The following is a 55,205-nucleotide window of genomic DNA, read 5'->3' as shown; positions in this document are numbered from 1 at the left end:
CCTCCGCCGCCAGGTCGAACCCGCCCGTACCCGACCACGCCGCGAGGGTCTCGCGTACCGCGGGCAGCCCGGCGGACGCGCGGTCCGTCGCATCGAGTTCCGCCGGGTCCGGTTCGTCGACCACACCGGCGTCGTACGCGGCCCAGCGCGCGGTGATCCGCCGCAGCCCGTCGACCAACGGCGGCGCGGCGGTGCCGTCCGGGGCGGCGGCCCGGTCGGGCTGCCCGTCGAGCCAGGCGGCCTCCCGACCGACCCAGTCCAGCAGGGCGGCGGCGGCCGGTGCGGGCGCGGCCGCCGCGAGCCGGGCCCGCGCGGGTGCGAGCAGGCCACCGTCGGCCTCGACGAGGCTGGCCGCGGCGACCGCGTACGCCCGCGCCAACGTCGGCACCGTCCGGTCGTTGAGGTCGGCGGCGCGGCGCACCACGTCGTCGGCCGGCGTCCCGGCCGGGTCGCCACGCAGCGCCTCGCACCACAAGGCAGCGGCCAGGAACCGGGCCTGCCAGCTGTACGCGAGGTCGCTCGCACACGCCGCCGCAGCCCGCTGTGCGGTGGTGGCGGCCTCGGCGAGCCGCCCGTCGGCGGCCAATGTCTCGACGAGCAGCCAGGCACTCCACCGCGTCGAGAGCAGGTCGCCGGCAGCGGCGGCGGCCTCGGCCGCGGACGCGAGCCCGTACTCCCAGCCCGGCACCCGCCCGGCGGCCCGCACCGCGGCGACCGCCGCCCGCAGCCCGGCGTGCTCCGGGGTGGCACCGTGCCCGGCCGCGACGTCGAGCGCACCGGCGGGGTCGGTCGCGAGCCGCGCCAGCAGCAGCACCCGGTCCCGAGCCGCCCGCACGGACGCGGGTGCGTCGTCGGGCACGGGCGCCGCCGCGGCCCGCGCCCCCGCGAGGTCACCGATCTGGAGCAGCGCCTCGGCCCGCAGCACGGCGGCGTCGACGCCGACCGGCCCGCCGGAGGCAAGCACGCGCACCGCGTCGCGAGGCCGACCGGCGGCCAAAGCGGCGGCCGCGGCGGCGGTCCGGGTCGCGTCAGTGGGGCGCACGCCGGGCAGGTCGCAGGCGAGCAGCAACAACTCGGCCCGCTCACCGGCGGTGCCGGCCCGCGCGACCGCGGCCAACGCCCGCGCGGCCGCACCTGCGTCGTCACCGGCTGCGGCGAGATGCCGGGCCGCCTCCCGGTCCGGGGTCAGCTCGGCAAGCCGGCGATGCAACGCCACCCGCGAGGCGGGATCCAACATCCCGGCCGCCACCTCGGCCACATAGGGCGACGCCGGTGCGACCAACTCACCCTCCACCTCCGGCGCGACCGCATCGGCAGCGGTGCCGTTGCCAGGGCTTCGCTCGGTCGGCGCCACCAGGTCCGGGACGGCAGGCTCCGAGACGGGAGCGGCGGACCCAGCAGATCCGCCGTCGTCCGGGCGTCGATCACCCGCCCCTGCCACGCCAATCGCGGGCGGGATCGGCTGAGAGTCTCGGAGGCTGTCGGCGGTCACCACAGCCCCCGCTCCGGCAACCGTCGACACGGTTGCAGCACGCGAAGACCGGTCGAGGTCCGCGCTTATGTCGGTCGGCACCACCGCGGGCACGCCGGCCGCGTTGACGCCCGCGGGGTCCGAGCGTCCATCGTCTGGCAACGCCAGACTCTGACCGGCCGGTGCGATGACCTCGGCGGATCCGCCGGAGTCCGGGCTCTCGCCGTCGGTCAGCGGCGAACGACCGCTGGAGAGCGCGGGATCCGTATCCCCGGTGGATCGGCCGGGGTCGAGGCTTCCGTCGGCGGGCACCGCCGGACCCGGGCCAGGTGGTGCGGGTGCCCCGGCGGCGCCGCTGTCCGGATTTCCCTCGATCGGCGCCGAGGCGCCGGGCTCGGACGGCGCGCCGGCCGGCGCTGACACGGTGATGACCAGGCCTGCCTCGCGTAGCTCCGCCACGCCCGCGCCCAGGACGGTCGGGCACGCTGGGCGGCCGAGCAGGCCCAGGGCCGCCATCGCTGTGCGGGCCGGGCGGGTCAGGTCCGCGAGGGCCTCGGCGACCGCGTACGCGACCTGGTCCACCTCCGGCGTCGCCGGCACCACGACCGGCAGCGCGCCGGTCACCTCAGCGCCGCGATCCGCGGCGGCGGGTCGGCCGGCGGCCGCGTGCCGGGCCAGGGCCGTCACCGCGAGCGGAACACCCCCGGCCCGCCGGACCACCTCGGCCAACGCGGCATCACCGAGCGCGGGCGCGACCCGCCGGGCCAGGTCGGTGGCCGCGGAGACCGACAGCGGCGGCACGGCCAGCCACCCCGCCGACGCGGCCCGCAGCGCGGCCACCGACTCGGCGGGCAGCCGGTGTGGGGTGCGCAGGGCGACCGCGACCCGGGTGTGCGCGGCCAGCGCGGCGACCGCCGCGACCGTCGCCGGGTCGGCCCACTGCAGGTCGTCGACGACAAGCAGGCCGGACCGGACCCGCGAGCGCACGGCCTCGGCGAGCAGCGCCGTGTCGTGGGCCGGCAGGCGGACCCGGACCGCGCGGGACAGGGCCAGTGCCGGCACGTCCTGGAGCATCGAGAGGCCGCCGCCGGCGAAGACCGGGCCGCGGAACGCGGCCGCCAGGTCCCGCAACGCCGTGCTGCGGCCGGCGCCGGGTGCCCCGGTCAGGACGACCAGGCCGGGCCTGGCCAGCAGGGCGCTGGCCCGCGCGACCACGTCGTCGGGCGCCGCGTCCGCCGGTTCGCCGGCGGCACGGTCGGCGACGCCGGTGCCCGGTGCGTGCGGCACTCATCCTCCGACTCTCGGGGCCGCTGATGGACGCGAGCCCCGGTGGCACGAACATGGGATCCTGCCGCCGGCAGGATATTCGTAGTGTTGGTCTAGCCGACCCAGCCAGGAGGACCACGCCAAGATGACCGCGCACCCCCGCCGGGCCACCGTCATTGTCGCCGACGCCCCGCGACCTGACGACCCCAGCACGGGCATCATGCCCGATAAGGGCGGTTTGCAGGGGAGTGTCCCGGCGTGACGGCACCCATCGCGCTGCGGCAGGTGGTCGCCGGGCTGTGCGACGAGGTCGGGCCCCAGCTCACCTCCGACGCCGCCCGCGTCCAGGTGCGGCGGGTGCGGCAACGGCTCGACGAGCCGCTGCGGGTCGCGATCGCCGGGCGGCTCAAGGCCGGCAAGTCGACCCTGGTCAACGCGCTGATCGGGCGGCGGGTCGCCCCGACCGAGGTCGGCGAGTGCACGCGCGTGGTCACCCAGTTCCGGTACGGGACGGCCGACCGGGTCGACGTCGTGCGGCGCGACGGCAGCCGGGTCAGCCTGCCATTGGACGAGACCGGGATGATCCCGCAACGCCTCGGCGTACCCGCGGCTGAGGTCGCCTATGTCGATGTTGCCCTGACCAGCGCGAACCTGCGTGACCTGACCGTCGTCGACACGCCCGGGCTCTCGTCGACCAACGCCTCCGTCAGCGCCGGCGCGCGCCGCTTCCTCTTCGAGGACAACACCGCGCCGATCGACGAAGGGCTTGACGCCGACTCCGCGGGGGCGATCTCCGGGGCCGAGGCCATCGTGTACGTGTTCACCCAGGCGGTCCGGGACGACGACGTGGCCGCCCTGGAGGCGTTCCGGTCCGTGTCGGCGCGGCTGGCCAGCAACCCGATCAACTCGGTGGGGCTGTTCAACAAGGCCGACAAGCTCGTCGACGGCGCCGCCGACCCGTGGCCGGTCGCCGAGAGCCTGGCCGACGACCAGGGCAAGGCGCTGCGCCGGGTGGTCTCCGGGGTCGTGCCGGTGGTCGGGCTGCTGGCCGAGACGACCGAGGCCGGGCGGCTCACCGCGGCCGACTGCGAAGCCCTGCGGGTGCTGTCCGCGATGCCGCTGGCCGACCGTACGCTGCTGCTCGCATCCGTTGACCTGTTCGTGTCCCGGCCCGCACCCGTGCCCCGCGAGCACCGCCAACGGCTGCTGACCCTGCTCGACCTGTACGGGATCGGCTTCTCCCTCGCGCAGCTCGCCGCGCACCCCACCCTCGGCAGCGGTGACCTGGTCCGGATGCTCTACCAGGCGTCCGGGTTCCCACGGCTGAGGCACACCCTCGACCACGCGTTCCGGTGGCGCACCGACGCGATCAAGGCCGGCTGGGCGCTGTCCACGCTGGAGAAGACCGCCGGGCACGCCGACACCATTCCCGACCGGGAGGTGCTCCGGGACGCGATCGAGCGGGTGCTGCAACGCCCCGAATACCATCGGCTGCGGCTGCTCGAGGTCGCCCAGCAGGTCAGCGGCGGCACCGTCGAGCTGCCCGCCCCGATGGAACAGGAGCTGACCCGGCTCGCCCTGTCGCAGGACCCGCAGTGGATCCTGAGCCTGCCGACGGCCGGCGCCGACGAGCTGCGCGAGGCCGCCCTGGCCGCCGCCGCCCGCTGGCGGGTCTTCGCGGTCGCCGGCGCGACGCCCGCCCAGTCCCGGGTGGCGCTGGTCGTGCACCGCGGCTTCCACCTGCTCTCGCAGCGGCTGCGGGCGGAGGTCGCGACATGACCGACCTGGGTACGTTGCTCGGCGAGGCCGTCGACGGGTCGCTCGCGTTCCTGCGCCGGGCCGACGCCGACGCGGCCGCCGACATCGAGGCGCTGCGCCGCCGCGCGGTCACCCGGCCGTCGGTCGTCGTCGTCGGCGAGACCAAGCGTGGGAAGAGCTCCCTGGTCAACGCGCTGATCGGCGTGCCGGACCTGTCGCCGGTCGACGCGGCCGTCGCGACCGCCACCTACCTGGAGTTCGTGCCCGGCAGCCCGCCCGGCGCGCAGGCGTGGCTGCCCGACCGCGCCCAGCCCGTACCCTTGGAGCTCGGGCAGTTGCGGGACTGGGCGACCGTCCTCGGGCAGCTCCCCGACGACACCCGGCCGCCGCGCCGGATCGAGGTCACCCACTCGGCGCCGCTGTTGCAATACCTCAGCCTGGTCGACACTCCCGGCACCGGCGGGCTCGACCCGCTGCACGCCGAGGTCGCCCTCGACGCCGCCGCGCAGGCCGGCGCCCTGCTGTTCGTGGTCGACGCGTCCGGGCCGTTCACCCGCCCCGAGCTCGAGTTCCTGATCGAGGCCAGCAAGCGCGTCAACGTGGTGGTGTTCGCGCTGACCAAGACCGACGCGTACCCGGGCTGGCGGACCATCCTCTCCGACGACCGCGCGCAGCTCCAGACCCACGCGCCCCGGTTCGCGCAGGCACCCTGGTTCCCCGTGTCGGCGCGGCTCGCCCAACTGTCGATGACCATGCCCGGCGAGGCCGGCACCGAGCTCGTCCGCGAGTCGCGGATCGCGCCGCTGCAGCACGCCCTGATCGAGCTGGCCGGCAAGGGACACCTGCTGCGGCAGGCCAACCTGCTGCGGGCGGTGCGCAGCGAGCTCGTCCGGCTCGACCTGCGGGCCGGCGAACGGCTCACCGCCACCGACCCAGACCCGGCCGACGTCGCCAAGGCCCGCGCCGACCGTTCCGCCCTGGCCGCGCGCAAGCGGACCGAGTCGCGGCAGTGGTCGCTGACGCTTAACACCGAGACGCAGCGGGCGCGGGTGGAGGCGACCGGCAAGCTGCGCACGTACGTCGCCGAGCTCCAGGACGAGCTGCTCACCCGGATCGACAAGGCCAAGAGCGACGAGCTCAAGGCGCTGCCCAGCGACCTGGACACGGCGCTGCAGGCCCTGTCGGTGCGGCTGTCGCAGGACCTGGAGCACCTGTTCCGCAAGGTCGCCGAGAAGGTCCTCGCGCAGGTGTTCGGCGCCGACGAGCTCCAGTTCGTGCTGGCCCGGCTCAACGCCACGCTGCGGCACGCGCTGACCAGCCGGCCGCCGCGGGACACCGGCACCGACAACATGATGATCGCGATGTCGGCGGGCGGGATGGCGTTCATGGCCGGCCGCGGCGCGATGGCCGGTGCGTCCGCGCTCGGCGCCAGCGCGCTGCTCGGCGGCGGGCTGCTGGTGCCGGTCGCCGGCCTCGGGCTGGGGCTGGCGGCGGGGGCGTTCATCCTCTACCGGCGGCGGGCGCAGAGCGACCGGGCCCAGGCCCGGCTGTGGCTGCGCGACGTGCTCAGCGAGGCCCGCGCCGCCCTCTCCGACGAGATCATGCACCGGTTCACGGACCTGCAGTACGCGCTGACGCTGTCGCTCGACGACGCGATCGAGCGGCGGCTGGCCCAGCTCGACGCGCACATCGCCGAGATCGACAAGGCGCTCGCCGACGACAAGGCCGAACGGGCCCGGCGGCGGGCCGGCGTCGCCGCCGAACGCGAGGCGATCCGCTCCCGCATCAAGCAGGTCGACACGGTGCTGGTCCGCGCCCGCACCCTCTCACCCGCACCGACCACCACCGACGACCAGGAGCAGGCATGAGTGACCACTGGACCTGGGACGACGGGCACGCTGATCATGGGGACCACGGGGACCATCTCGAAGATCATGGGTCGCATGACGAGCACGGCGGGTACGAGGAGCCGGAGTTCGACAGCGGCGCCGACACCGACCCGTTCGGCGTGGAGCTCGGCGACCACCATCTGGCCACGCACGACGACCACCAGGAGTGGGACGACGACAGCGGCGCTGACGATCCCTTCGCTCCGCACGCCCTGGTCAGCGAGCAGCACGACTGGGCGGCGGGCCTCGACGCGCTCGACGCCGACGACACACCTGCGCCGCTGGACGCCACCGGGCTGTTCGGCCTCGACCCGGACGTGTCCGCGTACACGGACGCGCTCTGGCCCACCCACGAGTTCCCGGCCGCCCTCGACCTGGGCGCCGACCTGCCGGAGCCGGTCGACGGCGCACCGTGGACGGACCCGGCCACCCTCGGCACGCTGGGCCCGGCCGACCTGATGCCGTCGGATGTGCCGGAGCCGACCGACCTGGCCGCTTATGCGGGCCTCGACCCGGCGTCGTCGGGCTGGGAGACGCTGTTGGGGTCAGAGGACCCGGCGACAGCGGCTCTGGCCCGCTTCTGGGGACCGCCGTCCGCTTAGGCCCCGCCGCAGAGCACGTCCGCGTAGTTGGCCGCGTCCACGGCGATGTCCTCGCCGCGCAGCCAGCGCCGAGACCACAGCCGGGCCGCCGTCTCGGCCAGATCGTCCCGGTCGGCGGCCTGCTCGACCAGCAGGGCGGCGGCGAGGGCGTACGCGGTGCGCAGCGCCAGCCCCCGCGCGCCCGCGACGACGGTCGCCGCGGTCGGGTCCGCCGCCGCCTCCTTCAGCCGCGCGCCGAGGTCGCGGGCCGCGCCCGCGAGGGTGTCGGCGACCGCCGGCGACAGCCCGCGCGCCAGGTCGGCCGCGGCCGCGACCCGGGCCACCACCGGGGTCCCGGCGTCGTCGCGGGCGACGGCCCGCAGCGCGTCCAGGGCCAGCACGTTGGTGGTGCCCTCCCAGATCGGCAGCACCTGCGCGTCGCGGAGCAGCCGGGGCACCCCGGTGTCCTCGACGTAGCCGGCGCCGCCGAAACACTCGACGTACTCGCTGGCCGAGCTGACCGCGAGCCGTCCCGTGGCCAGCTTCGCGAGGGGCGCGACCAGGCGCAGCTCGGCGGCCGCCGCCGGGTCGGAGCCGACCTCGACCCGGCCCAGCAGCGCGAACGCGTGCCCGGCCAGGACGAACGCGCCCATCGCGTCGACGGCGAGGGTGGCCAGCGTGGCCCGGTGCAGCGGGGAGTCGAAGAGCAGACCACCGGCGACGTGCCGGGCCTTCGCGTACGCGATCGCGTGGTCGAGGCCTCTTCTCATGCCGCCCGCGGCCGCGGCGGCGTTGTGCAGCCGGGTGACGACGACGAGGGTCATCGCGCGTACGAGGCCGCCGGGCTGGTCCGGGTTGCCGAGCGGGACGCCGACGGCGTCGGACAGGCCGATCTCCGCGGTCGGGAGGGCGCGGGTGCCGAGCTTGTCCTTGAGGCGGTGGACGGTGACGCCCGGCGCCGGCGCGCCACCGTTGCCGCCGCCCTCGTAGCGGGCGAGCAGGAACGGTGCCAGCGACCGGCTGCCCGGGTGGGCGCCCTCGGGGCGGGCCAGGGCGACCGCCATCGCTGAGTCGGCGGCGGAGCAGAACCACTTCTCGCCGGAGAGCAGCCACCGGTCGCCGTCGCGGCGGGCGACGGTCGACGACCGGGCCAGGTCGGAGCCGCCCTGCGACTCGGTCATCCACTGGCCGCTGGTGATCGCGGTGTCCGGGTCGGTGGACAGCAGCCGGGGCAGCCACCGGTCGCGGACGTCCCGGTCGACGTCGCCGCGGCACAGCAGCGCGGCGGCGCCGTCGGCCATCGCGACCGGGCAGGAGAACGTCGCGGACTCCGGGCCGTACAGGTGCAGCAGGGCATGTTGGACAGTGCGGGTCGCGGCGCCCCAGGTGCCGCGGGCCTCGTCGAGATAGGGCAGCGCGACCACGGCGTGCCGGGCGGCCGCGGCCCGCTGCGCCTGCCAGCCGGCGGAGGTGTCGACGCGGTCGACGCGGGCGCCCCACGGGTCGTAGCGGACCAGGGTCGGCGGATGCGCTTCGGCGTCGGCGTGCGCGGCCCGCAGCGGCCCGGCGACGTCGGCGGCCAGGTCGGTGAGCCGCGCCTTGGCCAGGGCGTGCCCGGTCACGCCGAGCTGCCGGTCGAGCCAGACCCGCAGGAATCGATCGCCCGCGTACGGATCCGGCGGCGGCGGTAGCGGCTGCACGAACCGGGCCATGGATGCGGCTCCTTCGCGGGGCGGGGAACGGGTTGGCCCGACGTTAACCGACCGCGCGGGCGCGCGACCACGCAACAGCGCCGGAAGGCACGCGCGGCTCGCCGGACGGCAGGTGGCTACGATCGGCGGCGTGTACAAAGCTGTACTGCTCGATGTGTACGGCACGCTCGTGCACGACGACGCGACGTGGGAGGTCTCGGCGGCGTCGCAGGTCGCCCTGTCGGCCGGCGTCTCCCCCGAGGTGGTCGCGCGGGAGTGGACGGCGCGGGTCTGGGAGTTGGCGTCCGCGGCGTACGGTGCGGACTTTCGGCGCCTGGTGGACTTGAACCTCGACGCGCTCGCGTCAACGGCGGCCCATTTCGGGGTGAGCGTGGATCCCGCGCGGCTGCGTCGGCCGTCGGAGCGGCCGTGGCTGTTCGCTGACAGCGTGCCGTTCCTGGCCGGCGTCGACGTGCCGGTCTGCCTCGTGTCCGACGCCGACCGGGACCCGCTGACGGCGGTGCTCGACCACCACGGCATCAGCGTGGCGTCGGTGGTGACCAGTGAGGACGCACGCGCGTACAAGCCGCGTCCTGAGCCTTTCGAACTGGCGTTGCGGCGGCTCGGGCTGGAAGCCGCCGACGTCCTGCACGTCGGTGACAGCCCGGCGTCGGACATCGCGGGAGCCGGCGCGCTGGGCATCGACACGGCGTGGGTCAACCGCCACGGCCGGCGCCTGCCGGGGCGGTTGACCGCCACCTACACGGTCTCGACGCTGACCGCGCTGCTGCCGGTGCTGGCTTCCGCCTGACGGCTCGCGAAGAAGGCTCGGACGTCCGCGGCGAGCAGGTCCGGGACCTCCATCGCGGCGAAGTGGCCGCCGCGGTCGAACTCCGACCAGTGTCGGATGTCGTAGAGGCGCTCGGCCAGCGGCCGCACCGACTGGGTGATGTCGTGCGCGAAGACGGCGACGCCGAGTGGCACCGGGCAGGGCAGGTTCGCCCGCGGGGTCTCGCGGGAGAGCCGGGCCGAGGAGGCGGCGGTCGCGGTCAGCCAGTACAGGGAGATGTTGGTGAGCATCCGGTCGTCGCTGACGGGCTGGTCGGTCCACTGGGCGAACCGCTCGGCGATCCAGGCGAGCTGACCGACGGGCGAGTCGGTGAGGGCGTAGCCGATCGTCTGCGGGGTGAGGGCTTGCAGCGCCTGGTACGGCGGGCGGTTGGCCATCAGCTGCCGGATGTTGTCGAGGCGGGCTTCGTCCGCTTCGGACACCTCGACGCCGGGGACCGGTCGGGTCGGCAGGTAGTTGACGTGCACGCCGACGACGCGGTCGGGTGCCACGGCGCCGAGCGCGGTCGAGATGCCGGAACCGAAGTCGCCGCCCTGTGCGCCGTAGCGTTCGTAGCCCAGCCGGCTCATCAGCTCGGCCCACGCCTGCGCGACCCGCACGATGTCCCAGCCCCGCTCCTTGGTCGGCCCGGAGAAACCGAACCCCGGGATCGACGGGATCACGAGGTGGAAGTCCTTGGACAGCGGCTCGATGACGTCGAGGAATTCGAGGAACGACCCGGGCCAGCCGTGGGTCAGGACCAGCGCGAGCGCGTCGGGTTTCGCGGACCGGACGTGGACGAAGTGGATGTTCTGGCCGTCGATCTCGGTGGTGAAGTGCGGAAGCTCGTTGAGCTTGGCCTCGTGGGCGCGCCAGTCGTAGCCGGTGCGCCAGTATTCGGCCAGTTCCTGGAGCCGTTTGAGCGGGAAGCCGTAGTCCTCTCCCGCGTCGGCGACCTCGTTGGGCCAGCGGGTCCGGGCGAGCCGGTCGGCCAGGTCGTCGAGGTCGGCCTGGGGAACGTGGATGTGGAATGGCTTGATCATGGCGGTGGCTCCGATCGTTGGTGCGGTAAACGTTTGTCCTCCAAACGGTAGCACGATCGTTGGTGCGACCAACGATCGGATAGGCTCGTCACATGGAGACCCCGTCCGCTCGGTGGGAGGGCTTGCCGAGCTGGCTGCTCACCCAGACCGCCGGCCACGCGCAGAGGTTGGTGTCGGACGGATTCGCGTCCGTCGGAGCGCGCGGCTACCACTACCGGTTACTGGCGACACTGGCCGAGCACGGCCCGGCCAGCCAGGCGACGCTGGGCCGCCGCAGCGGCATCCACGTGAGCGACATGGTCGCGACGATCAACGAACTGGCCGACGAAGGCCTGGTAGAACGGGCCCCAGACCCCTCCGACCGCCGCCGCAACGTCATCTCCATGACAGCGGAGGGCAAACGCCAACTGCGGCGCCTGGAGAAACAACTGGCCGAAACCCAGGAGCGGCTACTGGAGCCGCTGTCGCTCGAGGACCGCGCGCGGTTGACCGACCTCCTGTCGACGCTGCTGGCCCACCACAACAGTCGGGGCACTCCCGAGGAGCCGTGGCGCTGACCCGAGGCTCCGACCTGCTAACCGCTTCCCTCGGCCAGCGGTCAACGACCGACCCGCCGCTTGAGCCCGCACGGTCGGAGTTTGCCGACCCGGCCTACCCCGCCGGCCGAGCCCCCCTCCAACGTGGGCCGCCGCCAGAGGCTGGTGCTAGACGGTGAACCGGGCTTTGGCTGGGCCGGACCAGGTAGACGCGGCGAGTGCGATAGCGGAGGCAGCGACCAGGGTGACGGTCCAGCGGTCGTGGGCGGCGGCCCAGACCGCGTCGTTGAGGGGTACCAGCAGCGCCACCCGGTCCGGCAGCAATCCCACCAGGAAGGCGACGGCCAGGAAGGTCGGCGCGGCGATCAGGCCGACTCCGCGTCGGGCCGACCGGCGCCAGATGAGTGCCGCCACCGCGAGCACCGCCACCACCACGGCGGTCGCTTCCAGGGTCAGGTCGCGCCGGGGCAACGGCGCCCCAGCGGCCTCGGCCGCGGTGGCGAGGGTGCCCCACCATCAGCCGGCGAGCAGGATGCCGCCGCCCGCGACCCGCAGGGCCAGGGGTAGCCATGCTGGTGTGGGCGAGGTCGAGGTCGTCGGCCGCGCCGGGTCGTCGAACAGGAACCCGACGCCGAGACCCGCGCACAGCATCGCCAGCCGCAGCAGGATGACGACGGTCGCGGGGTCCGACGGCCCGGACACCACGGCCGGGACGCCCACCATGGCGTATCCGACCAGCAACGCGGCCAGCACCGGCGTCCACCGGGCCGCCCGCAGCACCGGCACAGTCGCCGCCCCGGCGACCGCTGCCCGCCCACCACCATCCCCGGCCCCCGTGCCGGGCCGCGAGGTCGGCCGCCGGCGGTCACGACGCCCGTCCGACCGTGGCGTGAGCCAGTTCCGGTTGCCGATCCGCGAGGTCCCGACCCGCAGTCATGACGCGCATCCGACGTTGGCGTGAGCGAGGCCAGGCTGCCGGACAGGTCGCCGTGCTCGACGCCGAGCAGCACCTGCTCCTCGGCCGAAGGCGCGTCGCCGTGGCGGAACCGGGCCAACAGGCGGCCGAGCCGGTGCCGGGACTGGCGTTTGCGGAGCGCGTCGACCAGTCGCCGCGGCCCGACCCGCCACAGCCAGCCGGCGACATCAGCAGAGGACGACGCGTGGAACCGGGCCGCGCCACGCCACAGGTCGAGGAACGTCTCCTGCACCACCTCGTCGACGAGCCCGTCGTCGGGGCACCGGTGCCGCAGTCGCAGCACCAGCCAGGCGGCGTGTCGCCGGTAGAACGCCTCGAAGGCGGCCCGGTCGCCGGCGGCGACGTGGGCCAACAGGTCGGCGTCGGTCGGTGGTGGTCTCACATCCTCTTCATCGGAATGAGGGACCGTTTTGGTTCGCGTACGCGCGAAGAATTTCTCACATGCCCGGCAGCGCCTGTTGCGGCAACGCCGCGCCCAGGTCACCAGCCATGAAGTGCCGCCGACACAACACCTGATAACGGACGTCGGCGTCGGAAGCGGTGTCGCCGATGACCACCTGCTCGCCCGAGCGGGCCACGACCCCGTTGACGACCCGCGCGTTCAACGTGCCGGGCCGCCCGCACCAGCACAGCACCTCGACCTGGATCCGCTCGACCGAGTCGGCCAGCTCGAACAGCCGCCGGGCGGCCGGGAACAGCACCGAACGGAAGTCGCTGGCCAGCCCGAACGCGAACACGTCCACGTCGTAGCAGTCGACGAGCTCCACCAGTTGCTCGATGTGGTGCTCGCCGTAGAAGCAGGCCTCGTCGCAGATCAGATAGTCGACACCGATCCCGTCGGCCCACTTGGAGCGCACCAGGGCGACCAGATCGAGGTCGTCGGTCACCTCGATCGCGTCGTGGGCCAACCCGATCCGCGTGGTCACCTGCGGGCCGAGAGACCGGTCGATCCGGGTCAGCACCAGGCCGCGCCGCCCCTGCCGGGCGTGGTTGTAGTTCATCTGCAGCGCCATCGTCGACTTGCCGCAGTCCATCGGCCCCCAGAAGAACTTGAGGGCGGCGCCGTGGCGCAACCGCCCGTCGCCGGCGGCGTGGCAGGTGCTGGCCAGGGCGGAGCCGGCCAGTGCGAGGTCGTCGGTCACGATCCGGCAGCCTAACTGCCGGATACGCGAAGTCCGCTCACAGCACGCGCGGCGGCGTGTTCCCCGCGGCCACGATCGCCCGGCGGACAGGCACCGCCAGCAGCAGGAAGAAGCCCACGACGAAGAAGAACACCAACGACACGATGCCGACGCGGTACGAGTTGGTGAGCTGGAACACCAAACCGAAGGCCAGCGGGCCGAGCCAACTCGTACCCTTGTCGCTGATTTCGTAGAAGCCGTAGTATTCGCCCTCTTTGCCCTCAGGAATCATCTGGCTGAACAGCGACCGACTCAGCGCCTGGCTGCCGCCGAGCACGATGCCGATGCACGCCCCGAGGATCATGAACGGCAGCGGCTCCTCCGCCGGCAGCCAGAACGCGGCGATGATCACGCCGGTCCACAGGATCAGGCTGAGCAGCACGGTCTTCCACGCGCCGATCCGCTCCGCGAGCCGGCCGAGCGCGAGGGCACCACCGAACGCCAGGAACTGCACGATCAGGATCGTGATGATCAAGGTGTTCTGCTCGAGCTTGAGCTCCTCGGTGCCGTACTGGCTGGCCAGCGTGATCACCGTCTGGATGCCGTCGTTGAACACCAGGAAGGCGAGCAGGAAGAACAGCGTCAACGGGTACGCCTTCAGGTGGCGGATCGTGCCGCCGAGCTGGCGGAACCCGTCGGTGAGCACGTTGCCGCGCCGCGCCGGGGTGTCGGGGTTGACCACGACGGGCCGGTCGCGCAGCCAGAGCAGCGGCAGCACCGTGAACAGCGCCCACCACACGCCGGCCGACACGATCGACCAGCGGGCGAGGTCCATCGTGCGTTGGTCGTTGCCGTCCTCGCTGAGCAGCGTCACCGCGACCAGGTTCAGCAGCAGCAGCAGGCCGCCGCCGAGGTAGCCGAGCGCCCAACCCCGGCTGGACACCTTGTCCCGGTCGTCGGGGTTCGCCAGTTGCGGCAGGAACGAGTTGTTGACCACGAACGCGGCGCCGAACGAGATGTTGGCGACCAGGAACAGCGCGCCGCCGAGCAGGTAGCGGTCGCCGGTGACGAACGCGAACAGGATCGTCGCGAGCGCGCCCAGGAACGCGAAGCCGGCCAGCAGCCACTTCTTGCGCGGCGTGCGGTCGGCGACGGCGCCCACGATCGGCAGCACGAAGACCTGGAGCAGGACCGAGAGCGAGATGAGGTACGGGTAGAAGGAGCCGGCCGCGATCCCGATCCCCAGTGGACTGACGCGGCCGTCGCACTCGTCGGCGCCGAGCGCGCAACCGGCGGCGAGCTCCGTGACGGTCGTGAGGAACGGGCCGAGGAAGACCGTGATGACCGTGGTCTGGAAGGCCGAGTTGGCCCAGTCGTACATGTACCAGCCGGTGCGTTCCCGCTTGGTGCTCGGCGGCGGCGCGGCGTCGACAGGTGTGGCGGCGGTGACCTCGGCCATCGGATGATCCTCGGGGGTGGTCAGGCGGGCCAGAGGCCACGGGCGATGTAGACGTCGCGCAACACGTCGACGCGATCGGTCATGATGCCATCCACGCCGAGATCAAGTAAGTGGTGCATCGGCTCGGGATCGTCGATCGTCCAGACATGGACCTGCAGGCCGAGCCGGTGGGTGTACGCGACGAAACGCGGATCGACAACGGTCAGCCGCCCGTAGCGGGGTGGCACCTGGGCGGCGACCACCGAGGGGTGCATCTTGATCTGTTTGTTGCGTCGGGAGGCCAGCCACAGCCTGGTCACGCCGCGCATGCCGAGCGAGGTGGCGATCTCGGGGCCCGCCAGCTTGCGGATCTGGGCCAGTCTCGTGTCGCTGAAGCTGGCGAGCAGGACGCGGTCTTGTGCTTTGGCGTCCTTGACGGTCTGGACGGTGGGCTCGATGCCCGGTGTCGCCTTTACGTCGATGTTGAACCGGACCTGCGGCCACGCCGCCAGGACATCGTCCAGCCGGGGTACGGCGGCCGACCCCGCGACGCGTACCGTCTCCAGGTCCTTGATCGTCAGGTTGCGGATCTGCCCTGGTTGGCCGGTCAGTCTGCGCAGGTCAGAGTCGTGGAAGACGACCGCGACGCCGTCGCGCGTGCCGTGCACGTCGGTCTCGACGTAGCGGTAGCCGAGCCCGACAGCACGAGCGAACGCCTCGGCGGTGTTCTCGTCGCCGTCGGCGGCGCCGCCCCGGTGGGCGAACGCGATCGGCGTGGGCGCGTCAAGGTACGGGTGCACGCGACGGAGTATGCCGGGCCGAACCGACGATAGGGTGTCGGCCATGCGGGCGGTGGGCATCGATTTCGGTACGTCCCACACGGTGGCGGTGGTCGCCGTCGATGACGCGCCGCCCCGACCGCTGCTGTTCGACGGCTCACCGCTGCTGCCGTCCGCGGTTTTCCTGGACGAGTCGGGCCGGCTGGTGGCGGGCTCGGACGCGGTGCGGGCGGCCCGGTTGGACCCGGCCCGCTTCGAGCCGAACCCGAAACGCCGGGTCGACGAGGGCTCGGTGCTGCTGGGCACGCGGACGGTCCCGGTGTCGTCGCTGGTGGGCGCCGTGCTGACCCGGGTGGCGGAAGAGGCCCGGCGCTGGGCGGGCGAGGCGTACTCGGTGGTGCTCACCCACCCGGCCGGCTGGTCGGCGCAGCGCCGCTCGGTCCTGGTCGACGCGGCGTCGCTCGCGGGCCTGCCCGACAACCCGACCCTGCTGCCGGAACCGGTCGCGGCTGCGCGTTACTTCACCGCGGTGCTGCGCGCGTCGGTGCCGGAGGGTGCGGCGCTGGCGGTGTACGACCTGGGAGCCGGCACGTTCGACGCCGCGGTGGTGCGGCGCTCCCCCGCCGGTTTCGAGGTGCTCTCCGCCAGCGGGTTGCCGGACGTCGGCGGCCTGGACCTCGACCAGGCGCTGGTGGAACACCTGGGCGAGGGCTACTCGTCGTCGCGGACCGCCGTGTGGAACGGCCTGCTGACCCCGGCGGACACGGCGGCGCGCCGCCAGCGGGCGCTGCTGTACGACGACGTGCGCGGCATGAAGGAAGCCCTGTCCCGCACGTCGTCGGCGGACGTCCACTTGCCGGTGCTGGAGGTGGCGGCCCACGTCACCCGCGACGAGCTGGAGCGGCTGTCCCGACCGATGCTGGCCCGGACGGTCGACTGCCTGGCCCGCACGATCGCCGACGCCCGCCTGTCCGAGGACGAGCTGGTCGGGATCTTCCTGGTGGGTGGCTCGAGCCGAATGCCGTTGGTGGCCCGGCTGATCCACCAGGAACTGGGCATCGCCCCGACGGCGCTGGAGCAGCCGGAGACGGTGGTGGCCCAGGGCGCGGTCAGCGCGGACGCCGCACCCCGGGTGCCGGCGCAGCGGGGACCGGGCGGGTTCGGGCCGGCGTCCGATTGGCCGGTCTCACCGTCCGCCGGACCGACCGCCCCCGGCTACCCGGTGCACGGGCCCGGTGGGGTCGGGCCCGCATCCGACTGGCCGGTATCACCGACGGCTGGGCCCGGCGCACCTGGCTACCCGATGCCCGGGCAGCACGGACCCAGCGGCGTCGGACCCGGATCCGACTGGCCGGTGTCACCGACAGCCGGGCCCACCGGGCACGGTTCCCCGATGCCCGGGCCCACAGGGCACGGTTCCGCGATGCCCGGGCAGCAGGTGCCCGGCGGGGTCGTACCCGCGTCCGACTGGCCGGTGTCGCCGACGGCTGGACCGACCACGCCCGGCTACGCGGTGCCCGGGCAGCGCGCGTCGAGCGAGTCGCTCTCTGGCCAGGACGCGGCGGATCTGACCGTGCCCGTGGGGCCTGCGCCGAGCTACGTCGGACCCGGTCAGGCCGTCGGGTACCCGGCTCCGGCCAGCCCCGCGACCGGCTACAGCGGGGATCCCGCCGCCCCTGGTCACCCGCGGGCCGCCCCACGTCTGACCTCGGGCCGCGCCGGGCTCGCCTGGGTGGTGACCCTCAGCGCGCTGGTCGCGATCGCCACGACCGTATTGGTCGTGCTGCTCGCCAACGGCTGACCCGGCGCCCGAAACCAGCGTCGGCGACCGCAGCGGTTACCCCGCACGTTGGACGGCCGCCCGGCATGGCCGGCGGGGCCTAGCGCTCTCCACCAAGCGCTTCCGGGCTCGCCCAGAGGCAGACCCCAACCCGCCTGCGCGGCCGTTGCGTGGCGGGACTACGGCTCGGCGCGGATGGGAGGGCGTCCGGTCGCTCCGAATCAGTCCTACCGCCCAGCCAGCGGCGTCACCGAGGCAGCGCAGGCAGCGTTCCCGACGCGAACGATGTCCGCCGCTGCGAGCCGGCCGCTACGGGTCGCCACCGGCCGATAAAGCCAGGTCACCGAGCTCGCGCCGCGCAGCGAGCGGCTTGCGCGGGGCGGCGTTGGCGCCGATCGCGATGCGGGCGACGACCGTCCGACCGGCCACCGCGTTGCGGGGCCGTTGGCTGGCCGGTCAGCCCACTGGTGCTGGCGCTGCTGAGCGCATCAAAGCGACATAGCCCTCCTCGAGTGATGGGGTGACCAGGACGGCGTCGGGGGCTGGTGGTTGGGGGCTGACGACGCGGTAGTGGGTGCCGTCGGTGCGGGCGATCGCCGAGACCACGACGCCGTCGGTGGGTGGCGGGCCGGGGGTGACGATCTCCCAGGTGACGCCCTCGGCGCGGGCCGTCAGGTCGGTGACCGCGCCGGTGAAGGCGACGCGGCCGCCGGCTAGGACGGCTGTTTGGCGGCAGGTTTGGGCCACGTCTTCGACGATGTGGGTGCTGAGCAGGACCGTGCGGGCGTCGGCCAGGCTGGATAGCAGGGTGCGGAAGCGGATCCGCTCCTCGGGGTCGAGGCCGACGGTTGGCTCGTCGACGATGAGCAGGGCCGGGTCGCCGAGCAGTGCCTGCGCTATGCCGACCCGGCGGCGCATGCCGCCCGAGAAGCCCTTGAGCTTGCGGCCGGCCACGTCGGACAGGCCGACCAGGTCGAGCAGCTCGGCGGCCTGGCGTCGGCGGGCCGCGCGGTCGTCGAGGCCTTTGAGCAGACCCACGTAGTCGAGGAACTCCGTCGGCGTCAGGTCCGGGTAGAGGCCCAGGTCCTGGGGTAGGTAGCCGAGGCGGCGTTGGACCGCTACCCGGCCGGCGCGGGTCGAGAGGTCGTGGCCGCCGGCGATGACGCGGCCCGACGTGGCCGGCAGCACGCCGGCCAGGATCCGCATGAGGGTGGTCTTGCCCGCGCCGTTGGTGCCGAGCAGGCCGAACATCCCGCCGGCCACCGTCAGGTCGACACCGTCGAGGGCGGTCACCCGGCCGAAGCGGCGCCGCAGGTCAGCGATTTCGATGTGCACGATGGGTCCTCTCAGGCCTTCGACGGCCAGGTCTGGCGGGTGCTGCGGTGTGCGACGACCGCCGCGGCGGCGAGCGGGATCAGCCCGCACAGCACCACGACGGCCACGCTGAGGGCCGCGGTCGCGGCGGACGGGTCCGGGCGGAGGAAGGACAGGAAGCCTGGAGTGCCGGCGAACAGGGCGGTGTGGCCGTTGGCCAGCAGCCAGGTCGCGCCGTAGTCGCCGATCGGGGTCAGCAGCGTGCCGGTCAGCGAGGGCAGGAAGTCTGGCGCGAGCATGTTGCCCCAGAACCAGTAGCCGACGAACAGGACCCGGAATAGCGGCACCGAGACGATGACCGGGCACACCAGGGCGAAGCCCGCCACCATCGCGATCCCGGGAAGCGTGACCACCACGAACGCGACCAGCGCCCACCCGATCAGGGCCGGGTCGTGCCGCTTTGGTAGCTCGGTGATCGCCGCCAGCAGCAGGGCCGCCAGGCCCGGTAGGGCACACGCGCCGATGCCGCCGAGGTATTTGCCCGCCAGCCGGGTGGCCGGTGCGTGCGGCAGGCTTTCCAGCAGCGGCTCGACGCGGAGCTTGCGGTCGCGAACCAGCCGGTCGGCGAGCAGCATGCCGTAGGCCAGCGGCATCAGGATCGCGAACAGCAACGCCCAGGTGCCCATCACCTCCCGCGCCGGCGTGCCGACCGGGAGGCTGCGCGGGCCGCGGTCGCCCTGGAGCACGATCAGCGCGCCGCCGAGCAGGGTCGCGGCGATCCACAGTGAGCGTTTGCGGGCCTGCATGCGGAACTCGTAGCGGGCCACCGCCAGCAGCGCGGTCACGCGTCCTCCTCGGAGAGCAGTCGTTCGGGCTTGCTCAGGACAGCGGCGGTGACCGCCAGGAACAACAGGCCGCCGGCGAGCAGACCGACCCGGTTCGCGGCCCAGCCCGGACCGTCGCCGACCCGGCTGGTGAAGAACAGGAACAGCGGGCGCAGCAGCGGACTGCCCACGAACGCCGACGCCCAGACCTGCTCGGCCAGCCACACCAGGGCGACGGCGCTGCTGGCCAGCACCGTGCTGCGGGTCGCCGCCGCGACCAGCGCCGCGAACCCGGCCAGCCAGAGCGTCGGCGCCGCCCACACCAGCAGGGCCGCCACGCCGCTGGAGCCGGTGCGGTAACCGGCCAGCGCCACCACGGCGGCGTAGGCGAGGCAGAGCACGGCGGCGACCGCGCCGAGAACGCCGAGCCGGCGGCCGATGGTGGCCAGGTGTGGGGTCGGCAGCGACAGGTGCAGCTCGCGGCAGCTCTCGCGGGTGACGATGGTCAGGGCGACCATCGCGACCGCGAGCGGCGTGATCGCCTCGAGCCCGGCCAGCAGCAGCGTCTGTGCCTGGGCGCGGCTGCCGTTGGTGGCCCGGATGAACACGGCGATCGCGGCCGCGAAGAGCAGGGCGGCGGGCGGGGCCAGCAACGCCGCCGGGCCCGCGCGGCGGGCCTCGTGGAGCCAGATGGTGAGGGTCACGGTGATGGGTACCGGGTGGGGTGGGAAAGGTTCATCGGAGAACGGCGGGAATTGCGCGATGCCGGCCGGCCAGCGGTGCGAGGGCCACCGTCGCGACCGCGACCACGACGGCGCCGAGCACCAGCGGCAGGCCCGGTCGCCACAGCGCGTCGAGGATCGGTGCGACGCCGTGGTCCAGAATCGAGGTCGGTGCCAGCAGCCGCAGCACCCAGCAGGCCATCACCACCGCGATGCCCGCCTCGTAACGCCAGAGCACCGCCAGCGCGAAGCTCGTCGCGGATAGCGGCACCAGCGGGCCGAACCAGGTCACGAACAGCTCCGCGAGCAGCAGGTCGCCGCGCGGCAGGGCGATCGCGAGCGAGGCCGCCGTGCCGAGACCGACGGTCACGGCCAAGACGAGGGTGAGGCGGGCGAGGACGAGTACGCGGGTCGAGGTGGGCGTGGCGCGGACGAGCTCGGCGGCCTCACCGTCGGCGCTGCACGCGGCGGCCACCGAGACCGCCGCCACCAGGGGCACGACCAGCGCGAGCAGGTCACCGGCCCGCCCAGCCGGTGCGGACGCGGCGTAGCCGGCGGCGGCCGCGATCACCACCAGCGCGATCGCCCACACCCGCCACCCGATCAGCCGGACCTGCCGCGCCAGCAGCCCCCACGCGACCCGCGCGGACGCCAACCAGCGCCGGGCCGGCGCGCTCGTCGGGAGATAGCGAGGCACGATCAAGGCGCCCTCGCCTGCCGGCACGAACTCGCGAGCGGCGATCTGATCGTGGTTTGACAGCGCGGAACTGCCTCGGACAGTTGGCCCGGTCGATCGCACGCTCTCCCCGCTCGTCGAGGCCCGAGCGTCATGCGCGGGCGACGGTCCGGAGCCAGCCCAGACAGCGCGCCCGTCCGACGGCGACAACGCGGCATCAGACCGAACAGCACCCCAGTTCGACGGCAGCGCCCCGGGCGAAGGGACCTGCTCGGGCCCGACCACGTCGGGCGACGAGGCCACGTCGAGCTCGGATCCAACCGTCTCGGGCGGTCGCGTGCCCACCGACAGCCTGGCCCGGACGGCCGCGAACGGTGGCGGGTCCGGCGGGGTTGCGGCGAGGGTGGCCGTGCGTATCCCCGTGGCCAACGTGGACCACGACGCCGCGTCGGTGCGGCACGATGCGCAACCGACGAGGTGGCCTGCGATCTCCGCCGCCTCGGGCGGTGGGAGCGTGCCGGCCGCATAGGCCGGTAGCTGGTCGACGGGGTGGGTCATCGGCCGGCCTCCTTCGCGGTGAGCTGGTCGACGGGTAGGGCCCTGGCCAGGGCGGCGCGGGCCATGAACAGCCGGCTCTTGACCGTGCCCAGCGGGATGCCGAGCAGCGTCGCGATCTCGGCCATGGGCAGCTCGGCGACGAACGTCAGGTGGAGCACCTCGCGGTGACCCGCGGGCAGCCGCGCCAGCGCCCCACCGACCGCGGCGACGTCGGCCCTGGCCAGAGCGATCTCGTCGGGCGTGGCCACATTGCTCGGGATCGACGCGGCCGCGTCCAACGGCAGGGACGGCGGTGGCATGGAGCGGGTGCGCTTGCCGGACTGGCGGCGGCAGATGCCGAACAGCCACGTCCGCACGGTCGACCCGCCCGCGAACCTGGCCGCCGCGCCCTGCCACACGCCGACGAACGTGTCCTGCAGCGCCTCCTCCGCCTGCCCCCGGTCGGCGGTCAGCTGCACCGCATAGCGCAGCAACACCGCCGCGTGGCGGGCGTAGAGCTGCTCCAGTGCCTGCTCGTCGCCGCCCGCCACGCGGCGCACCAGCGCCTCGTCGGACTCGTCCATCGCTTGTGAGTACCACCGGGCCGCAAGAAGGTTCACCGCCTGTGGCGCCGATTACACATCTCTCACGAAGACGATCCCGTCGATCTGGGAAAGGTGGGCCGGAGACAGCGGCGCGTAGCCGAACCACGGCGACACCCGGGGCTCGCGCACGTCAACCAGCTCCGTAGGAGAGACGACAAAACGGTCACCCGCCAGCGCGTACAACCGGCCTTCGAGAGTCTCCGGCGGCGGCACCGGAACCCCGCGACCACGGATCGTGCCGATCGCCGTGGCCACAAACCCATAATCCGCCCCAAGTCGGGCGTTGACGAGAGCCCCGGCGCCCCACCACGACAGCTCCTGACCACCCATCCGCATCCCACTGCGATCCCGCTGCAGGTGGCTGTTGTGGGCATGGACGAACACCGGGCCGACCGCCCCGAGGGCGAGCAGGTTCGCGGCCATCATCGCGTCCCGCACCCCCGCCAGCCGCGCCAGCCGGCCAGGTGACGAGTCGGCCATCCAGAAGTGATACCGCAGGAGTCCGACAGCGGTACGCGCGTACAGGTGGACCAGCTCGTCAGGAGCGAAAACGGGCGCCTGCTCCGCCAGCAAGGCCACCAGATCGTCGGCGACCGCCCGAAGCTCCGGCCGCGCCCGCCCGACCGACGCACCCGGATCCATCATCGCGGCGCGATTCGTCCAAAGATCATCAGAGCCGAGCAGCCGATCGAGCGTCGCCGCGTCGCACGGGAGCAGATCGGCGTCGACCCGGTCGGCCAGCGCGGAGTGCAGTGCGACCAGCGCCGGCCGAGGGCTCGCGGCGGCCTCGATCTCCAGCGGCCCGTCGAACCCCGCGAACCGCACCCATTCACCCGCCGAACGACCCTCGTTGTACGCGCGCATCCAGCGCACCAACTCACGATTGCCGCCGAAGGCACCCCAACCATGGCTGAACCCGCGCGCCATCACCTCGTCCAACGACCCGCGCCCCGTCGTGACGTACTCGTCCACGACCAAGCCCATCAGGCAGTCGCTCTCGATCGCGATGGTCCGGTACCCCTCGTCGACGAGCGATCGGAACACCTCGTTGCGTACGTCGAGCAGCACGTCTTCGCCATGGGTGGGCTCACCGAGCCCGAGGATGCGCGGTCGTCCAGGCAGCAGCTTCAGCACAGTCATGCCACTCAACAGTATCGTTGAACCTTTGGTTGAGACTTCCGCACGACGACAGGCGGAGCGGTGCGCGAAAAGCTTCAAAGGCCAGTGGACCTGGCCCGACGCTACGGCCGGTCCACCCAGGCGATCCGGAACTACGAGGCGGCCGGCATCCTGCCGGAGGCCGAGCGCACCGCGAGCGGCTACCGCACCTACACCGGGGACCACGACCTGGCCCTGGCCGCCTACCTAGCCCTCGTGCGCGGCCACGGCAACCAGACCGCCACCGAGATCATGCGGGCGATCAACGGGCACGCGACCGCGGACGCGCTCACGCTCGTCGACGAGAGCCACGCCCAACTGCTCGACGACCGCCGGACCCTGCGCGCCGTCGAAGCCGCGCTCCACGACCTCGAACCGGTCCCGGCCGCCGAGCGTGGCGACACGTTCGTCGGCCCCCTGTCGCGGCGGCTCGGCATCCGCCCGGCGACCCTGCGCAAGTGGGAGGACGCCGGCCTGGTCCAGCCGCGCCGGGATCCGCGGACCGGCTACCGGATCTACCGCCCGGCCGACGTACGCGATGCGCTGTTGACCCATCAGCTCCGCCGGGGCGGCTACCCACTGGGTCGGATCGCCCCGCTGATCGCCCAGGTCCGCACGGCCGGCGGTGTCGCGCCGCTGGAGTCGATGCTGCGGGACTGGCGTGCCCGCCTCGACGCCCGCGGCCGCGCCATGCTCGCCGGCGCGGCCGCGCTGAACGCCTACCTCGACTGGAGGTCGGCTGTAGTTTCGGCCGGCCGCGGTGACGGCACCGCCGGCGAGGGTCGCACGTCGAGGTCCCGCCAGACCGGGCGCACCACCGGCAGCAACGTGACCGCCAGGTAGAGCACCCCCGTCGCGATCAGGGCTACCTTCAGGCCCACCGCGCCGGCCACCGCACCGCCGAGCAACCCGCCGAGCGGGATGCCGGCCCAGGCCACCGCCGTCAGGACGCCCTGGACCCGGGCCATCATGTGCTCCGGGATGCGCTCGTAGAGAACCGCGCCGATGATCGGGTTGATCGCGGCGAGGCCGACACCGGCGGCGAACGACACCGCGTACAGCAGCCAGACCTCGTCGCTGAAGCCGGCCGCGAGGAAACGTGGCGCGCCACCGACGAAGAACCCGATGGTGAACAGGGCCCAGCGCGGTGCCCGCGGCGCGTACGCGGTAAAGACGATGTTGCCCAGCACCGCACCGATCGCGAACGAGCCGCTGGCCAGGCCGAGCACGACCGACGAACCGACGAGCGTAGCCCACATCGGCAACAGGACCGAGTTGTACGCGGCGTCGAACAGGTTGGTCGCGAACATCATCACGATGATCGCCCCGGCCAACCGGTCCCGCCGCACGAAGGTGATGCCGGCCCGCAGCGCCTTCGTGTAGGACTCCTCCTTGACCGGTGCTTCCGCCGGTGGCACGCGGACCAGCAGGAGCACCAGGACGGCCGCGACCGCGAACGTGCCGGCGTCGAACAGCAGGACCGTCGGCGCGTCGAGCACCGCGATCAGCGCACCGCCGGCCGGGGCGCCGAGCAGGGTGGCGAGCCGGTGCAGGCCGTCCTGCAGGCTGGCGGCGCGGGTCATCTCCATGCCGGACTGCCGCGCGACGCGGGGGAAGACCGCTTCCTTGGCGGTGTCGCTGAACCCCCGCAGGCCGCCGGCGATGCCGACCAGCACGAGCAGGCCACCGAAGCCGATCCGGTCGTGCAGCAGCGGGATCGCGCCGATGGCCAGGGCGCTGACGGCGTCGGCGACGATGCTGAAGCGGCGGCCGCCGATCCGGTCGATCAACGGGCCGCCGGCGCCGGCGGCGAGCACGTACGGGAGCATCTCGACGAACGCGACGATGCCCGCGCGGCTCGGCGAACCGGTGCTGACCAGCACGAACCAGGGCAGAGCGAGCGCGCTCATCCGGGTGCCGACGGCCGAGATCGTGTCGGCGGTCAGCAGGGCGACGAGGGCGCGCCGGCTGCTCACCGCTCCTCCCCTTCTTCTGGCGCGGCGGGGAACGGCAGGATGTGCACTTGGAGCTGGACCTTCTCCGCGTCGTCGGGGTGCTCGACGTCGGGGTCGTCCCGCCGGTAGCGCTCCGCCAGCGCGAAGATCGCCTCGTTGAGCTCCATCGCCTCGGCCTGGGTGAGCCGCAGCCGCCAGTCGCTGATCGTGAACGCGTCGCGCCAATCCGGCGGCATCGATGCCATCTCGTCGAGGAAGCGGACGGTCTGGTCGGCATATTGGGCGGCGACCGCGCGCAGGTAGCCCTCCGTCTCGGGAAGTGGCAGCTCCGAGTCGGCGAGGCGCGTGCTCCGGTGTGCGGCCTTCCACCAGCGTTCGCGGCCGACGTTGCGCTCCGGGTCGTCGACCACGAAGCCGTAGTTGGCCAGGATCCGCAGGTGGTAGCTGGTCGCTCCGCTCGACTGGCCCAGCCGCTCGGCGAGCATCGTCGCGGTCGCCGGCCCATTCTCGCGCAGCAGGCCCAGGATCCGCACGCGCAGGGGGTGCGCCAGGCCGCGCAGCGTTGTGGCATCGACATTGACTTCGCGCTCTGTCATGTATGCAAAGATATCTTTGCCAAGGTTTCTTTGCAAGGGACTCTTTGCATCCGGTTCTTGTCGGTGGGTCGTGCGACGATTTCTGCCGTGACGCGACGCATGGACAACACCGAGCGCCGGGCCCGCCTGGGCATCCGGCACCGCCTGGCGGGTCCGCCCGCCCACGACCCGGTCGAGGTCACCCGCGACCTCGTGGTGCTGCACGCCACCGACGCGGCCACTGTTTACCTAGGCGCCGCGGCGCGGCTCCACGCGCCGGTCATCAAAGACCTCGAGCACGCGTTGTACGCGGACCGCACGCTGATCCGGATGCTCGGCATGCGGCGCACCATGTTCGTGGCGCCCGTCGAGCACGCCCCGGTCGTCCAGGCCGCCTGCACCGACGCGATCGCCGTGGTGCAGCGCAAGCTGCTGCTCAAACACCTGGCGGAGGCCGGCCACGACGGCGGTGACCCGTGGCTACGCGACGTCGAGCAGGCCACCTTGGCCGCGCTGGTCGCGCGCGGCTCCGCCACCGCGTCCCAGCTGTCCGCCGACGAGCCCCGACTACGCACGCAGCTCTCGATCGACGAGGACAAGCCCTATGGCGCCGCGCCGGCGATCACGTCGCGGGTGCTCAACCTGCTGTCCATGCAGGGCCTGATCGTCCGGGGGCGGCCGCGGGGGTCGTGGCTGTCGACGCAGTACGAGTGGGCGCCGGCGTCCGCGTGGGTTCCCGGGGGCCTGCACCAGCACGACGCGGCTGCGGCCCGGGTCGAGCTGGCCCGGTTGTGGCTGGCCCGGTTCGGCCCGGCCACGCCCGCCGACCTCAAGTGGTGGGCGGGCTGGACGGGCGCCCAGGTCAAGGCGGCCCTGGCGGGCCTCGACGTCGCGTCGGTGACCCTGGAGGACGGCACGGCCGCGGTGGTGCTGGCCGACGACGTCGAGCCGGTCGTGTCGCCTGATCCGTGGGTGGCTCTGCTACCGGCGCTCGACCCGACGATCATGGGCTGGGTCGGCCGCGAATGGTATCTGGGGCCGCATTCGCCGGCGTTGTTCGACCGCTCGGGCAACCCCGGCCCGACGGTCTGGGTCGACGGCCGGGTGGTCGGCGGCTGGTCCCAACGCCCGGACGGCAAGGTCGTGCACCGACTACTCGAAGAGGTGCCGGCAGGCACCAAGAAGCGCATCACCACCGCGGCGTCCGAACTGGAGGCCTGGCTCGGCGACGCCCGGGTCAAACCCAAGTTCCGCACGCCACTGGAGCGGGAGCTATCGGCTTAGGCGGGCCTGCGCCCGGCGGTGGTGTCTCGCGGAAGCGGACATGTTCTTCCATGTACGCACATGCGAAATCATGTGGGGTTCGCGCGAACGTCCCGCCCCCGGCGGGACACGCCCAGGGTCCACAGCCGACGCGAAGAGCTAGACCGCGAGCCGGACGCGGGGATTTGCGGTTAGGAAGGAGGTGCAGCTGAGACGGGCGCGGGGCACATGGGACCGGCCGGACGAGAAACTCCAGTTGACGCCGCCCAGCGTGACGGGGTTGCGCGGCGCCGCACGGTGGAGCGACGGGATGCGGGCGTATGGCCCACGCAAAGGCTGCGGCTCGCGCGTTACCTGAGCTACGGGGTGCGGCGGGCTCGGGCGGCCCAGATCGCGTAGGCCGGGTCGCGGTCCAGGTTGTGGCGGTCGCGGTCGTAGCGGCGGGTCGTGCGTGGGTCCGCGTGGCCCATGGCGTCCTGTACGTCCTCCAGGGCGACACCCTCCGCGCGGGCCGTGGTCGCGAACGCGTGGCGCAGGGAGTGCGGCGACAGCCGGTCCGCGGCTGGGATGCCGGCGTCGCGGGCGACCTTGCGGACCAGGCGGAAGACCGCGTGCCGGTCCAGGCGGCCGCCGGACGCCGTGGCTAGGAGCGGGCCGGTCAGGTCGGCAGCACGGACACCGGCCGCCGAGGCGCGGGCGGCCAGGTAGGTGTCGACGGCCGCCGCCGTGCCGGGGGTCAGGGCGCGTCGGCGGTGCTTGCCGCCCTTGCCGGTGAAGCGGATGCTGCGATGTCCGCGCTCCTCCCCCAGGTCGGCCACGTCGAGCGAGACCAGCTCGCCCACGCGCAGCCCGAGGTCGGCCAGCAGGGCCAGGGCGGCCCGGGTGCGGGCGGCGGTCGGGCCCGTCGCGGCGGCGGCCGCGCGGAGCAGCGCGTCGACCTCCTCGGGGGCCAGGCCGACGGTGGCCGAGTGGTCGCGGTCGACGCGGGGGCGGTCGGCGCCCGAGACCGGGTTGGCGTCCAGGGCGCGGAGTTTGACGAGGAAGTCGTACCAGCTCGACAGCGCCGACATCTTGCGGGCGACCGTGGTCGGGGCGGCGGTTTCCTCGACTTCGCGGGCGTACGCGTTGACGTCCAGGAACGTCGCCGCGAGTGGGTCGACACCGTGGTCGCCGCACCAGGCCAGCCACCCGCCGACGTCGCGTTTGTAGGCCGCCCGCGTGTGCACCGAGAGGCGCCGGTTGGCCAGCCACGCGTCGGTGAACTCGCCCGCACCGGACCGCGGCGCCGGCACACTGCGGCCAGCCGGCACGAGCGAGGTCACGCGCAGACGCTAGCCAGCCGGCGGCGGCCCGGCCGTGCGGCGCGCCGCGTCGCCCGCGAACTTCGCGGGAGTAGTACCGAGGTAGCGACGGAACGTACGCGTCAGGTGCGCCTGGTCGTAGAAACCGGCCGACGCCGCCACCGCGGCGGCCGGCTGGCCCGCCAGGAGCATGGCCCGGGCGCGGTCGACGCGGCGGCCGACCAGGTACGCGTGCGGCGGCAGCCCGAACGCCGCCGTGAACGCTCGGACCAGGTGGGTCGGATGGGCGCCGAGCCGGGTCGCCGCGGCCTCCAGGGTCAGGCCCTCGGTCACGTGCGCGTCCAGCAGGTCGCGCAGGTCCCGGGCCAGTCGGCGCGGCGGCAGCGGCGCGCGCGGGACCGGGCCACCCAGGTGGCCGCGGAGCCGGTCCACCACCAGGGCCAGCCGGCTCTCCGCGTGCAGCTCCTCGCCCGGCCCGCCGTCGAGGACCCGGTGGAGCTCGGCCACCCGCCGGCGCAGCAGCGGGTCGGCGAGCGCCGGATGGTCGACCGCCGCACCGGTCAGCTCCCGCCCGACCACGTCGGCGTCGAGGTACACGACCCGTTTGACGAAGCCGCCCGGTGTCGCGGCGCGACCGTCGTGCGGCACGTGCGGCGGCAACAGCGTCACCTGGTCGGCCACCGCGCCGTGCCCGTGGCGGTCCAGGTCGTACCGGATCGCGCCGTCGTCGACGACCAGCAGCGTCCAGGCGTCGTGGGTGTGCGGCGGGTACGCGTGCGTTACGAACCGGGCGTGCAGCACCTCGGCGACCCCCGGCACGGCCGGGCGCCAGGCGCGCAGCCGCTGGCCCTCCATGTCAGGAACGTACAAGACCGGCGGGCACGGGTGGCGGGACGCTGGGCGGCATGAGGTTCGAGACGAAGATCGCCGTGCTGCTCCGCGACGACCTGGCCACCTGGCAGCGGCTCAACGTGACCGCGTTCCTGGTCAGCGGGATCGCCGGCACCAGACCGGAAACCATCGGCCAGCCGTACGCGGACGCGGACGACACCCCGTACCTGCCGATGTTCCGCCAACCGGTGATGGTCTTCGCCGGCGACGGCGCGCTGCTCACCGCGGCCCGGGAGCGGGCGCTGCGCCGTGGCCTGACCCCGGCGATCTTCACCGCGGACCTGTTCGCCACCGGCCACGACGCCGCGAACCGGGAGGCGGTGGCCGCCGTGCACGCGGACAAGCTCGACCTGGTCGGCATCGCGATCTACGGCCCCCGAAACGACGTCGACAAGGTTTTCAAGGGCGCGACCCTGCACCCTTAGTCCGCGCCCGGACGTGCATCCGCTCGCCCTGCGGGCCGAACAGGCTCAGCAGTTCGGCCGGCTGGTCGAAGGGGTTGCTGATGGCGTGCGGGGTGCGGGTGTCGAACTCCGCGACCTCTCCCTCCACCAGGGTCAGGTCGTGCTCGCCGAGCCGCAGCCGCACACGGCCGGACAGGACGTAGAACCACTCGTACCCCTCGTGCCGTTGCAGGTCGATCGTCGGCTCGTACCGGGCCCCGAGGATGTGCTTGAACGCCTGCATCCCGCCCGGCCGCCGGCTCAGCGGCACGAACGTGACCGCGCCCCGGCGGATCGGGCGGGCGTGTACGCGCGGGTCGCCGGTCTCGGGCGCGCCGACGAGCTCGTCGAGCGGCACCTGGTGGGCCTTCGCCAGCGGCAGCAGCAGCTCCAGGGTCGGGCGGCGGCCGCCGGACTCGAGCCGCGACAGGGTGCTGACCGAGATGCCGGTCTCCTCGGACAGCTCGGCCAGGGTGGCACCGCGCTGCTTGCGCAGCGCCCGAAGCCGTTCGCCCACGTTCGAAGGGTCCATGCCTGAGAATTTGCCAGAGCGGCAACGAATGTTGCCACTTTTCGGGGGCAGGGTGGACCGTGGCCGGCATGGAAACCTTTGACGTCATCATCGTCGGCGGCGGCCCAGCGGGGCTCGCCGGCGCACTCACCCTGGCCCGCGCCCGGCGCGGCGTCCTGGTGGTCGACAACGGCACGCCGCGCAACGCCAACGCCGGCCACGTCCACAACTTCCTCACCCGCGACGGCACCCCGCCGGCCGAGCTGCTCGCGATAGCCCGGGCCGAGGTCGAGGGCTACGGAGCCAGCTTCGCCACGGGTACGGCGGCCGGCGCGAAGGCCACCGACGACGGCTTCACCGTCACCCTCGACGACGGCCGCACGTTCACCGCACGCCGGCTGCTGGTGACCACGGGCCTGGCCGACGAGCTGCCCGACATCGACGGCCTGGCCGGGCGGCTGGGCAGCGACGTGCTGCACTGCCCGTACTGCCACGGTTGGGAGGTCCGCGACCAGGCGATCGGCATCATCGCCACGACCGCCGCGGTCGCCCATCCGGCCCTGCTCTGGCGGCAGTGGAGCGCCGACATCACGGTCGTCCTCAACGGCCAGCCGGCCCCGACCGGCCAGGACGCGGCCCTGCTGGCCGCCCGCGGCATCACGGTGGTCGACGACCGGGTCACCGCCGTCGACGCAGACCGCACGGCCCACCTGGCCGGCGGCGCGACCCTGACCCCGGACGTGTGGGTGGTCCCGACCCGGATGACGGCCCGCGACGACCTGCTGACCGACCTGGGCGTGGAAACCGGCCCGGTGCTGATGGGCGACATCGAGGTCGGCACGGCGGTCAAGTCCGACGCGAACGGCGCGACCTCGGTCCCGGGCGTCTACGTAGCCGGCAACATCACAGACCTACGCGCCCAGGTCATCGTCAGCGCAGCCGCCGGCCTCAACGCGGGCGCAATGATCAACGCAGACCTGGCGATGGCCGACGCCCACGCCGCGCTGAGCTGAGGCGGAGTCATCGCGCGAGCCGCGTCTCCGCGGGAGTCAGCAACGCCAGTGGCAGCAGGCCGATTGCGGCGACCGCGACGCTCAGGATGACCAGGGCCGGAGCCAGGCCTGCCGCGGCCAGCAACGGTGGAGCCAGCAGCGCGCCGGCCACCGCCGCCACCGCGTCGGAGAGGTGGAAGGCCGCCGCCACTCGGCCGAGTACGGCGTCCGGCGTGGACACCTGCAGCCGGTGGCCCGTGGCGATCTGGGTGATCGCGCCCGGCATCCCGCTCAGCCCGACCGCGACCAACGCCCGCGGCACCGACGTCGCGGTGAACGCCACGACGAAGCACCCGCCGACGGCCGCGTAGCCGACGAAGAGCACCGTGCGCGTCGCGTACCGCAGGATCAGCGGCCGGGCCAGCGCGGAACCGACCAGGTAGCCGGCGCCCAGCGCGGCGATCAGCCAGCCGACCACCCGCCCGGACCCGCCGAGCCGCTCGACCGCGAACGGGATCAACAGCACGGTCAGTGCCGCGTTGACCGTCCAGTACAGACAGCTCGACACGGCCAGACCACGCAGCACGGGGGTACGGGCCAGCGCCCGGAACCCGTTCCTGATCCGCACCCGCGCATCAGGAACGAAGGAGGGCACGCGCAGGCGGGCGACCAGCGCGGCAGCAGCCAGGTAGGAGCCTAGGTCGACCAGCACCACCGCCGGGAACCAGTCCGCCGCCACCAGGGCGGTGCCCAACGGAGGCCCGATCATCCGGTACGCGCTGTCGGTGAACGTCGTCAACGAGTTCGCGGTCGCCAGGTCGGCCGGGTCCGGCACCACCGACGGGGTCAAAGCACGCAACGCCGGCCGCAGGAAACAGGCGGCGGCCGACTCCACGAACAGCCCGACGAACACGAAGCCGGCAGGCCCGGCCAGCATCAGCGCGACCCCGCCGGCGCACGCGAGGTTCGCCAGCACCACCACCCGCACCCGTGGCCAGCGGTCGATCGCGACTCCGGCCCACGGCGCGACCAGCACCGCCGGCACGGCCTGCACCGCCAGCGCGAAACCGGTCGACAGGGCCGAGCCGGTCACCGCGTACACGTGCAGCGGCGCCGCGAAGACCAGCAACCACGAGCCGAACCCGTCGATCGCCGTCGCCGCGTACAACCGGCGGAAGTCGCGGTTGCGCCGCAGCAGTCCCATGGCCGCGGACACTATTCTCAGAAGACACGAGATGGCAAGATGCTTCCGTGGAGATAGTCGAACTGGGTCGGCGGCTGCGGGCACGGCGCACCGCGGCGGGTCGCACCATCGCGTCGGTCGCGGCGGACGCCGGCCTGTCGGTCCCCTACATCGCCAACCTCGAGAACGGCCGGGGCAACCCGACCTTGACCGCGATCACCGGCCTGGCCGCGGCCCTCGGCGCCGACCTCCAGGTCGACCTGCGCGAAAGCGACCCGGACAGCGCACCCACCGCCGCACTGCCCGACTCACTCGTCCGCTTCGCCCGCTCACCCCGGTTTACCGCCGAGCGACCACCAGACCCCGAGCGCGTGCTCACCGCGATGGCCACCCTCGGTGCCCTCGCCGGCCGACCGATGACCGACCTGGACTGGCACCGCATCCTCGACACGATCGTCCTAATCACCCGCACGCAATAGCGACAGGTCGTCCCACGCGTCGTAGACGTCGCCGTAGCCGTGTGCGCGGGCTACCCGCTCCAGGTCGTCGAACAGCGCCGACGGCAGGTCGGTCACGCGCTCGAACGTCCACGGCGCCGGCAGCGGATGGTGTTCCAACTCCCAGCGCAGGTATTTGTTGTAGGGCCGGACCCGCCCGTAGATGGCGAACAGCGTCCACAGGAACCAGGGCCCGGCCTCGATCTCGTCGAGCCGCGCCAGGTCGTGGTGCCCGTCGCGGCGGCTCTTCGCGGCCCGGTAGACGAAGTTGATGTAGCCGTCGAGCTCCGCCCGCACGAACGCGTCCACTTCGTCCGGCGACAGGGCGGCCTGGGCGTGGACGAGCTCGGCGATGCCACCGCGGTCGAGGAGCACGACCGCGCCACGGTACGCGTACCGCGCCCACCGGTCGGAGACGTCGGCCAGCTCGGCGACGGTCAGCACGGCCGTGTCGAGCGCCGGCGTGAGCGAGGTGGTCCACCGCGGAGCGTGCGAGCGCACGACGACAAGGACGTCCCAGTCGGAGTGCGGGCCGGCCGTGCCCCGCGCCTGAGACCCCGTCAGGATCACCCCGACGACGTCCGGGTCCGCTTCGGCGCGGGCCAGCACGTCGGCGTACGTCATGACAACTCCGGCAGGGTCGGCCACCGGTAGCTGGCCCACCGCGGCCAGGAGTCGAATCCCGCCGGCGGAGCGGGCATCGGCCCGTACGAGAGCTCGTCAGCCGTAGGCGCCTGGAACAGCTCCAGGAACCGGTCGTGGTCGGCGTCGGTCATCGCGAACGTCGACTCCGGCCTCTCGTCCCAGCGACGGCTGGCCCGCGACCGGCGTTCGGCCTCGGGGATCTCGAGGTAGCTCAGCTCGAACGAGGCACCGGCGAGCGACGCGATCGCCCGGATGGCGTAGCGCTCCTCCGGCGACCAGCAACCGAAGTCCAGGACGACCGAGGCCCCACTGCGCAGCACCTCGTGCGCGGTCCAGATCATGCGGCCTTCGAGAATGTCGCGCCGCCCGCCGGCCTCGCTGTCCTGGAACAGCGGCGCCATCCACTCGTCGGGCGTGAACCGCACCATGCGCCGCTGCGCCGCGAGCCGCTTGGCCAGGGTCGTCTTCCCGGTGCCGGGCAGGCCGACCGTCAGGACGAGCGTCGGTCGGCCGCCCATTTCCGTGTGCACCGGCCCAACCCTAGAAGAGGGTCAGCGCCGCGTCGCCGACATTAAATAGGCCAGGTCGTCCCACCGGATCACGACGAGTGCGACGAACAGACCGCCGATGGCCGCCAGCGCGGCGCCCGCGTCAACGGGCCCGCGGTCGGCCAGCAGGCCGACGACGGCCATCCCGCCGAGCACGGCGTTGCGGATCAGGTGTCGGATGCCCAGCGGACCGCCGCCGAACCCGAAACACCGGCAGGCCACGGGAGTGGGCGACCGGGACGCGCGGACGATGCCGGCCATGAAGACGGTCAGCAGCGCGAGGGCGAGAAGATAGCCGGCAGTCACTGTGTGCGGCCACGCGAGCAGCAGCGCGGCCACGGTCTCGGCAGCGACGACCGCGTATCCGACGGGCCGGGCGGCACCCCCGAGGCCGAACGACCGCAGCGCGGAAACGAAGGCCAGGAAAGCCGCCTGACTTCGTCCTTTCTGGACTGCGGCGACGCCGAACACGACCAGCAGGGCCGTCCTCGTCACGACCTCGACGTACATGTCTGTCGATACTAATGCTGCAAAAGCATGGAGCGAGAGAGCGCTCACCGATAGCGTCACCCGCGGACAGACATGATTTTACCCACGGGGGAGGATTCATGGCTCAGCGTCTACGTCTGCGCTCGCCCAGCGGCAACCGCGTCACGGTGGATCTGGCGGACACCCCCACCGTCGCCAACGTCTCGGCGTCGATCCGGTACGCCGGCGGTTCGCTCGCCCGCGGCTTCCAGATCGGCTCGCGCGGCTTCCAGAAGTTCGCGTCCACCTACGTTGCCGCCTCGGTGGTCCACGACCGGTTCGTGGTGCACGGCCGCGAGGTGGTCGTCGCCCGGCAGATCGACGGCGCCGGCGCGACCGCCGCGTTGATCGGCGACTACCACGAGCTGATGACCGTCTACGGCGGGCCGCCGCCGGCACGCGAGGCGGTGATCAGCCTGTTCTCCACGCTGACCATCGAGGACCGGGCCGACGGCATGGTCGTCAAGCCGCTCGACGCCACCCTGCTCAACGAGTTCTCCGAGTTGCTGACGATCGCGGTGGCGGGCCGCGGCCTGGTGTCCGTGCCCGGCCCGGCACACATGCGCCACCATGTCCCGGCTCACCAGGGCCAGGCCACGCGGCACGGCGAGGTCTGGCGCGGCCTGGTGGGCGGGGTCGACAAGGCCTCCCGCATCAGCGACTACCTGTTCACGATGGGCTTCTCGCGCGGCGTCAGCGAGGTGCACCTGACACCCGAGCCGGACCTGTCCGACGACGCCCTGCTGGCCTGGATGAACGAGATCCAGGTCGACTGGGCGGCCGACACGGCCGGCGGGAAGTGACCGGTGGAGCCGTGGATCGCGGTCGCCATCGTCACCTGGGTGGCGTTGTTGCTGCTGCTCGCCGCCCTCGGCTCGGTCGTCCGTGACCTGCGCCTGCTGCGCGGCCAGGTCGATCAGAGCGCCGCGCAGTTCGCGGCGACCCGGGTCGCGCTCCGGATGCCCAATCTCGCCGGCGTCGGCACCCGGATCGTCCTGGCCGGTGAGTCGGGCTGCCCGCTGTGCGTGGCGGCAGCGCTGCGCGCGGCCGGTGTCTCGGCCGCCGCGCAGGTGCCCGTCACGCTCCTGACCCACGAGGCCGCCGACAGTTGGGCCGACGTGCCGACCGGCGCCCTGTCGGTAGTCAGCGACCCGGAGAGCTGGCAGGTGATCGGTCACCTGTCACCACCGGTCCTGCTGCTGCTGTCGGCCGAGGGCGACGTGCAGCGACTTGTCCTGCCGGTCGACACCGCCGAGGTGGACCGGGTGCTCAGCGAATGGTCGACCACTCTGCGAAGGGGACGTATCGATGTTGGCGAACATTCCACTGCGTGACGAAGCGCCGAGCGGCGCCGCACGCACCGCGGCGTTGTCCGGTTTCGCCACCCCGCCGACGCGGCGGACGGTGCTTCGGGCGATGACCCTGGGCGTCGTCACGGTCGGCGCCGTCGTGGCCGACTGGAGCAGCCGGTTGACGCCGGGGGCCCGGGCCGAGACCGGGCCGGGCGGGCTCACCGGATGGGACCGCAACGACTGCAAGGACGCCTACCCCAACGGGTACGCCGAACAGCGCGACAACGTCGGCTCGTACGTCAACTCGGCGGCCGCCTGCTTCGGCGGCGACTACCGCGGCAGCACCTACTGCTCCTCGGGCTGGCACCGCTCGGGCACGGTCCGCGACTCGCCGGTGACCTACTACTACACGCCGATCTCCACGCTGTGCGGCACGAGCACCAAGAAGAACGCCTGGCGGTGGACCGCGGGCGGCACCTGGTGGCGTTGCTCGGACGGGCGCACGACCGTGTCGGGCGGCGGGTCGTCGTACACGTACACCACGATCTGCCGGTACTGACCTTGGATGCGACCCGCTCGCCCGGGCTGGCGTCGCTGTGGCACCCACGGCTCATCGCGTCCGTGATCGGCGCGCTGGCCGCGGGCGTCACCGCGGCCGCGGTCCTGGGTGGCGGTCCGACGTGGACCACCCTGTCCTTCTGGCTGCTCGCCGCGATCGCGGCTGGGTACGCCGCCAGCGGTTCCACCTGAAGCCGCAACTCAGCCTCTGTGCTGGGCTCGCCGGTCTGGCGAGGCTCTCCCGTTCTGGCGTTCTGCGCCGGTCTCCTGGTCGGCGGCGTGCTGATCAGCGCCGCGTTCCTGGTGGTGGGCTCGGTGGTGCGCGCGCCGATGCCGTGGTGGCTGCGCGTGGCCCTGGTGGCCGCCTGGCTCGTGGTGATGGTCGCGCGAGAGCTCGGCCTGCTCCGGTTCGGCCTGCCGGAGAACCGGCGACTGGTCCCGGAGACGGTGTTCCGGCTGGGCCGGCACCTCGGCCCGTTTCAGTTCGGCGTGGAGATGGGCACCGGCGTGCGCACCTATCTGCCCACCGGCCTGCCGTACGTCCTGGTCGCGGCGATCGCCCTGCTCGCCTCGCCGGTCGCGGCCGTGGTGGCCGGCGCCGGCTTCGGCCTGGGACGCTGCCTGATGGTGCTGGCGAACCTGGGTTACGACGCCGAGGGCGGCTGGGACCGGCAATGGCTGGCCCACCATCGCCAGATCAAGGTCCTGGTCACGATCGTCTTCGTGGTCATGGTGACCGGCGCGGTGCTGATCGGCGCGTAACGCGAACGCTCGTGGCGGCGTATCAGTAGGTGGAGGTGCCGATGCGCCAGGAACAGTTCGAAGAGTTCGTCCGGGGCAACCTCCCGGCGCTGGGCCGCTACGCCTACGTGCTGACCGGCCACCGGGAGGACGCCGCCGACCTCGTGCAGGACAGTCTGGTCCGGCTCGCCCGGGCCTGGCCCCGCGTCGACGAGGCGGGCAGCCCGCTGGCCTACGCCAAGACCACCATGGTCCGCACCCACATCAGCACCCTGCGGCGGCTGGGGCGCCTGCGCCGTTCCGAGTTCGAGGACCTGCCCGCCGACGACGGGTTCGGCTCGGTCGACGACGGCGTGGACCTGCGCCGGGCGCTGCGGACGCTGTCGCCCGTCCAGCGCGCGGTCGTCGTCCTGTCCTTCTTCGACGACGTCGACGACGTGACCATCGGCCACCAGTTGCGGCGCCGTCCCGGTGCGGTGCGCGCGCTGCGCCACCGGGCCCTGCGGTCCCTACGCGCGGCCCTGCACGACAACCCGAACGTGGAGGTCCGGCGATGACCGACGACCTGGAGCAGCGCGTACGCCGCGAGCTGACCGGTTCGCGTTACGAGCTCGGCTTGGACCCCGACGACGTGCTCGCGCGCGTGTCCGGCCCGAAACGTCGCTCACGTCCGGGCGCGGCGACGTTGGCCACCGTGGCCGCGGCGCTGGCGGTGGCGGCCGCGGTGACGGTCGGCTTCCTTCTTCCCGGCACCTCGGAGGCACCGGTGTCTCCCCCTGCCGCCAGCGCATCACCGGCGGCAACGCTCAACGGGCTCCCGCCGGGTCTCGCCCCGGCCGGCGACGTGGCCGAGGTGATCAAGCGGGCGCCGGCGCTCGTCGGACTGCCCCCGGGGGGCACCCGGTCGGCCTACGCGGCCGCTGCGGGCGGCGGTGTCTGGCGGGTCGTCATGGTGGTCGACGGCGGGGTCGCGGGCCTACCAGGGGGGGTGCTCGACGTCCCGTCCGACTGGGCGCCCGACGGCAGCCAGCTCCTGCTCACCAGGGACGGCGAGACCACGTACGTGAAGGTCTACCGGCCGGACGGGCACAACTTCTGCCTGGCGGTCACCGGCGGCCCGGCCGAGGAGCAGCTGGCTGTGCTCGAACGCCTGGTCACCACCAACATCACCCGCTGAATTCCGGCGTTACACCATAACGGTCATTATGGTGTACGCCGATTTTTCGGCTGGACCACGCTCAGAGGATTACTGGATTACCGATAACAGTAATCCAGTAATACCGGCAAAGCTGATGTCGAGAACGACCGGGCAGGTCCGTCCCTGGGCTGAACCGCGGCCGACACCGCGCCGCGCACCGTCCGAGGAGGAACGAGCCGTGCAACCCCACGAGGTCACCGAGGTGCTGAACCGTCCGCTCAGCCGCGAGCTGCTGGACCGCGACCTGACCCGCCTGGCGTACGTCGCCAAGGACGGCACCCCGCGCACCATCCCGATCGGGTTCACCTGGAACGGCACCCACGTCGTCATGTGCACGAGCACCAACGCTCCGAAGCTGCACGCCCTGCGGGCCAACCCGGCCGTCGCGCTCACCATCGACACCGAGGTGCACCCGCCGAAGATCCTGCTGATCCGGGGCCGCGCGGAGCTCGACGTCGTCGCGGGCATCCCCGACGAGTACCTCCAGATGAACGGCACGTACACGATGACGCCCGAGCAACGGGTCCACTGGGAGGCCGAGGTCCGCGACCTCTACGACGGCATGGTCCGGATCGTCGTGACACCGACCTGGGCGAAGCTGATCGACTTCGAGACGACCCTGCCCAGCGCGGTCGAGGAACTCATCCAGAAACGGGCGCGCAAGAATGTCGAGAACCGCCAGGCGGCTCCGTCCCAGGGCTAGAACACGGCCAGAATGGGGCCGTACGACGACGGAGGAGCACAACAGATGGCCAAGTACCTGCTGCTCAAGCACTACCGGGGCGCCCCGAAGGGGGTCAACGACGTGCCGATGGACCAGTGGACGCCAGAGGAGATCTCCAACCACATCCAGTACATGGTCGACTGGGGCAAGCGGCTCGAGACCACCGGCGAGTTCGTCGAGCACTACGCGCTGTCCCCCGAGGGCACGTTCGTCCGCTACGACGGCGAGGGCCGGCCGCCGATCACCGACGGACCGTTCGCGGAGACCAAGGACCTCATCGCCGGCTGGTCGGTGGTCGACGTCGACTCGTACGAGCGGGCCCTGGAAGTGGCCGGCGAGCTGTCCGCCGCACCGGGCAAGGGCGGCAAGCCGATCCACGAGTGGCTCGAGATCCGCCCGTTCCTGACCCAGCCGCCGACCATCACCGAATGACGGTGGACGAGTCCCTGCTGCGGACGCTCACCCCCGCGGTGATCGGGATCCTCGGCCGGCGCGGAGCTGACTTCGCGGCGGCCGAGGACGCCGTCCAGGAAGCACTGGTCGAGGCCGTCCGCGTCTGGCCCGCCGACCCGCCGCGCGACCCCAAGGGCTGGCTGGTCACCGTGGCCTGGCGCAAGTTCCTCGACGCCGCCCGCTCCGACGCCGCCCGCCGGCTACGCGAGGAGCGCGTCGACCTCGAGCCGGAGCCCGGCCCGGCCCGGGAGGCCGACGACACGCTCCAGCTCTATTTCCTGTGCGCGCACCCGTCGCTGACCCCGTCCTCGGCGGTGGCGCTCACGCTGCGCGCCGTCGGCGGCCTCACCACCCGGCAGATCGCCCAGGCCTACCTGGTGCCCGAGGCCACGATGGCGCAGCGCATCAGCCGCGCCAAGAAGACCGTCTCCGAGGTACGCCTGAACGAGCCCGGCGACGTCGCCACGGTGCTGCGCGTGCTCTACCTCGTCTTCAACGAGGGCTACTCCGGCGACATCGACCTGGCCGCCGAGGCGATCCGGCTCACCCGCCAGCTCGCGGCCGCGATCGACCACGCGGAGGTCGCCGGGCTGCTCGCCCTCATGCTGCTGCACCACGCCCGGCGCCCGGCCCGGCGCAAGCCCGACGGCGAGCTCGTGCCGCTCGCCGAGCAGGACCGCGGCCAGTGGGACACCGCGCTCATCGCCGAGGGTGTCGAGATCCTCCAGGCGGCCCTCGCCCGGGACCGCCTCGGCGAGTTCCAGGCCCAGGCCGCGATCGCCGCGCTGCACGCCGACGCGCGGACGGCCGACGAGACCGACTGGGTGCAGATCGTCGAGTGGTACGACGAGCTCGCGCGCCTGACCGACAACCCGGTGGTCCGCCTCAACCGGGCCGTCGCGGTCGGCGAGGCCGACGGCGCGCAGGCCGGGCTGGCCGCGCTGGCCACGCTCGACCCGGCCCTGCCCCGCTACACGGCCGCCGAGGCGTACCTGCGCGAGCGGGCCGGCGACCCGGTCACCGCCGCGCGGCTCTACGCCGAGGCGGCCCGTTCAGCGCCCAACCTGGCGGAGCGGGACCACCTCACCCGCCAGGCGGCCCGGATCAACGCTTCCGGGGCTGGTTGAACCGCAGCATGTTCCCCGACGGGTCACGGAACGCGCAGTCGCGTACGCCGTAGGGCTGGTCCATCGGCTCCTGGAGCACCTCGCCGCCGGCCGCGCGGATGCGCTCGAAGGTGCCGTCGACGTCGTCGGTGGTGAAGATGACGCCGCGCAGCAGACCCTTGGCCAGCAGCTCCGCCATGTTCTGTTTGTCCGACTGCGAGGCGTTCGGGTCGGCCAGGGGCGGTTCGAGGACGATGTCCACGCCCGGCTGTTCCGGGGAGCCGACCGTCACCCAGCGCATGCCCTCGAAGCCGACGTCGTTGCGAACCTCCATGCCGAGCACGTCGCGGTAGAAGGCGATCGCCTTGTCGAAGTCGTCGACCGCGATGAAGCAGGTGGATAGCGAGATGGCCATGCCGACCAGGCTAGTCGCCGGGGTTATCCGTGCCTGACCGGCCGCGTGTAGATCTTGGCGACGCAGGGTGGGATGGCGGCGCCGTCGTCGTGGCCCCGCGATCGGTACGCGCTCGGGCTCTCGCCGACGAGCTCGGTGAACCGGGTGCTGAACGAGCCCAGCGACGTGCACCCGACGGCGAAGCAGACCTCGGTCACCGACAGGTCGCCGCGCCGCAGCAGGGCTTTGGCGCGCTCGATGCGGCGGGTCATCAGGTAGCTGTACGGCGTCTCGCCGAACGCCGACCGGAAACTGCGGGAGAAGTGGCCCGGTGACATCAGGGCGCCCCGCGCCAGCATCGGCACGTCGAGCGGCTCGGCGTAGTCGCGGTCCATCGCGTCGCGCGCGCGGCGCAGCCGGACCAGGTCCTCCAGGTTCACCCGTCCACCATCTCAGCCGGCCAGCAGTTTCGCGAACCGCACGGTGTCGATGTTGCCCCCGGAGAGGACGACGCCGACGCGGCCGGAGAGCTGCCCGGTGAGCACGGCGGCCAGGCCGGTCGCCCCACTGGGCTCCAGCACGATCTTGAGCCGGTCGAAGGCGAACCGCATCGCGTCGCGGATCTCGTCGTCGGTGACCAGCACGATCTCGTCGACGAGCCGCCGGTTGACCGAGAAGGTCAGCTCGCCGGGGATGTCGGCCGCCTGCCCGTCGGCGATCGTGTGCGGCACGGGGATGCGCACCCGCTCGCCGGCCGCGAGGGACCGGCGGGTGTCGTCGCCCTCGACCGGCTCGACACCGACGACCCGGATGCCGGGCAGCAGTCCCTTGACGGCGGTCGCGGTGCCGGCGATGAGCCCGCCGCCACCGACCGGTGTCACGACCGCGTCCAGCGGGCCGGTCTCGTCGAGCAGTTCGAGGGCCGCGGTGCCCTGGCCGGCGATCACGTCGGGGTGCTCGTACGGCGGGATCAACGCCAGCCCGCGCGACGCCGCCAGGGCCTCGCCGAGCGCGACCCGGTCGCCGGTGTAGCGGTCGTAGGTGTGGATCTCCGCCCCGTAGCCGGCGACGGCCGCGATCTTGGACTCCGGGGTGTCGGCCGGCATCAGGATCACCGCGGTGCTGCCGCGCTCCCGGGCCGCGAGGGCGACCGCCTGGGCGTGGTTGCCGGACGAGTACGCCGCGATGCCCCGCGCGAGCTGCTCGTCGGACAGCTTCGACACCGCGTTGTACGCGCCGCGGAACTTGAACGCGCCGATCCGCTGCAGGTTCTCGCACTTGAGGAACACCTCGGCGCCGGCGCGCGCGTCCAGGGTGCGGGACCGCAGGACCGGGGTGCGGTGCGCGACGCCGGCGATCCGGTCGGCGGCCGCGCGTACGTCGTCGAGGGTAGGAGCGTTCACGCAGGCGATTCTCGCATCAGGGTCTGACCCGCTCGGCGGACCAGGCCCGCAGGAACGCCCGCCCGACCCAGCCGGCGACCAGCCACCCGCCGAGCAGACCCAACACCCGCACCTGGGCCACACCGGCGATCATCGCGACCGTGTACGCCAACGCGGCACCGCCGACCACCAGGGTCACCAGCCCTAGCGCGGCGACCCGCAGCCACGCTGGCGCCGGCCGCCAAAGCCGCCCCGCGGGCCTCGAGGCGGGCGTTGCGGCGGGCGTCGAGTCCGGCGACGGCGGCCGCCCCGGCATCGGCACCAGCAGCCCGGCCGGGACCCGCCGGTCGATCATCCCGGCGTACAGGTCGCCGTAGCGGGCCGGCTCGACGACGACCACCATCCCGTCGTGGCCGACCAGCACCCGCGAGCCGTCCGGGTTGGCCAGCACGACGGCGCAGTCCGCGAACCGCACCGTGGCGATCTTGCCCTCGGCGTCGACCGCGCTGACGCCCGCGTCGCTGACGTGGATCCGCGGCCCGCCGCCGGTGGGCACGTGCACGCGCCCGCCGACCGTGGCGTCCGAGGTGGTCGGTGCCGGCGCGTACCCGGCCCACTGCGCGCCACCGGGCGGTGTCATCAGCAGCGCCGTCGCCCGCACCGCCTGGGCGACCGCGTGCGCCTCCCCGGCGGTGACGGCCCCAAGGTCGGCGACCTCGCTGCCGGCCGAGCCCAGCGGGCGGCCGGTGAGCAGCCGGAACGCCTGCGTGGGCAGCTCGTTCGCGGCGGCGTCCGGCAAGCTGGCCTCCCGGACGGCGGTGCTGACCGCCGTGGCGAGCTCCGCGTCGGTGACGGGGACGGCGAACAGGGCGCCGAGCACGTCGACGAACCCACCGAGCACCGCGCCCTGCTTGTCGGGCAACGCGTCCGCGTACGCGCTGATCACCGCCTGCCCGTCGCCGCGCTCGGCGTACTCGACGGCCGTGGTGTAGGACAGCCCACCGTCGAGCCGCAGCGCCTTGTGCAGGCGGCGTTGCAGCAGGTGGGCGCAGACGAGGGCGGCCGGCGACTCGGGCACCACGGCGTCGAGGGCGGTGTGCGGGCCGGCGCCCGCGAAGAAGGCCGGTGCGACCGGCAGCGTCGACGTCGGTGCCGGGACGGGGGTGCGCCGGCCGGGGGGCAGGTGCAGGCGTAACCCGGCCGGGACGCCGTCGCCGGCGATCCACAGCACGGCGTTGTCGCGGGTGAAGTGCGCCGCGACCCAGTCCCGCACGTCGTCGGGGGTGATCGCGTGCAGCCCCCACTCGGGGTAGCTGACCAGGCCGTAGCCGCGGGCCCCGTACCGCCAGAGCGGCAGGTCGCGGGTCGGTCCGTTGCCCCGGCTGTGTTCCTCGGTGCGCAGCACGTCGCGCTCGGTGGCGAGGCGCCCGGTGTCGGGCTCGGTCAGCGACCGGGTGACGCGGTCGAGGAAGTCGACGAGGTCGGCGTCGTCGCCCTGGACGTAGAACGTGGTGGTGGTCAGGCCGGTGCTGCCGTTGTGGTGGTAGGCGCTGCCGCCGATCGGATGCAGCGCCAGGTGCTCGACCAGGTGCGTGATGCCGCGCCGGGCGAGGGTCTCGTCGGCCTGCCCGACCCGGAACACCAGCCCCGCTCGGCGTGGCCCGACCGTCGGCGCGACGAGGGTAGGCACCCCGTCGACCTCGGTGCGGATCATGGCTGGCATCGCCGGAGCGTAAGTGATCTTTTCCAACGCCGGTGCCCCGCCGGACATTCAGCGCGGCGGTCGCCCCAACGCACGGCGCAGGGTGGCGGCGGCACGCTGCCGGCCGGTGGCCGACTCGGCCCGGATCCGCCGGAAGTAGCCGACCGGGTCGGCGGTGCCGCCCCACGGGTACGCCGAGACCCACGGCCCGACGAGCTGGAAGGTCCGATGGGCCAGGTCGAGCTCGCCGGCGTACGTCAGGATCATCCCGAAGGTGCCCGCGACCTGGACCCAGCCGGGCGTACGCGGGAACGCGGGATGCAGCACGGACCGCTCGGCGGCCTCGCGCAACGCCGCCCGGACGCTGCGGTGCCCGAGGAAGCGGGACTGCGCGGCCGCGTCCGGCAGATCTCCGACCTCCTCCAGGTACGCGTCGGCGACGAGGAACCCGGCGTGCGCGCCCTCGGGCGCGGCCAGCATGCACTCGCGGGCGAACGCGTGCATCGCCTCCAGCGAGCCGCCCCACTTCGGGCACAGTCGCTGCAGCAGCTGCCACTGGCCGCTGGTGTGGTGCGGGTCGACGGCGGCCAGGGCCGCGTACCGGCGGTGCGTCTCGGCCTCGCCGAGCTCCAGGCCGCGGGCGGTCTTGAGCCGCGACGTCCAGACGGCGGGGTCGGCCGGGTCGTGGGCGGCGGTGGCGGCGAGCACCTGCTCCGCCTCGGCCAGGCCGGTGTGGAACGCGTCGAACTGCGCCTGGGAGACGTGGCGGGCCCGGCGGGTGGTGCGGATCGCCCACGCGTCCAGCACCAGGCGCTCGCCCAGCATCGCGCCGGCGGTGCTGTCCGCCGGGTCGCTCTCGTGGACCTTGCGCAGGAAGTCGAGGTCGGCGTCCCGGGCCGCCCAGCGGATCAGCATCGTGCGGGCGTCGGTGCGGGGGCCGGCCAGGACGCCGGTGGCGGTGTCCCAGTCGCGGACGTCGAGGGCCCTGCGCAGTGCGGCCAGGTCCGGTGAGGCGGCGGAGTCGTCGACGACGAGCGGTTCAGCGGGTGGCACGTTCCGGATCGTAGGACACCTGCTCCTTCAGGACCTCGGCCGCACGGATGACGGCGGCCCGCAGGGCGGCCCGGGACTGGTCGGTGTCGTCGAGCACGTCGAACGCGTGCTGCCCGTCCGGCACGTCGATGATCTCCACGGACTTGGCGGCGGCGACGAACTCCTCGACGAAGCGGGCCAACAGCGCGCGCTCCTGCCCGCAGCGGGTCAGCACGATCGGCGGGGCGTCGGCGCCGGCCTCGGCGACCGCGTCGATCGGCGCGAACCGCGGGTCGATGGCGAGACGGTCCTCCTCCGGCAGGTACGGGGCGGGCGAGGCCAGCAACGGGTAGCTCAGGAAGATCGCCCGCAGCCAGGCCGGCCGCGCCCGGATCCAGTCGGCGCACAGCAGCCCGCCGCCGGAGAACGCCCAGTAGAGCACCCGCTCGCCGTCCACCTCGGGGTGGGCGCGCACCGCGTCGGTCGCGGCGGCGATGTCGGAGGCGGCGGTAACCGCGTCGACGGTCCCGTCGACGACGTGCAGCCGGTGGTCGACCACGGCCACCGCGACGCCTTGAGCGCGCAGCAGGGCGGCGTAGCCGTGCTTGACCGGCCAGCCGCGCGGGGGCACGTCGAGGTCGTCGGGGATCGGCCCGCCGTGCACGAGCAGGACGACCGGGTGTGGCCCGGGACCGTCGGGCAGGTACAGGTCGAGGTTTCCGGCGACCGCGACGGGTGGCGGCAGGTCGGGGTGCTCGGCGACGAACGGGCGCAGGAACCTCGGTATCTCGCTCACGCCGGCAGTGTGCCCGCGCGGCGGGCGGCGCGCGAGCGAGAATCGGGCGGTGGCCGACCTCGAACCGCTGCTGCGGGACCTCGCACCGCAGGTCCTGGCCGCGGTCGTGCGCCAGTACGGCGATTTCGACGCGGGTGAGGACGCGGTGCAGGAGGCCCTGCTGGCGGCCGCGACGCAGTGGCCGGTCGACGGGGTGCCGGACAACCCGCGCGGCTGGCTGGTCACGGTGGCGTCCCGGGCCCGGATCGCGGCGTGGCGCCGGGACAGCGCCCGCGAGCGCCGGGAGCGCACGGCGACCCGCCTGGACGCACCGGCGGCCGCGCCGGCACCGGCCGCGGACGACACGCTGACGCTGCTGGTGCTGTGCTGTCATCCGGCGCTGACCCCGGCGTCGCAGGTGGCGTTGACGCTGCGGGCGGTCGGCGGGCTGACCACGGCGGAGATCGCCCGGGCGCTGCTGGTGCCGGAGGCGACGGTGGCGCAGCGGATCAGCCGCGCCAAGCAGAAGATCCGCGCGGCCGGGGCGCGGTTCACGCTGCCGCCGGCCGAGGAGCTCCCGGCGCGGCTGGCCGCCGTACTCCATGTGCTCTATCTGGTCTTCAACGAGGGCTACACGGCCAGCTCCGGCGAGCGGCTGCACCGCGTCGAGCTGACCGCGGAGGCGATCCGCCTGGCCCGGCTGCTGCACGCCCGGCTGCCCCGCGACGGCGAGGTGGCCGGGCTGCTGGCGCTGATGCTGCTCACCGATGCCCGCCGGCCGGCCCGCACCGACCCTGCCGGCGCCCTGGTGCCGCTGGCCGAGCAGGACCGGGGCCGCTGGGACCGGGCGGCGATCGCCGAGGGTGTCGACCTGGTCAGTGCGGCGTTGACGCGGACGGCGGTCGGGCCCTACCAGCTGCAGGCGGCGATCGCGGCGGTGCACGACGAGGCGGCCGTCGCCGCCGACACCGACTGGCGCCAGATCCTCGGCCTGTACGACGCGTTGGAGCGGATCGCGCCGGGGCCGATGGTGACGCTCAACCGGGTGGTCGCGGTGGCGATGGTGCACGGCCCGGACGCGGGGCTGGCCGCGCTCGCCGCCGCGGAGCCGGCCCTTTCAGGTCATCACCGGGTCGCGGCGGTACGGGCGCACCTGCTGGAGACGGCCGGCGACCACACCGGTGCGAAGGCGGCCTACGAGGAGGCAGCCCGGCAGACGCTCAGCGAGCCGGAGCGGGCCTATCTGACGGCGCGGGCGGCTCAGATCTCGACGTAGCCGCCGGTGCGCCAGTAGAGCCCGTCCTCGCGGGCCATCAGCCCGGTGTCGATCAGGTGGCGGCGCAGCGAGACCCAGTCGGGCTCGTAGAACGCCCGCAGCGCCGCGTCGACCTCTTTCTCCGGGAACTTCACGCCGGGCTCGAAGACGGTGACGATGTGTTCGAGCACGACCTGGCGCTTGGCGGCGCGGGCCGGGATCGAGGTGAGCCGGCCGTCGCGCAGGAACGCGGACAGGATCCGCTCGCGGCGCTGATCGAGGTCCATCGCGCCAACCTATCCGCGCGGCGCGGGCGGCGGCACGTCAGTTTCGCGCGATGAACGCCTCGATGCCGTCCAGGAGCCGCTGCAGGCCGAACTCGAAGGCGTGGTCGGGGTCGATCAGCCCGTACGCCTCGCCGGCGGCGGCACCGACCCGGGCGGCCAGGGGGAACCGTTGCGGGTCGAAGACCTTCTCCAGCAGGGGTGCCTGGACCTCCCACCACGCCTCGTCGCTCATGCCGCTGCGGTCGGGTGCCTGCGCGGACTCGACGGCGGCGGAGGCGGCGCCGTTGACGTAGGCCAGCACCGAGGTGAGCGTCGTGTCGAGGTCCACGTCGGACAGGCCGGTGCCTTCCAGCGCGCCGAGCTCGTAGTCGTACTTGGCGAGCAGGTTTGGGCCCATCGGCGGCCGCGCGGTGCCGACCTGCAGCAGCCACGGGTGCGCGCGGTAGAGGGCCAGGTTGGAGCGGGCGACGTGCTCGAGCCGGGCCCGCCAGCTCGCGGGCAGCTCGGGGCGCTCGGGCTCGCCGAGCACCTGGTCGACCATCAGGTCGACGAGCTCGCCCTTGCCGGGCACGTACGTGTAGAGCGACATCGCGCCGACGCCGAGCTTGTCGGCGACCTTGCGCATGGACAGCGCCGCGATCCCGTCGCCGTCGGCGAGCTCGATGGCCGCGGCGACGATCCGGTCGACGGACAGGCCGGTGCGGCCCTCCCGGTCGGCGGCGCGCCAGAGCAGCGCCATGCTGCGCGCGGGGTCACCGGTCCCGCTGTATTCGACCGCCATGTTTGGCACCTCGTTCCGTACGGTGTACCGTACGCCGTACGGAACGTCCCGTACAGCGTACTGATCATAAGGGGTGGCCCATGGAGGCAGTGACGGCGCATGCCCTGCGCCGCCGGTTCGGCCCGGTCGAGGCGTTAGCCGGCGTCGACCTGGCGATACCGGCGGGCTCGGTGCACGGGCTGCTCGGCCCGAACGGCGCGGGCAAGACCACGCTCGTGCGGATCCTGACCACGCTGCTGCGCGCCACCGACGGCACGGCGACGGTGGCGGGTTTCGACGTGCGCCGCGACCCCGACCGGGTACGCGCCCACATCGGCCTGGTCGGCCAGCACGCGGCGGTCGACGAGATCCTGTCGGGCCGGCAGAACCTGGAGATGTTCGGCCGCCTGCACCACCTGGGCCGCGCCCGGGCCCGTTCCCGCGCGGCCGAGCTGCTGTCAGAGTTCGGCCTGTCCGACACCGGATCGCGCGCGGTCAGCACGTACTCCGGTGGCATGCGCCGCCGCCTCGACCTGGCCGCGAGCCTGATCACGGCGCCGCCGGTGCTGTTCCTCGACGAGCCGACCACGGGCCTCGACCCGCGCAGCCGCGGCGAGGTCTGGGACGCGGTCCGCGCCCTGGTCGCCGGCGGCACGACGGTGCTGCTCACGACCCAGTACCTGGAGGAGGTGGACCGGCTCGCCGACCAGGTCACGGTCATCGACCACGGCCGGGTCATCGCCACGGGTACGCCGTCGGCCCTCAAGGGACAGCTCGGCGGGGACCGCATCGACGTGGTGGTGTCCTCGCTGGCCTCCCTGGGCGCGGCGGCTGCTCTGCTGGCCCGGATCACCGGCAACACCCCGGACACCGACGAGGACAACCGCCGCGTCGGCGTCGCGGTCTCCGACCGGATGGCGGCACTGACGGCGACCGTACGCGCGCTCGCCGACGAGGGGATCGCGGTCGAGGACGTGACCCTGCGCCGGCCCACCCTCGACGAGGTCTTCCTGCACCTGACCGCCCCCGACCACGAGAAGGTGACCGCGTGAACCGGCTGCGTTGGGCGCTCGCCGACGGCGCCACCCTGACCCGCCGCGACCTCGACCACTGGGCGCGGCAGCCGGCCCAGCTCGTCATCGGGCTGCTGTTCCCGGTGATGATCGTGCTGATGTTCGGCTACCTGCTCGGCGGCGGCATGACCGTCCCCGGCGGCTCGGGCGCGGCCGGCTATCGGGAGTTCCTGATCCCCGGCACCCTGGCCCTGACCATGGTGTTCGGCCTGGAGGGCACGTTCCAGGCCATCAAGACCGACGTGTCCCGGGGCGTCACCGACCGGTTCCGCTCGATGCCGATGGCGTCCTCGGCGGTCGTGGTCGGCCGCAGCGTCGCGGACCTGCTCAACGCGGTCGTCTCACTGGCCGTCCTGGTGCTGGCCGGCCTGGCCATCGGCTGGCGCTGGCACTCGGGCCTGGCGGCGGCCCTGGCCGCGTTCGGCCTGTTGCTGCTGCTGCGCTTCGCGATGCTCTGGATCGGCATCTACCTGGGCCTGGTCGTCCGCGGCGAAGGTGCCCTGGTCGCGGTCCAGATCCTGGTCTGGCCGCTGGGCTTCCTCTCGAACACCTTCGCGGCGCCGTCGACGATGCCGGGCTGGCTGGGCACGATCGCCGAGTGGAACCCCCTGTCGTCAACGGTCGGCGCTGCCCGGGAGCTGTTCGGCAACCCGGGCTGGGGCGGCGACTCCTGGGTAGCCCAACACGCGATCCTGATGGCGATCGTGTGGCCGGTCGCCCTGATCGCGATCTTCTTCCCGCTGTCGGTGGCCCGCTACCGCAACCTGGACCGCTAGACCCCGAACGCCTCCGCGTAGCGGGGTGGTGCCTGCCGGGACCTTTCCCGCCGGGTCGAAGGGCCAGCGCCATCATGTTCGCGTCGGGCACGTCGAACGGTGCGGATCTGGGTGCAGAGCCCAGCGGCGCGGCGTGGTGGTGCGGCGCGGCTGGGTCGGTAGCGTGCGTTCACCGTGGACACCGTTGCCGCCGAGACCCGGTCCTGCGCCCACTGTGGTCGCCCCGTCGAGCAGAACGTGGGTGCCGGGCGGCCCTTCCGTTACTGCCGCGACAACGACGGCGAGTGCCAGAAGGCCTCCCGTAACGCGCGGATGCGCCAGCGAGGCGCTCCCGGGCTGACCGGGCAGCTCGCCCGCACGTGGGAGGTCGTCGACCGGCTCGACCAGGTCGTCGAGACGCTCTCCGACGCCCTGCACGCCGAGCTGTCGCCGGCCGGGGTCGAGCGGCAGGTCGCGCAGGTGCGGGCCGAGGCGGCCACGGCCGTCGCGGCCGCGCAGACCGAGCGCGACGACGCCCGCCACGCCGCCGAGCGCAGCGGTGCCGACGCGCACGCCGCCCGGCAGGAGCGCGACCGGGCCCAGCGCGACGCCGCTACCGCCAAGGACGCCGCCGACACCGCTCGCCGGGAGGCCGACGAGGCCCTGGTCCGCGCGCGCGAGGCCGAGCGGGTCAGTGACGGCGCCCGGCAGGCCGCGTCGGCCGCCGCCGCGCTGCGGGCCCAGGCCGAGGCTGACCGGGACGCGGCCCGGCGGGACGTGCGCGCGCTGCGTGGTGAGCTCGAGGCCAGCGGGCGGCAGGTCGCCGATCTGAGTCGGGAACGGGACACCGCGCTCGCCGACGCCCGCCGCGCCACCGACAACGCCGCGAGCGCGGTCGAGCAGGCGGCCCGGTTCCGTGCCGAGGCGACCGCGGCCACCCAGGCCGCCGCAGAGGCCCGCAAGGACGCCGCCGCGGCGACCGCCACTGCCGACGAGGCCCGGGCCGCCACCGCGGTCGCCGAGCAGGAGCTCGCCGCCGAACGCGACCGGGCCGGGCAGCGCGAGAAGGTCCAGCAGCAGGTCAGGGAGGCGGCCCAGGCCGCGCACGCCGAGCTGCGGGCCCGGCTCGCCGAGGCGACCGCCGAGCGCGACGCCGCCCGCGACCGGGTCGCCCAGCTCGCCGGGCAGGTCGGTGACCTCGCGGCCGCCCTCGCCTCCCTCGGTGCGGCCCGCGCCGCCACGCCCGAGCCGAGATCCACAGCTGTCGCACAGGTTGGCGAGACTGGTGACCTAGATCGCATCGGCTGAACGGACGTTTGCCCGCGGACACCCCGTACATAACGGACACTGGGTGCCAGAACTCCGGGGGCGCGCTGTCGGACAACCGCTCATGAACGCGCGTCTGCCGCTACGCTCTGACCGTTTACGACGACGTACCTTTGTAAGGAGCGAGACGCGCGTGAGTGCCGGGAATCCCCCGGCTTCTCCCGTCGTTGTTTCGTGTGGACTACTAGCAAGACGACCGAGGGGAAGAGCCGATCATGGGCGAGCGCATGCTGCGCGGCAGCCGTCTAGGCGCAGTCAGCTACGAATCCGACCGCAACACCGAGCTCGCCCCACGCCAGACCCGCGAGTACCTGTGCGCGAAGGGGCACCAGTTCGAGGTGCCGTTCGCAGTCGACGCCGAGGTCCCGATGACCTGGGAGTGCAAGTTCGACGGCAGCGTGGCCCGGCTGGTCGACGGAAGCGAGCCGGAGCAGAAGAAGGTCAAGCCGCCGCGTACGCACTGGGACATGCTCCTGGAGCGGCGCTCCATCGCCGAGCTCGAGGACATCCTGGCCGAGCGCCTGGAAGAGGTCCGGGCCCGGCGCGGCGGTAAGTAACCGCCTAGAGGCTGACGAGAAAGCCCCCGCACCCAAACCGGTGCGGGGGCTTTCTGTCGTGTTCAGCGGCGCTGGCCGGGCTCCACGATCTCGCCCTCGACGACCTCGCCCTCGATCACGGGGCCGGGGCCGGGGCCGGGGTCGCCGGCCGGACCCGCGCCAGACGTCGTCGCGTGGATCCGCGGGCCGGCCTCGGCCGGGCCGGTGACGGTGGGACCTGCCGGGCCGGGGCCGGTCGTCGGCGGCGGCTGTCCGGGGCCGCCGGCACCGCCGCCGTCGTCGGGACGGCGGGGAGTGCCGCGCCGCACCCGTACCCGCCGGGGTCCGAAAAGATCACCGGCCTGCGCGGACGAGAGCCGCCGCTCCGTGGCCCGCCGCACCGCGAACCGGGCGATCTGCCGCCCGGGCGGCAGCGCCAGCAGGATCCCGATCACGGCGGTGACCAGACCGGGGATCGCCAGCAGCACGCCCGCGAACAGCCCGACGAGCCCGTCGGTGACCTGGGCTCCCGGTGGCTGGCCGGCGTCGGCCGCGGCCTTGAAGCCACGCCAGGCCCGGGTTCCCTCGCGGCGCAGCAGCAACACGCCCGCCGCCGAGGCGATCAGCACCAGCAGGACCGTGAAGCCGAAGCCGATCAGGTGCGCGACCAGGATGAAGACGGCGATCTCGACCGCCGCGGTGAGCAGGATCGCCAGCGGCAGCCAACGGATCAGACCTCGACGTCGCATCAATCCAGCATGACACGTGGGTGCACGGCCGGCGTCAGGGTCGCGTCAGGGTTTGTCCCCGGTGTCGCGGCGGCCGAACAGCGCGTCCCGGCGGGAACGCAGGCCCCACACGGTGACCCGCATCAGGGCCTCGCGGACGATCGACGAGCTCATCTTGCTCGCGCCCCGCTCGCGTTCCGCGAAGGTGATCGGCACTTCGACGATCCGGAAACCGGCCTTGTGCGTACGCCAGGTCAGCTCGACCTGGAACGAGTAGCCCTGCGACGACACCGACTCGAAGTCGATCTTCTCCAGGACGGGGATCTTGTAGACGCGGTAGCCGCCGGTCGCGTCGCCGTGGGGCATGCCCAGCGCGAGCCGCACGTACGTGTTGCCGACGCGGGAGATCACGAACCGGTGCCAGGGCCAGTTGACGACCTTGCCGCCGGGCGTCCACCGCGAGCCGATCACGGCGTCGGCGGTGCGGGCGGCGTCGAGCAGCTGGGACAGCTGTTCGGGGGCGTGGGAGCCGTCGGCGTCCATCTCGACGACGGCGTCGTAACCGTGGTCGATCGCCCACCGGAAGCCCTGCACGTAGGCGGCGCCGAGGCCGGCCTTGCCGGGGCGGTGCAGCACGTGGATCTGCTCGTCGGCGGCCGCGAGCCGGTCGGCGATCTCGCCGGTGCCGTCGGGGCTGTTGTCGTCGGCGACCAGGACCTCGACGGCGGGCACCGCGCGCCGGATCCGGCCGACGATGACCTCGAGGTTGTCGGCCTCGTTGTAGGTGGGCACTACGACGAGCACCCGCCCGACGCCGGGATAGCCCTCCGTCACGTCGCCAACCGGCGTGTTGCCCTCGCTCACCCTGCCTCCGTTCGCGACCCGTCGCCCTCGTCCGCCGGCGTCGATGCTGTGTGTGGTGGTGCTGATGCCAATGGTGCCGGATCCGCGCCTGCTCCGCCGGGTGTCCCGGGCACAGGCCGGCGGCGCCGGATCACGGCCGTGGCGACCAGCGCGGCCACCGCGAGCCCGGACAGCACCATCTCGGGCCAATAGCCCAACTGCGTAGCAAGCGTACGCGTTGCGCGCGGCGTGAGTTCGGCGACCACGACTCCCGGGGTGTTGAATCCGGTCTCCTGGTGCACCGCGCCGTCGGACGTCACGAAACCGGACACCCCGACCGTCGACGCCATCAGCGAGTCCCGCCCGTGCTCGACGGCCCGCAGCCGCACCATGGCCAGCTGCTGGCGGGCCTCGGACTCGTCGAACGTCGCGTTGTTCGTCTGCACGGCCAGGATGCCGCCGCCGGCGGTCACGGTGTCGCGGACGATGCCGTCGTAGGCGACCTCGAAGCAGATCACGTCGCCGATCGTGGCCGCACCCATGTCCAGGACGCCCGGCTTGTCACCGGCGACGAAGTCCGACCGGACCCGGTCGACCTCCTTGCTGACCATGCGGGCGATGTTCCGCAGCGGGATGTACTCGGCGAACGGCACCGGGTGCTGCTTGACGTACATCCGGGACTCGTCGGCGCCCTGCCCGGGCAGCCAGACGACGCCGGCGTTGCGGACCTCGTTCTCGCCGGGGCCACGCAGCACCGCACCGACCAGGATCGGCGCCTGGATCGAGTCGGCGGCGCGGGTGATCGCGGCGGCCGCCTCAGGGTCGAGGAACGGGTCGACGTCGCTGGAGTTCTCCGGCCAGATGACCAGGTCGGGCTTGCGCTCCTGCCCGGTGGCGACCCGCCCGGCGAGCTCGACGGTCCCGGTGACGTGGTTCTCGAGCACGGCGCGGCGCTGGGCGTTGAAGTCGAGGCCGAGGCGGGGCACGTTGCCCTGCACGATCGCGACCCGCACCGGCTGCTGCCCGGCGCCGCCACCGACGGGGACCAGGAAGCCGACGACGGTGGTGGCCACGGCGCCGGCGCCGAGCAGCACGCTGGGCAGGCCCCGCCGCCGCCACACCGCCGCGACCAGCAGGCCGCCGGCGAGCGCGACGACGAACGTGACGAGCGGGGCGCCGCCGAGGGACGCGAACCGCAGCGTGGGCGCGTCTCCCTGGCTGAACGCGAGGCGACCCCAGGGGAAGCCGCCGAACGGGAGCCGGTCGCGGGCGGCCTCCTGGCCGACCCAGAGCAGCCCGGTCAGCAGGGGCCAGGTCCAGCGGTGCCGGTCGACGAGCGGGCTCGCGTACGCGGCCGCGGCGCCCAGCAGCGCGACGAACAGCGACTCGGCGACGAACAGCAGGATCCACGGCAGCATGCCGGTGTGCAGGTTCGTCCACTCGAGCAGCGGGCCGAAGAACACCAGCCCGGCGAGCAGGCCCAGCCCGGCACCGGCGAGCGCGCGGCGGCGGTGGACCGCGGCGGCGAGCAGGGCGACGGAGACGGGTGCGAGCCACCACAGGTCGTAGCGGGGGAACGCGAGCAGCTGGGTCAGGCCCGCCGCGAGCGCCAGCGGCACCGCTATCTTGCCCGGCAGCGGCCGCGGGGCCGGCGGCACGACCGTCTCGGGGGCCGCCTCGACCATGGTCACCATCGCTCACCCATGCGGGGAAGGGTACGGCAGGCCACACTCAAGATCGCGAGCTGTGCCGAACAGCTGAGACGCCAAAGAAATCGGGGCGTGACCTCGCGATCACGCCCCGATGCTCCCAGGCCCATCCCCGGCCGGTGCGGCAAAGGCCGTCCGCGTGACCTTCGTTCCGACCGGACGACGGTTGGATACCCCCGCCGGGCCGTTGTCTACTGGCCGCGCCTACCCCCTTTGCCCGTACACCGGAATCGGCGAGCGGTCGTTCGTG

General features: G+C 73.3%; 59 protein-coding genes and 2 pseudogenes (1 of these 61 only partly in view). 26 read left to right on the top strand and 35 right to left on the bottom strand.

Annotated features, from left to right (window positions below; genetic code table 11):
• On the bottom strand, positions 1-2,758 hold the 5' portion of the coding sequence (locus tag CHC05_RS01095; RefSeq protein ID WP_245870601.1) for a helix-turn-helix transcriptional regulator. Its footprint begins 395 nt before the window's first position; only the first 2,758 of its 3,153 coding nucleotides appear in the window; its start codon is at positions 2,756-2,758; the stop codon falls past the left edge of the window.
• 237 nt (positions 2,759-2,995) lie between these two features.
• On the opposite strand from CHC05_RS01095, the gene CHC05_RS01090 reads away from it, so the two are divergent.
• The 3 genes from CHC05_RS01090 to CHC05_RS01080 are packed head-to-tail and all read left to right on the top strand — an operon-like array spanning position 2,996 to position 6,986.
• Positions 2,996-4,516 (top strand): dynamin family protein, encoded by a 1,521-nt coding sequence (locus tag CHC05_RS01090; RefSeq protein ID WP_089243675.1) that lies wholly within the window; start codon positions 2,996-2,998, stop codon positions 4,514-4,516.
• A complete protein-coding gene (locus CHC05_RS01085) occupies positions 4,513-6,363 on the top strand; it encodes a dynamin family protein (RefSeq protein WP_089243673.1) in 1,851 nt (616 codons plus the stop codon). Before CHC05_RS01090 ends, CHC05_RS01085 begins: the two co-directional genes overlap by 4 nt.
• On the top strand, positions 6,360-6,986 hold the full coding sequence (locus CHC05_RS01080; RefSeq protein ID WP_089243671.1) for a hypothetical protein: 627 nt from the start codon (positions 6,360-6,362) through the stop codon (positions 6,984-6,986). The genes CHC05_RS01085 and CHC05_RS01080 overlap by 4 nt, the downstream gene beginning before the upstream one ends.
• Here CHC05_RS01080 and CHC05_RS01075 read toward each other — a convergent pair.
• Entirely contained in the window at positions 6,983-8,677 is a 1,695-nt protein-coding gene (locus CHC05_RS01075; RefSeq protein ID WP_089243669.1) for an acyl-CoA dehydrogenase family protein, read from the bottom strand. The two genes, CHC05_RS01080 and CHC05_RS01075, sit on opposite strands and share 4 nt — an antisense overlap.
• A 130-nt stretch (positions 8,678-8,807) precedes the next feature.
• Between CHC05_RS01075 and CHC05_RS01070 the strand changes: the two genes are divergently transcribed.
• Positions 8,808-9,467, top strand: coding sequence for an HAD family hydrolase (locus tag CHC05_RS01070; RefSeq protein WP_089244640.1), 660 nt, complete (start codon positions 8,808-8,810; stop codon positions 9,465-9,467).
• Here CHC05_RS01070 and CHC05_RS01065 read toward each other — a convergent pair.
• Positions 9,416-10,528 carry an epoxide hydrolase family protein gene (locus CHC05_RS01065; protein WP_089243667.1) on the bottom strand — a complete coding sequence of 371 codons (1,113 nt, stop codon included), beginning with the start codon at positions 10,526-10,528 and terminating at the stop codon, positions 9,416-9,418. The genes CHC05_RS01070 and CHC05_RS01065 overlap by 52 nt on opposite strands.
• 92 nt (positions 10,529-10,620) lie before the next feature.
• Here CHC05_RS01065 and CHC05_RS01060 point away from each other — a divergent pair, with 92 nt between their 5' ends.
• Positions 10,621-11,085: a MarR family winged helix-turn-helix transcriptional regulator gene (locus CHC05_RS01060; RefSeq protein ID WP_089243665.1), complete on the top strand. Its 465-nt coding sequence runs from the start codon at positions 10,621-10,623 to the stop codon at positions 11,083-11,085.
• A gap of 147 nt (positions 11,086-11,232) precedes the next feature.
• On the opposite strand, the gene CHC05_RS01055 is transcribed toward CHC05_RS01060, so the two are convergent.
• The 6 genes and pseudogenes from CHC05_RS01055 to CHC05_RS01035 form a co-directional block, all read right to left on the bottom strand.
• Positions 11,233-11,535 (bottom strand): hypothetical protein, encoded by a 303-nt coding sequence (locus CHC05_RS01055; RefSeq protein ID WP_089243663.1) that lies wholly within the window; start codon positions 11,533-11,535, stop codon positions 11,233-11,235.
• Positions 11,536-11,580: 45 nt separating this feature from the next.
• A complete protein-coding gene (locus CHC05_RS42245) occupies positions 11,581-11,850 on the bottom strand; it encodes a hypothetical protein (protein ID WP_245870600.1) in 270 nt (89 codons plus the stop codon).
• A 302-nt stretch (positions 11,851-12,152) separates the two neighbouring features.
• A pseudogene (locus CHC05_RS43350) lies at positions 12,153-12,422 on the bottom strand (RNA polymerase sigma factor); the annotation flags it as partial.
• Positions 12,423-12,477: 55 nt separating this feature from the next.
• Positions 12,478-13,182, bottom strand: a complete 705-nt coding sequence (locus tag CHC05_RS01045; RefSeq protein WP_425426693.1) for a thymidine kinase — start codon at positions 13,180-13,182, stop codon at positions 12,478-12,480.
• Between the two features lie 37 nt (positions 13,183-13,219).
• Positions 13,220-14,620 (bottom strand): MFS transporter, encoded by a 1,401-nt coding sequence (locus CHC05_RS01040; protein WP_089243658.1) that lies wholly within the window; start codon positions 14,618-14,620, stop codon positions 13,220-13,222.
• A 20-nt stretch (positions 14,621-14,640) separates the two neighbouring features.
• A complete protein-coding gene (locus CHC05_RS01035; protein WP_089244638.1) occupies positions 14,641-15,444 on the bottom strand; it encodes a glycerophosphodiester phosphodiesterase family protein in 804 nt (267 codons plus the stop codon).
• Here CHC05_RS01035 and CHC05_RS01030 point away from each other — a divergent pair.
• Entirely contained in the window at positions 15,443-17,179 is a 1,737-nt protein-coding gene (locus tag CHC05_RS01030) for an Hsp70 family protein (protein WP_179266001.1), read from the top strand. The genes CHC05_RS01035 and CHC05_RS01030 overlap by 2 nt on opposite strands.
• A 435-nt stretch (positions 17,180-17,614) precedes the next feature.
• Here CHC05_RS01030 and CHC05_RS01025 read toward each other — a convergent pair whose 3' ends face one another.
• From CHC05_RS01025 to CHC05_RS01000, 6 genes are read right to left on the bottom strand one after another with little or no spacing between them, the layout of a single operon-like run.
• Positions 17,615-18,493, bottom strand: a complete 879-nt coding sequence (locus tag CHC05_RS01025) for an ATP-binding cassette domain-containing protein (protein WP_089243653.1) — start codon at positions 18,491-18,493, stop codon at positions 17,615-17,617.
• Between the two features lie 11 nt (positions 18,494-18,504).
• A complete protein-coding gene (locus tag CHC05_RS01020; protein WP_089243651.1) occupies positions 18,505-19,317 on the bottom strand; it encodes a hypothetical protein in 813 nt (270 codons plus the stop codon).
• Positions 19,314-20,000 carry a hypothetical protein gene (locus CHC05_RS01015; protein ID WP_089243649.1) on the bottom strand — a complete coding sequence of 229 codons (687 nt, stop codon included), beginning with the start codon at positions 19,998-20,000 and terminating at the stop codon, positions 19,314-19,316. Before CHC05_RS01015 ends, CHC05_RS01020 begins: the two co-directional genes overlap by 4 nt.
• Before the next feature lie 31 nt (positions 20,001-20,031).
• Positions 20,032-21,252 carry a zf-HC2 domain-containing protein gene (locus CHC05_RS01010; RefSeq protein ID WP_089243647.1) on the bottom strand — a complete coding sequence of 407 codons (1,221 nt, stop codon included), beginning with the start codon at positions 21,250-21,252 and terminating at the stop codon, positions 20,032-20,034.
• Complete coding sequence (locus CHC05_RS01005; RefSeq protein ID WP_089243645.1) at positions 21,249-21,815, bottom strand: RNA polymerase sigma factor; 567 nt, start codon at positions 21,813-21,815, stop codon at positions 21,249-21,251. Before CHC05_RS01005 ends, CHC05_RS01010 begins: the two co-directional genes overlap by 4 nt.
• Positions 21,816-21,866: 51 nt before the next feature.
• Entirely contained in the window at positions 21,867-22,976 is a 1,110-nt protein-coding gene (locus tag CHC05_RS01000; protein WP_089243643.1) for an erythromycin esterase family protein, read from the bottom strand.
• A gap of 84 nt (positions 22,977-23,060) precedes the next feature.
• Between CHC05_RS01000 and CHC05_RS00995 the strand changes: the two genes are divergently transcribed.
• Positions 23,061-23,837: a TioE family transcriptional regulator gene (locus tag CHC05_RS00995; protein ID WP_245870599.1), complete on the top strand. Its 777-nt coding sequence runs from the start codon at positions 23,061-23,063 to the stop codon at positions 23,835-23,837.
• Here the strand turns inward: CHC05_RS00995 and CHC05_RS42240 are convergent.
• Together CHC05_RS42240 and CHC05_RS00985 are read right to left on the bottom strand one after the other, a co-directional pair.
• A pseudogene (locus tag CHC05_RS42240) lies at positions 23,810-24,970 on the bottom strand (MFS transporter); the annotation flags it as partial. The gene CHC05_RS00995 and the pseudogene CHC05_RS42240 sit on opposite strands and share 28 nt — an antisense overlap.
• A complete protein-coding gene (locus CHC05_RS00985; protein WP_089243637.1) occupies positions 24,967-25,545 on the bottom strand; it encodes an ArsR/SmtB family transcription factor in 579 nt (192 codons plus the stop codon). The pseudogene CHC05_RS42240 and the gene CHC05_RS00985, both read right to left, overlap by 4 nt.
• A gap of 87 nt (positions 25,546-25,632) precedes the next feature.
• Between CHC05_RS00985 and CHC05_RS00980 the strand changes: the two genes are divergently transcribed.
• Positions 25,633-26,808 (top strand): winged helix DNA-binding domain-containing protein, encoded by a 1,176-nt coding sequence (locus tag CHC05_RS00980; protein WP_179266000.1) that lies wholly within the window; start codon positions 25,633-25,635, stop codon positions 26,806-26,808.
• 338 nt (positions 26,809-27,146) lie between these two features.
• Here the strand turns inward: CHC05_RS00980 and CHC05_RS00975 are convergent, their stop codons facing one another.
• Positions 27,147-28,097 carry a tyrosine-type recombinase/integrase gene (locus CHC05_RS00975; RefSeq protein ID WP_425426704.1) on the bottom strand — a complete coding sequence of 317 codons (951 nt, stop codon included), beginning with the start codon at positions 28,095-28,097 and terminating at the stop codon, positions 27,147-27,149.
• Positions 28,098-28,118: 21 nt separating this feature from the next.
• Complete coding sequence (locus CHC05_RS00970; RefSeq protein WP_089243631.1) at positions 28,119-28,943, bottom strand: AraC family transcriptional regulator; 825 nt, start codon at positions 28,941-28,943, stop codon at positions 28,119-28,121.
• A gap of 50 nt (positions 28,944-28,993) precedes the next feature.
• On the opposite strand from CHC05_RS00970, the gene CHC05_RS00965 reads away from it, so the two are divergent.
• Complete coding sequence (locus CHC05_RS00965; RefSeq protein WP_089243629.1) at positions 28,994-29,404, top strand: DUF2000 domain-containing protein; 411 nt, start codon at positions 28,994-28,996, stop codon at positions 29,402-29,404.
• Here CHC05_RS00965 and CHC05_RS00960 read toward each other — a convergent pair.
• Positions 29,379-29,954: a helix-turn-helix domain-containing protein gene (locus tag CHC05_RS00960; RefSeq protein WP_089243627.1), complete on the bottom strand. Its 576-nt coding sequence runs from the start codon at positions 29,952-29,954 to the stop codon at positions 29,379-29,381. The two genes, CHC05_RS00965 and CHC05_RS00960, sit on opposite strands and share 26 nt — an antisense overlap.
• 68 nt (positions 29,955-30,022) lie before the next feature.
• Here CHC05_RS00960 and CHC05_RS00955 point away from each other — a divergent pair, with 68 nt between their 5' ends.
• Positions 30,023-30,946 (top strand): NAD(P)/FAD-dependent oxidoreductase, encoded by a 924-nt coding sequence (locus tag CHC05_RS00955; RefSeq protein WP_089244636.1) that lies wholly within the window; start codon positions 30,023-30,025, stop codon positions 30,944-30,946.
• A 7-nt stretch (positions 30,947-30,953) separates the two neighbouring features.
• Here CHC05_RS00955 and CHC05_RS00950 read toward each other — a convergent pair whose 3' ends face one another.
• The gene (locus CHC05_RS00950) at positions 30,954-32,129 is read right to left on the bottom strand and encodes an MFS transporter (protein WP_089243625.1); all 1,176 of its coding nucleotides are present in this window, start codon (positions 32,127-32,129) and stop codon (positions 30,954-30,956) included.
• Between the two features lie 47 nt (positions 32,130-32,176).
• Between CHC05_RS00950 and CHC05_RS00945 the strand changes: the two genes are divergently transcribed.
• Positions 32,177-32,587, top strand: coding sequence for a transcriptional regulator (locus CHC05_RS00945; protein ID WP_089243623.1), 411 nt, complete (start codon positions 32,177-32,179; stop codon positions 32,585-32,587).
• Here the strand turns inward: CHC05_RS00945 and CHC05_RS00940 are convergent.
• From CHC05_RS00940 to CHC05_RS00930, 3 genes are read right to left on the bottom strand one after another with little or no spacing between them, the layout of a single operon-like run.
• Positions 32,567-33,229 carry a nucleotidyltransferase domain-containing protein gene (locus CHC05_RS00940; protein ID WP_089243621.1) on the bottom strand — a complete coding sequence of 221 codons (663 nt, stop codon included), beginning with the start codon at positions 33,227-33,229 and terminating at the stop codon, positions 32,567-32,569. The two genes, CHC05_RS00945 and CHC05_RS00940, sit on opposite strands and share 21 nt — an antisense overlap.
• Positions 33,226-33,780, bottom strand: coding sequence for a P-loop nucleotide/nucleoside kinase family protein (locus CHC05_RS00935; protein WP_144022438.1), 555 nt, complete (start codon positions 33,778-33,780; stop codon positions 33,226-33,228). The genes CHC05_RS00940 and CHC05_RS00935 overlap by 4 nt, the downstream gene beginning before the upstream one ends.
• Positions 33,781-33,801: 21 nt before the next feature.
• The gene (locus CHC05_RS00930; protein WP_089243617.1) at positions 33,802-34,308 is read right to left on the bottom strand and encodes a MauE/DoxX family redox-associated membrane protein; all 507 of its coding nucleotides are present in this window, start codon (positions 34,306-34,308) and stop codon (positions 33,802-33,804) included.
• A 98-nt stretch (positions 34,309-34,406) separates the two neighbouring features.
• On the opposite strand from CHC05_RS00930, the gene CHC05_RS00925 reads away from it, so the two are divergent.
• From CHC05_RS00925 to CHC05_RS00880, 10 genes are all read left to right on the top strand, one after another.
• A complete protein-coding gene (locus CHC05_RS00925; protein WP_144022437.1) occupies positions 34,407-35,129 on the top strand; it encodes a hypothetical protein in 723 nt (240 codons plus the stop codon).
• Positions 35,130-35,132: 3 nt separating this feature from the next.
• Positions 35,133-35,660: a hypothetical protein gene (locus CHC05_RS00920; RefSeq protein ID WP_089243613.1), complete on the top strand. Its 528-nt coding sequence runs from the start codon at positions 35,133-35,135 to the stop codon at positions 35,658-35,660.
• The gene (locus CHC05_RS00915; RefSeq protein WP_089243611.1) at positions 35,635-36,177 is read left to right on the top strand and encodes a hypothetical protein; all 543 of its coding nucleotides are present in this window, start codon (positions 35,635-35,637) and stop codon (positions 36,175-36,177) included. The genes CHC05_RS00920 and CHC05_RS00915 overlap by 26 nt, the downstream gene beginning before the upstream one ends.
• 2 nt (positions 36,178-36,179) lie before the next feature.
• Complete coding sequence (locus tag CHC05_RS00910; protein WP_089243609.1) at positions 36,180-36,368, top strand: hypothetical protein; 189 nt, start codon at positions 36,180-36,182, stop codon at positions 36,366-36,368.
• An 18-nt stretch (positions 36,369-36,386) separates the two neighbouring features.
• Entirely contained in the window at positions 36,387-36,938 is a 552-nt protein-coding gene (locus CHC05_RS00905; protein WP_089243607.1) for a hypothetical protein, read from the top strand.
• Between the two features lie 41 nt (positions 36,939-36,979).
• Positions 36,980-37,474: a sigma-70 family RNA polymerase sigma factor gene (locus CHC05_RS00900; RefSeq protein WP_144022436.1), complete on the top strand. Its 495-nt coding sequence runs from the start codon at positions 36,980-36,982 to the stop codon at positions 37,472-37,474.
• Positions 37,471-38,094 (top strand): hypothetical protein, encoded by a 624-nt coding sequence (locus CHC05_RS00895; RefSeq protein ID WP_089243603.1) that lies wholly within the window; start codon positions 37,471-37,473, stop codon positions 38,092-38,094. Before CHC05_RS00900 ends, CHC05_RS00895 begins: the two co-directional genes overlap by 4 nt.
• A 199-nt stretch (positions 38,095-38,293) precedes the next feature.
• A complete protein-coding gene (locus CHC05_RS00890) occupies positions 38,294-38,818 on the top strand; it encodes a pyridoxamine 5'-phosphate oxidase family protein (protein ID WP_089243601.1) in 525 nt (174 codons plus the stop codon).
• 45 nt (positions 38,819-38,863) lie between these two features.
• Positions 38,864-39,271, top strand: coding sequence for a YciI family protein (locus CHC05_RS00885; protein WP_089243599.1), 408 nt, complete (start codon positions 38,864-38,866; stop codon positions 39,269-39,271).
• A 2-nt stretch (positions 39,272-39,273) separates the two neighbouring features.
• Entirely contained in the window at positions 39,274-40,419 is a 1,146-nt protein-coding gene (locus tag CHC05_RS00880) for an RNA polymerase sigma factor (protein ID WP_089244634.1), read from the top strand.
• On the opposite strand, the gene CHC05_RS00875 is transcribed toward CHC05_RS00880, so the two are convergent.
• Genes CHC05_RS00875 through CHC05_RS00850 form a run of 6 tightly spaced genes read right to left on the bottom strand, consistent with a single transcriptional unit; the run spans position 40,397 to position 45,704 of the window.
• Positions 40,397-40,813 (bottom strand): VOC family protein, encoded by a 417-nt coding sequence (locus CHC05_RS00875; protein WP_089243597.1) that lies wholly within the window; start codon positions 40,811-40,813, stop codon positions 40,397-40,399. The two genes, CHC05_RS00880 and CHC05_RS00875, sit on opposite strands and share 23 nt — an antisense overlap.
• 23 nt (positions 40,814-40,836) lie before the next feature.
• Positions 40,837-41,187: a helix-turn-helix transcriptional regulator gene (locus CHC05_RS00870; RefSeq protein ID WP_218824420.1), complete on the bottom strand. Its 351-nt coding sequence runs from the start codon at positions 41,185-41,187 to the stop codon at positions 40,837-40,839.
• Positions 41,188-41,244: 57 nt separating this feature from the next.
• Positions 41,245-42,195: a pyridoxal-phosphate dependent enzyme gene (locus CHC05_RS00865; protein WP_089243593.1), complete on the bottom strand. Its 951-nt coding sequence runs from the start codon at positions 42,193-42,195 to the stop codon at positions 41,245-41,247.
• A 16-nt stretch (positions 42,196-42,211) separates the two neighbouring features.
• Positions 42,212-43,897 (bottom strand): M16 family metallopeptidase, encoded by a 1,686-nt coding sequence (locus CHC05_RS00860; protein ID WP_144022435.1) that lies wholly within the window; start codon positions 43,895-43,897, stop codon positions 42,212-42,214.
• A gap of 48 nt (positions 43,898-43,945) precedes the next feature.
• Positions 43,946-44,929, bottom strand: coding sequence for a hypothetical protein (locus tag CHC05_RS00855; RefSeq protein WP_089243589.1), 984 nt, complete (start codon positions 44,927-44,929; stop codon positions 43,946-43,948).
• Positions 44,916-45,704: an alpha/beta hydrolase family protein gene (locus CHC05_RS00850; RefSeq protein WP_089243587.1), complete on the bottom strand. Its 789-nt coding sequence runs from the start codon at positions 45,702-45,704 to the stop codon at positions 44,916-44,918. The genes CHC05_RS00855 and CHC05_RS00850 overlap by 14 nt, the downstream gene beginning before the upstream one ends.
• Before the next feature lie 49 nt (positions 45,705-45,753).
• Between CHC05_RS00850 and CHC05_RS00845 the strand changes: the two genes are divergently transcribed.
• Positions 45,754-46,959, top strand: coding sequence for an RNA polymerase sigma factor (locus CHC05_RS00845; RefSeq protein ID WP_089243585.1), 1,206 nt, complete (start codon positions 45,754-45,756; stop codon positions 46,957-46,959).
• Here CHC05_RS00845 and CHC05_RS00840 read toward each other — a convergent pair.
• The gene (locus CHC05_RS00840; protein ID WP_089243583.1) at positions 46,944-47,225 is read right to left on the bottom strand and encodes a DUF2087 domain-containing protein; all 282 of its coding nucleotides are present in this window, start codon (positions 47,223-47,225) and stop codon (positions 46,944-46,946) included. The genes CHC05_RS00845 and CHC05_RS00840 overlap by 16 nt on opposite strands.
• A 37-nt stretch (positions 47,226-47,262) precedes the next feature.
• Positions 47,263-48,006 (bottom strand): TetR/AcrR family transcriptional regulator C-terminal domain-containing protein, encoded by a 744-nt coding sequence (locus CHC05_RS00835; protein WP_089243581.1) that lies wholly within the window; start codon positions 48,004-48,006, stop codon positions 47,263-47,265.
• A gap of 80 nt (positions 48,007-48,086) precedes the next feature.
• Between CHC05_RS00835 and CHC05_RS00830 the strand changes: the two genes are divergently transcribed.
• From CHC05_RS00830 to CHC05_RS00815, 4 genes are all read left to right on the top strand, one after another.
• Positions 48,087-49,037 carry an ATP-binding cassette domain-containing protein gene (locus CHC05_RS00830; RefSeq protein ID WP_089243579.1) on the top strand — a complete coding sequence of 317 codons (951 nt, stop codon included), beginning with the start codon at positions 48,087-48,089 and terminating at the stop codon, positions 49,035-49,037.
• A 5-nt stretch (positions 49,038-49,042) separates the two neighbouring features.
• On the top strand, positions 49,043-49,834 hold the full coding sequence (locus tag CHC05_RS00825; RefSeq protein WP_218824418.1) for an ABC transporter permease: 792 nt from the start codon (positions 49,043-49,045) through the stop codon (positions 49,832-49,834).
• A 174-nt stretch (positions 49,835-50,008) separates the two neighbouring features.
• Positions 50,009-51,121, top strand: a complete 1,113-nt coding sequence (locus CHC05_RS00820) for a coiled-coil domain-containing protein (RefSeq protein WP_089243575.1) — start codon at positions 50,009-50,011, stop codon at positions 51,119-51,121.
• Positions 51,122-51,354: 233 nt separating this feature from the next.
• Positions 51,355-51,696: an RNA polymerase-binding protein RbpA gene (locus CHC05_RS00815; protein WP_089243573.1), complete on the top strand. Its 342-nt coding sequence runs from the start codon at positions 51,355-51,357 to the stop codon at positions 51,694-51,696.
• Between the two features lie 62 nt (positions 51,697-51,758).
• Here CHC05_RS00815 and CHC05_RS00810 read toward each other — a convergent pair whose 3' ends face one another.
• From CHC05_RS00810 to lnt, 3 genes are read right to left on the bottom strand one after another with little or no spacing between them, the layout of a single operon-like run.
• Entirely contained in the window at positions 51,759-52,424 is a 666-nt protein-coding gene (locus CHC05_RS00810; RefSeq protein ID WP_218824377.1) for an FxsA family protein, read from the bottom strand.
• 45 nt (positions 52,425-52,469) lie between these two features.
• Positions 52,470-53,267, bottom strand: a complete 798-nt coding sequence (locus tag CHC05_RS00805) for a polyprenol monophosphomannose synthase (protein WP_089243570.1) — start codon at positions 53,265-53,267, stop codon at positions 52,470-52,472.
• Complete coding sequence (lnt, locus tag CHC05_RS00800) at positions 53,264-54,940, bottom strand: apolipoprotein N-acyltransferase (RefSeq protein WP_089243567.1); 1,677 nt, start codon at positions 54,938-54,940, stop codon at positions 53,264-53,266. The genes CHC05_RS00805 and lnt overlap by 4 nt, the downstream gene beginning before the upstream one ends.
• Positions 54,941-55,205: the final 265 nt, after the last annotated feature.

Origin of the sequence: Asanoa hainanensis, assembly GCF_900188485.1 — a bacterium.
Classification (GTDB): Bacteria; Actinomycetota; Actinomycetes; order Mycobacteriales; family Micromonosporaceae; genus Asanoa; species Asanoa hainanensis.
This window is presented reverse-complemented; position numbering and strand designations above follow the sequence as displayed.

Coding starts and splice junctions, on each gene's coding strand:
- CHC05_RS00840 (WP_089243583.1), bottom strand. CDS start 47,225: ATGGACCTCGATCAGCGCCGCGAGCGGATCCTGTCCGCGTTCCTGCGC.
- CHC05_RS00925 (WP_144022437.1), top strand. CDS start 34,407: ATGGCTCAGCGTCTACGTCTGCGCTCGCCCAGCGGCAACCGCGTCACG.
- CHC05_RS00970 (WP_089243631.1), bottom strand. CDS start 28,943: ATGGAGGGCCAGCGGCTGCGCGCCTGGCGCCCGGCCGTGCCGGGGGTC.
- CHC05_RS00860 (WP_144022435.1), bottom strand. CDS start 43,897: ATGCCAGCCATGATCCGCACCGAGGTCGACGGGGTGCCTACCCTCGTC.
- CHC05_RS01080 (WP_089243671.1), top strand. CDS start 6,360: ATGAGTGACCACTGGACCTGGGACGACGGGCACGCTGATCATGGGGAC.
- CHC05_RS00955 (WP_089244636.1), top strand. CDS start 30,023: ATGGAAACCTTTGACGTCATCATCGTCGGCGGCGGCCCAGCGGGGCTC.
- CHC05_RS01005 (WP_089243645.1), bottom strand. CDS start 21,815: ATGGACGAGTCCGACGAGGCGCTGGTGCGCCGCGTGGCGGGCGGCGAC.
- CHC05_RS01085 (WP_089243673.1), top strand. CDS start 4,513: ATGACCGACCTGGGTACGTTGCTCGGCGAGGCCGTCGACGGGTCGCTC.
- CHC05_RS00900 (WP_144022436.1), top strand. CDS start 36,980: ATGCGCCAGGAACAGTTCGAAGAGTTCGTCCGGGGCAACCTCCCGGCG.
- CHC05_RS00810 (WP_218824377.1), bottom strand. CDS start 52,424: ATGCGACGTCGAGGTCTGATCCGTTGGCTGCCGCTGGCGATCCTGCTC.
- CHC05_RS01035 (WP_089244638.1), bottom strand. CDS start 15,444: ATGGCCGACACCCTATCGTCGGTTCGGCCCGGCATACTCCGTCGCGTG.
- CHC05_RS00815 (WP_089243573.1), top strand. CDS start 51,355: ATGGGCGAGCGCATGCTGCGCGGCAGCCGTCTAGGCGCAGTCAGCTAC.
- CHC05_RS00965 (WP_089243629.1), top strand. CDS start 28,994: ATGAGGTTCGAGACGAAGATCGCCGTGCTGCTCCGCGACGACCTGGCC.
- CHC05_RS00950 (WP_089243625.1), bottom strand. CDS start 32,129: ATGGGACTGCTGCGGCGCAACCGCGACTTCCGCCGGTTGTACGCGGCG.
- CHC05_RS00915 (WP_089243611.1), top strand. CDS start 35,635: ATGTTGGCGAACATTCCACTGCGTGACGAAGCGCCGAGCGGCGCCGCA.
- CHC05_RS01000 (WP_089243643.1), bottom strand. CDS start 22,976: ATGACTGTGCTGAAGCTGCTGCCTGGACGACCGCGCATCCTCGGGCTC.
- lnt (WP_089243567.1), bottom strand. CDS start 54,940: ATGGTGACCATGGTCGAGGCGGCCCCCGAGACGGTCGTGCCGCCGGCC.
- CHC05_RS00930 (WP_089243617.1), bottom strand. CDS start 34,308: ATGTACGTCGAGGTCGTGACGAGGACGGCCCTGCTGGTCGTGTTCGGC.
- CHC05_RS00875 (WP_089243597.1), bottom strand. CDS start 40,813: ATGGCCATCTCGCTATCCACCTGCTTCATCGCGGTCGACGACTTCGAC.
- CHC05_RS00895 (WP_089243603.1), top strand. CDS start 37,471: ATGACCGACGACCTGGAGCAGCGCGTACGCCGCGAGCTGACCGGTTCG.
- CHC05_RS00835 (WP_089243581.1), bottom strand. CDS start 48,006: ATGGCGGTCGAATACAGCGGGACCGGTGACCCCGCGCGCAGCATGGCG.
- CHC05_RS01065 (WP_089243667.1), bottom strand. CDS start 10,528: ATGATCAAGCCATTCCACATCCACGTTCCCCAGGCCGACCTCGACGAC.
- CHC05_RS00960 (WP_089243627.1), bottom strand. CDS start 29,954: ATGGACCCTTCGAACGTGGGCGAACGGCTTCGGGCGCTGCGCAAGCAG.
- CHC05_RS01075 (WP_089243669.1), bottom strand. CDS start 8,677: ATGGCCCGGTTCGTGCAGCCGCTACCGCCGCCGCCGGATCCGTACGCG.
- CHC05_RS00870 (WP_218824420.1), bottom strand. CDS start 41,187: ATGGACCGCGACTACGCCGAGCCGCTCGACGTGCCGATGCTGGCGCGG.
- CHC05_RS00940 (WP_089243621.1), bottom strand. CDS start 33,229: ATGACGTACGCCGACGTGCTGGCCCGCGCCGAAGCGGACCCGGACGTC.
- CHC05_RS00885 (WP_089243599.1), top strand. CDS start 38,864: ATGGCCAAGTACCTGCTGCTCAAGCACTACCGGGGCGCCCCGAAGGGG.
- CHC05_RS01030 (WP_179266001.1), top strand. CDS start 15,443: ATGCGGGCGGTGGGCATCGATTTCGGTACGTCCCACACGGTGGCGGTG.
- CHC05_RS01040 (WP_089243658.1), bottom strand. CDS start 14,620: ATGGCCGAGGTCACCGCCGCCACACCTGTCGACGCCGCGCCGCCGCCG.
- CHC05_RS01060 (WP_089243665.1), top strand. CDS start 10,621: ATGGAGACCCCGTCCGCTCGGTGGGAGGGCTTGCCGAGCTGGCTGCTC.
- CHC05_RS00830 (WP_089243579.1), top strand. CDS start 48,087: ATGGAGGCAGTGACGGCGCATGCCCTGCGCCGCCGGTTCGGCCCGGTC.
- CHC05_RS01010 (WP_089243647.1), bottom strand. CDS start 21,252: ATGACCCACCCCGTCGACCAGCTACCGGCCTATGCGGCCGGCACGCTC.
- CHC05_RS00985 (WP_089243637.1), bottom strand. CDS start 25,545: ATGACAGAGCGCGAAGTCAATGTCGATGCCACAACGCTGCGCGGCCTG.